The sequence below is a fragment of the Corynebacterium lactis RW2-5 genome, from assembly GCF_001274895.1.
Taxonomy (GTDB): Bacteria; Actinomycetota; Actinomycetes; order Mycobacteriales; family Mycobacteriaceae; genus Corynebacterium; species Corynebacterium lactis.
On record NZ_CP006841.1, the window covers coordinates 403,701 to 461,371 of the forward strand.

Annotated in this window: 38 protein-coding genes, 4 tRNA genes and 1 pseudogene (2 of these 43 cut by a window edge); 31 read left to right on the forward strand and 12 right to left on the reverse strand. The window is 56.8% G+C overall.

Annotation, left to right across the window (positions count from 1 at the left end):
- Positions 1-75 (forward strand) — tRNA-Tyr (locus CLAC_RS01680) (it extends 7 nt beyond the left edge of the window).
- 114 nt (positions 76-189) lie between these two features.
- Here CLAC_RS01680 and CLAC_RS01685 read toward each other — a convergent pair.
- Positions 190-1,375, reverse strand: a pseudogene (locus CLAC_RS01685) (IS1249 family transposase).
- A 267-nt stretch (positions 1,376-1,642) separates the two neighbouring features.
- On the opposite strand from CLAC_RS01685, the gene CLAC_RS12210 reads away from it, so the two are divergent.
- From CLAC_RS12210 to CLAC_RS01705, 5 genes are all read left to right on the forward strand, one after another.
- Entirely contained in the window at positions 1,643-1,870 is a 228-nt protein-coding gene (locus CLAC_RS12210) for an MbtH family protein (RefSeq protein WP_082312997.1), read from the forward strand.
- A 93-nt stretch (positions 1,871-1,963) separates the two neighbouring features.
- Positions 1,964-3,667, forward strand: coding sequence for an ABC transporter ATP-binding protein (locus CLAC_RS01690; RefSeq protein WP_053411428.1), 1,704 nt, complete (start codon positions 1,964-1,966; stop codon positions 3,665-3,667).
- Positions 3,660-5,342 (forward strand): ABC transporter transmembrane domain-containing protein, encoded by a 1,683-nt coding sequence (locus CLAC_RS01695; RefSeq protein WP_053411429.1) that lies wholly within the window; start codon positions 3,660-3,662, stop codon positions 5,340-5,342. Before CLAC_RS01690 ends, CLAC_RS01695 begins: the two co-directional genes overlap by 8 nt.
- A gap of 118 nt (positions 5,343-5,460) precedes the next feature.
- On the forward strand, positions 5,461-6,840 hold the full coding sequence (locus CLAC_RS01700; protein ID WP_053411430.1) for a lysine N(6)-hydroxylase/L-ornithine N(5)-oxygenase family protein: 1,380 nt from the start codon (positions 5,461-5,463) through the stop codon (positions 6,838-6,840).
- 99 nt (positions 6,841-6,939) lie between these two features.
- Complete coding sequence (locus CLAC_RS01705) at positions 6,940-18,501, forward strand: non-ribosomal peptide synthetase (RefSeq protein WP_245621934.1); 11,562 nt, start codon at positions 6,940-6,942, stop codon at positions 18,499-18,501.
- Positions 18,502-18,516: 15 nt separating this feature from the next.
- Here the strand turns inward: CLAC_RS01705 and CLAC_RS12215 are convergent, their stop codons facing one another.
- Complete coding sequence (locus tag CLAC_RS12215; protein ID WP_082313001.1) at positions 18,517-19,524, reverse strand: alpha/beta hydrolase-fold protein; 1,008 nt, start codon at positions 19,522-19,524, stop codon at positions 18,517-18,519.
- Positions 19,525-19,580: 56 nt separating this feature from the next.
- Here CLAC_RS12215 and CLAC_RS12220 point away from each other — a divergent pair, with 56 nt between their 5' ends.
- Together CLAC_RS12220 and CLAC_RS01725 are read left to right on the forward strand one after the other, a co-directional pair.
- A complete protein-coding gene (locus tag CLAC_RS12220; RefSeq protein ID WP_082313003.1) occupies positions 19,581-20,525 on the forward strand; it encodes a methionyl-tRNA formyltransferase in 945 nt (314 codons plus the stop codon).
- 65 nt (positions 20,526-20,590) lie between these two features.
- A complete protein-coding gene (locus CLAC_RS01725) occupies positions 20,591-21,607 on the forward strand; it encodes an iron-siderophore ABC transporter substrate-binding protein (RefSeq protein WP_053411434.1) in 1,017 nt (338 codons plus the stop codon).
- Positions 21,608-21,739: 132 nt separating this feature from the next.
- Here CLAC_RS01725 and CLAC_RS01730 read toward each other — a convergent pair whose 3' ends face one another.
- From CLAC_RS01730 to CLAC_RS01745, 4 genes are all read right to left on the reverse strand, one after another.
- Positions 21,740-22,504, reverse strand: a complete 765-nt coding sequence (locus tag CLAC_RS01730) for an ABC transporter ATP-binding protein (RefSeq protein WP_053413191.1) — start codon at positions 22,502-22,504, stop codon at positions 21,740-21,742.
- A 65-nt stretch (positions 22,505-22,569) separates the two neighbouring features.
- Entirely contained in the window at positions 22,570-23,667 is a 1,098-nt protein-coding gene (locus tag CLAC_RS01735) for a FecCD family ABC transporter permease (protein WP_053411435.1), read from the reverse strand.
- Positions 23,664-24,614: a FecCD family ABC transporter permease gene (locus CLAC_RS01740; protein ID WP_082313480.1), complete on the reverse strand. Its 951-nt coding sequence runs from the start codon at positions 24,612-24,614 to the stop codon at positions 23,664-23,666. Before CLAC_RS01740 ends, CLAC_RS01735 begins: the two co-directional genes overlap by 4 nt.
- Before the next feature lie 305 nt (positions 24,615-24,919).
- Entirely contained in the window at positions 24,920-25,144 is a 225-nt protein-coding gene (locus tag CLAC_RS01745) for a hypothetical protein (RefSeq protein ID WP_053411437.1), read from the reverse strand.
- Between the two features lie 409 nt (positions 25,145-25,553).
- Between CLAC_RS01745 and CLAC_RS13115 the strand changes: the two genes are divergently transcribed.
- From CLAC_RS13115 to CLAC_RS01845, 22 genes are all read left to right on the forward strand, one after another.
- Positions 25,554-25,781, forward strand: a complete 228-nt coding sequence (locus tag CLAC_RS13115) for a terminase gpP N-terminus-related DNA-binding protein (RefSeq protein WP_245622000.1) — start codon at positions 25,554-25,556, stop codon at positions 25,779-25,781.
- 52 nt (positions 25,782-25,833) lie between these two features.
- Positions 25,834-26,241, forward strand: a complete 408-nt coding sequence (locus CLAC_RS13120; protein ID WP_245621935.1) for an IS3 family transposase — start codon at positions 25,834-25,836, stop codon at positions 26,239-26,241.
- A 198-nt stretch (positions 26,242-26,439) separates the two neighbouring features.
- The gene (locus CLAC_RS13125) at positions 26,440-26,682 is read left to right on the forward strand and encodes an IS3 family transposase (RefSeq protein ID WP_245621936.1); all 243 of its coding nucleotides are present in this window, start codon (positions 26,440-26,442) and stop codon (positions 26,680-26,682) included.
- Between the two features lie 216 nt (positions 26,683-26,898).
- Positions 26,899-26,971, forward strand: a tRNA-Thr gene (locus CLAC_RS01755).
- Positions 26,972-27,011: 40 nt separating this feature from the next.
- Positions 27,012-27,085 (forward strand) — tRNA-Met (locus tag CLAC_RS01760).
- A gap of 83 nt (positions 27,086-27,168) precedes the next feature.
- Positions 27,169-27,241, forward strand: a tRNA-Trp gene (locus CLAC_RS01765).
- Positions 27,242-27,411: 170 nt separating this feature from the next.
- Positions 27,412-27,720: a preprotein translocase subunit SecE gene (gene secE, locus CLAC_RS01770; protein WP_053413192.1), complete on the forward strand. Its 309-nt coding sequence runs from the start codon at positions 27,412-27,414 to the stop codon at positions 27,718-27,720.
- Between the two features lie 243 nt (positions 27,721-27,963).
- Positions 27,964-28,830, forward strand: coding sequence for a transcription termination/antitermination protein NusG (gene nusG, locus CLAC_RS01775; RefSeq protein ID WP_053411438.1), 867 nt, complete (start codon positions 27,964-27,966; stop codon positions 28,828-28,830).
- A gap of 213 nt (positions 28,831-29,043) precedes the next feature.
- Positions 29,044-29,481 (forward strand): 50S ribosomal protein L11, encoded by a 438-nt coding sequence (rplK, locus tag CLAC_RS01780; RefSeq protein WP_053411439.1) that lies wholly within the window; start codon positions 29,044-29,046, stop codon positions 29,479-29,481.
- A gap of 101 nt (positions 29,482-29,582) precedes the next feature.
- Positions 29,583-30,296 (forward strand): 50S ribosomal protein L1, encoded by a 714-nt coding sequence (gene rplA, locus CLAC_RS01785; RefSeq protein WP_053411440.1) that lies wholly within the window; start codon positions 29,583-29,585, stop codon positions 30,294-30,296.
- 234 nt (positions 30,297-30,530) lie between these two features.
- Positions 30,531-31,151, forward strand: a complete 621-nt coding sequence (locus tag CLAC_RS01790; RefSeq protein ID WP_053411441.1) for a hypothetical protein — start codon at positions 30,531-30,533, stop codon at positions 31,149-31,151.
- Positions 31,152-31,545: 394 nt separating this feature from the next.
- On the forward strand, positions 31,546-32,058 hold the full coding sequence (gene rplJ / locus CLAC_RS01795) for a 50S ribosomal protein L10 (protein ID WP_053411442.1): 513 nt from the start codon (positions 31,546-31,548) through the stop codon (positions 32,056-32,058).
- 111 nt (positions 32,059-32,169) lie between these two features.
- Positions 32,170-32,553, forward strand: a complete 384-nt coding sequence (rplL, locus tag CLAC_RS01800; RefSeq protein ID WP_053411443.1) for a 50S ribosomal protein L7/L12 — start codon at positions 32,170-32,172, stop codon at positions 32,551-32,553.
- Positions 32,554-33,072: 519 nt separating this feature from the next.
- A complete protein-coding gene (locus tag CLAC_RS01805; protein WP_053411444.1) occupies positions 33,073-33,879 on the forward strand; it encodes a choice-of-anchor M domain-containing protein in 807 nt (268 codons plus the stop codon).
- 2 nt (positions 33,880-33,881) lie between these two features.
- Positions 33,882-35,495, forward strand: coding sequence for an anchored repeat ABC transporter, substrate-binding protein (locus CLAC_RS01810; protein WP_156324737.1), 1,614 nt, complete (start codon positions 33,882-33,884; stop codon positions 35,493-35,495).
- A gap of 37 nt (positions 35,496-35,532) precedes the next feature.
- A complete protein-coding gene (locus tag CLAC_RS01815) occupies positions 35,533-36,591 on the forward strand; it encodes a choice-of-anchor M domain-containing protein (RefSeq protein ID WP_053411446.1) in 1,059 nt (352 codons plus the stop codon).
- A 15-nt stretch (positions 36,592-36,606) separates the two neighbouring features.
- Positions 36,607-37,416 (forward strand): anchored repeat-type ABC transporter ATP-binding subunit, encoded by an 810-nt coding sequence (locus CLAC_RS01820; RefSeq protein WP_245621937.1) that lies wholly within the window; start codon positions 36,607-36,609, stop codon positions 37,414-37,416.
- Complete coding sequence (locus CLAC_RS01825; protein WP_053411447.1) at positions 37,413-38,282, forward strand: anchored repeat-type ABC transporter permease subunit; 870 nt, start codon at positions 37,413-37,415, stop codon at positions 38,280-38,282. Before CLAC_RS01820 ends, CLAC_RS01825 begins: the two co-directional genes overlap by 4 nt.
- A gap of 48 nt (positions 38,283-38,330) precedes the next feature.
- Positions 38,331-40,892: a choice-of-anchor M domain-containing protein gene (locus tag CLAC_RS01830; protein ID WP_082313009.1), complete on the forward strand. Its 2,562-nt coding sequence runs from the start codon at positions 38,331-38,333 to the stop codon at positions 40,890-40,892.
- A 99-nt stretch (positions 40,893-40,991) separates the two neighbouring features.
- Positions 40,992-41,999: a cell envelope lipid trafficking protein PgfA gene (gene pgfA, locus CLAC_RS01835; RefSeq protein ID WP_053411449.1), complete on the forward strand. Its 1,008-nt coding sequence runs from the start codon at positions 40,992-40,994 to the stop codon at positions 41,997-41,999.
- 503 nt (positions 42,000-42,502) lie between these two features.
- A complete protein-coding gene (rpoB, locus tag CLAC_RS01840; protein ID WP_156324738.1) occupies positions 42,503-45,991 on the forward strand; it encodes a DNA-directed RNA polymerase subunit beta in 3,489 nt (1,162 codons plus the stop codon).
- A gap of 155 nt (positions 45,992-46,146) precedes the next feature.
- Positions 46,147-50,118 (forward strand): DNA-directed RNA polymerase subunit beta', encoded by a 3,972-nt coding sequence (locus CLAC_RS01845; RefSeq protein ID WP_053413194.1) that lies wholly within the window; start codon positions 46,147-46,149, stop codon positions 50,116-50,118.
- A gap of 187 nt (positions 50,119-50,305) precedes the next feature.
- Here the strand turns inward: CLAC_RS01845 and CLAC_RS01850 are convergent, their stop codons facing one another.
- The 6 genes from CLAC_RS01850 to CLAC_RS01875 all read right to left on the reverse strand — a co-directional run bounded on the left by CLAC_RS01850 (position 50,306) and on the right by CLAC_RS01875 (position 55,858).
- Positions 50,306-51,133 (reverse strand): urease accessory protein UreD, encoded by an 828-nt coding sequence (locus tag CLAC_RS01850; RefSeq protein WP_053411451.1) that lies wholly within the window; start codon positions 51,131-51,133, stop codon positions 50,306-50,308.
- A complete protein-coding gene (gene ureG, locus CLAC_RS01855) occupies positions 51,130-51,732 on the reverse strand; it encodes an urease accessory protein UreG (RefSeq protein ID WP_053411452.1) in 603 nt (200 codons plus the stop codon). The genes CLAC_RS01850 and ureG overlap by 4 nt, the downstream gene beginning before the upstream one ends.
- An 86-nt stretch (positions 51,733-51,818) precedes the next feature.
- Complete coding sequence (locus tag CLAC_RS01860) at positions 51,819-52,430, reverse strand: urease accessory protein UreF (protein ID WP_053411453.1); 612 nt, start codon at positions 52,428-52,430, stop codon at positions 51,819-51,821.
- A 97-nt stretch (positions 52,431-52,527) separates the two neighbouring features.
- Positions 52,528-54,660 carry an urease subunit alpha gene (gene ureC, locus CLAC_RS01865; RefSeq protein ID WP_082313015.1) on the reverse strand — a complete coding sequence of 711 codons (2,133 nt, stop codon included), beginning with the start codon at positions 54,658-54,660 and terminating at the stop codon, positions 52,528-52,530.
- On the reverse strand, positions 54,650-55,549 hold the full coding sequence (locus CLAC_RS01870) for a hypothetical protein (protein ID WP_053411454.1): 900 nt from the start codon (positions 55,547-55,549) through the stop codon (positions 54,650-54,652). Before CLAC_RS01870 ends, ureC begins: the two co-directional genes overlap by 11 nt.
- Positions 55,550-55,858 carry an urease subunit gamma gene (locus tag CLAC_RS01875; protein WP_053411455.1) on the reverse strand — a complete coding sequence of 103 codons (309 nt, stop codon included), beginning with the start codon at positions 55,856-55,858 and terminating at the stop codon, positions 55,550-55,552.
- A 189-nt stretch (positions 55,859-56,047) separates the two neighbouring features.
- On the opposite strand from CLAC_RS01875, the gene CLAC_RS01880 reads away from it, so the two are divergent.
- Positions 56,048-57,671: the 5' portion of a purine-cytosine permease family protein gene (locus tag CLAC_RS01880; protein ID WP_211255365.1), read on the forward strand. The gene runs 50 nt beyond the window's last position; 1,624 of the gene's 1,674 nt are visible here — the first part of the coding sequence; the start codon lies at positions 56,048-56,050; its stop codon lies beyond the right edge, outside the window.

A 57,671-nucleotide genomic window follows, 5' to 3' on the forward strand; every position in this document is an offset into this window, starting at 1 on the left:
TGCCCGAGCGGCCAAAGGGAGCGGATTGTAAATCCGTCGGCATTGCCTACGTTGGTTCGAATCCATCATCTGGCACAGTTTTCCTTTTGAGGGAAGAAAGCGCCCGTCTTTTTGACGGGCGCTTTCGCGGGTTAAAGGACAAAAGTGGGTTAAAGGACAAAATGTGTGTCTTTCCCGGGTGTGTCGAGGTTAGCTGACCCAACCTTTTTGGATGCCGAGGTTGTGCTGGTAGCCGGTGTCGATGGCGGTGTCGTATTCTGCTGGTGCACCGATGTCATTGGTAGTGGCTGTGGTGTCGTGGGCAATCAAGTCTGTTGCTGTGGTAAGTGCGTCTTGACCCCATCGTTGGTCCCTGGCGATTCGTATCGGATCGTCAGGGACTTCTGTGTGTAGGTACAGCCACCAATCAATTACGGTGCGTTGATGTGGTGTTGATAAGCCGCGGTGCCTGCGAGCGAGTTCTTTAATAGGTGCGTTGATGCCGCCTTCCAGGCTGTTTGTTGTTGCGGCCAGCCGGTCCGGGGCGATGGTCTCTGGTGCGGGTTGCAGGTAGGTAAACAGTAGGTTTCTGCGGTGTAGGGACAGCAGTGATTGGTAGGCGGCTCGTACGCGTTGGTGTGTGTACACCCTGGTGTATGCCCCGGTGACGGGGTCGCGGGTGGTGGTTTTCTCGTTCATCCACTCTTTGTAGGTGTGGCCGAAGTTGTGGAGGTGGGTGACCCATCTGGCTGCCTGGTCAAGGTCTGTGATGCGGGTGAGTTTTAGGGCCAGGTGGTAGATGGTTTTGCCGGCGTCGGTGCGGGGTTGGCTGGTGGTGTGGCGTCGGATGGGCGCGTTGGGCGTGGACGAGGCAGCGTTGGATGCGTGTGTCGGGCCAGCAGTGGTGGATTGCTGATTGTGCTCCTTGTCCGCCGTCTATGACTGCGATTAGTGGTGCGGCGAAGGGTCGGATGAGTTCGGTGTAGGCGGCGGTGGTTTCGCCTCTTGCCCAGGTCCAGTTGATGACGTGGGTGTCGTTGGCGGCGATGAGGAGGCATCCGCTTTTGAGGTAGGTGGCGTCGAGGAAGATTTGGTCGTGGATGCGCCAGGTGTCGATGGTGGGTGTGGGGATGATCCACCAGCACCACTGGAATCGATGATGCATGGTTTGTCGTGTCACGCCGTGTTTGGCCGCAATGGCTGACATTGATTGGGTGCCGGTTGCCCAGTTAATGAAGCATGCCATGGTGGCTGCGTTTTTGTTGTGTGTTTGGGTGCTGCGGGTAAAGGAGTGGCCGCAGTGCGTGCATCGCCAGCGGGTTGTTCCTTTGCTGGTGGTGCCGTTTTTCTTTGTGGTCTGGTTGCATAGTGGGCATCGGGGTCGGTTGGTGGTCATTCCTCATATCCAACCGGCTGGGTGTTTAGCATAGGTGCGGTTGGACGTGTGGGATGGTGTGGTCAATAGCTTGTGGGGAGCTATTATCGCGTGGTTTGCAGACCCACTTTTCTTTACTAAGCCCTAACTCCAGTTTGTCGTTGACCCCCAAACTTACTACGCGCATGGTAAGTTGAGGCTTACCTAAGCTCACTCCGGTGGAAGTTTTCCGTTATACCGGTCGGTGAGCGATAGAGATAGATGACATTCGGCTAGGGAGTGTGTGTGGTGTCCAGTAACCCTTTTGATAATGAGGAAGGGACGTTTTTTGCCCTCGTGAATGACCAGGGGCAATACTCCCTCTGGCCGACCTTTGCCGCCGTCCCTTCAGGATGGAGTGTGGCATTAGGAAACTCTGACGAAGGTGAACCCGTCGGAGTATCTCGCAGCGACGCATTAGCTTACATCGAACAACGATGGACCACGTTACAGCCGGTCCGAAAGACAAGGGATTAATTGAGTGTTGTTCTCCCCACGGCGTCGCGTCGCGAGGCGAGCCGTGATGTGTGTGCGATACTGCGGAAGGATTGGAAGTCATCAGCTGCTGCAGTGACTTTCACTTTTGCCGGTGCGCTGCTGAGTTTGCTGCCGGTTCTGCTGTTGGCGCAGGTGATCGACGAGGTCGTCTCTGGCGACGCCATTTCCGGTTTTGGTTTTGTCATGTTCTGGGTGGCTCTGGCTATTGCCGGGTCGGCAGTAGTTTCCGGCCTCGCCGAAGCTTATACGGGGGTCACGATAGCTAGAGTTGTTGCTCGATTGCGCGAGCGGGCCGTGGCATCCGTGCTGAATCTTCCCCCGGCGACAGTTGCGCTGTTTGGGCGCGGTGAGATTTTGGGTCGGGTCGGCGCCGACATCGCAGTCCTGGTGGCTAGCGCTCGCAAGTCAGTTCCCTCAACGCTGAGCGCCTTAATGATGGTCATCGTGGCCAGCATGGGAATCGCTGGTGTCGATTGGCGCTTAGCCCTTGCTGGACTCACCGGCATCCCTTTCTATTATCTGGGGTTGCGTTGGTATCTTCCTCGATCAGCGCCGTTGTACCAGCGACAGCGAAGGCTTGAGTCCGGAGTCATCGGATCGCTGCAAAGCGCAATTGATGGTATTCGGACCGTGAGATCTCATCGCCTCGCCCCTGCCCGGAAAAGCGTCATTAGCTACCATGCGGCAGAATCGCGTGATACCTCTATCGCGTCATTTAGGGTCTTTTCGGGCTTGGTTGGTAGAGAGAATTTTGCCGAGTTCATGGGACTCTCCGCGCTCTCGGTGGTGGGCTGGTTGCTTTTCAAGAATGGAGAAGTATCAGTGGGAGATATTGCTGCCGCTCTCATTCTCTTTCACCGTCAATTCGTGCCCATTGGAACAATTCTTTTCACTTTTGACGAGCTTCAGCGAAGTGGAGCTGCGTTGACCCGCATCGTGGGACTCACCCACTTTGTTCGTCATGACCCTCCGCGTCCACTATCCCAGCAATCAATCCCCACGCAGGCTCCGGTGTTGGATGTGCGAGGCCTGAACTATTCATATTCGGACGGCCCGAAAGTGTTGAAGGGCTTGGATTTTACGGTCGAAGCAGGTCAAACTGTGTGCCTCGTAGGTCGTTCAGGTGCTGGCAAGTCGACTGTCGCCGGAATATTGTCGGGAACCCTGGAGCTTGCAGAACGGGGTGTCATCACCGTCGATGGTCGAGATGTCGTGGACATGTCCGACGAGGAACGCAGTGGGATGTTTTGCGTTGCCGCGCAGGAAAATTACGTCTTCTCAATGAGTGTGAGAGAAAACCTGCGGCTAGCGCAGGAGGCCGCCAGCGATGCTGAAATCTGGCACGCCTTACATCTCACTGGCGCGGATCAGTGGTGCGCCTCTTTACGTCATGAAGACAAACAGGGCTTAGACACAATGCTGGGGGAGGGGGGACTTCATATCGACGCCGTGGCAGCGCAACGGATGGCATTGGCCAGAGTGGCATTGTCGCGGGCTGGCGTCGTAATTCTTGATGAATCGACATCTGAAGGTGATGCTGAGCCCAATGACATGGAGGAAAGCCTTCACCCTTTTGGCATGACATTGGAGGATGCGGCACATGCGGCGTTGAGAGACCGGACCGCCATTGTGATTGCGCACCGACTCAGCCAAGCCAGATCTGCCGATCGCGTGCTGGTGATGGAACGAGGGGAAATTGTTGAAACTGGCTCCCACGATGAATTAATTGGGCAGCGAGGGGCATATGCAGACATGTGGGCGGCTTGGAATGTCTAAAGAGAAACAGCCGATGCCTACTTCTCCACTGGTGACTTTGCGCCAACTTCTTGCAAGCAATAAGCGGCTCATCGCAGTGTGCACTGGCCTGTTGAGTATCTATCAGATGGCAGAAGCGCTGATCGCTGTGTTACTGGGCTGGTTAGCCCACAACCTCATTGCCAGTGACAGCGTGTGGAATCTACTCGTAGGCATCGTAGCGTTAGGAATAGCGCTAGCCACTGTGTCTTTGAGCTGGCAAATTGGTTTTCGAACTTTGCAGAGCGCTTCTGCGCGTACTGCCTACGATCTGAGGGAGAAGCTCGTCGCACGTGTTGTCAGTGATAGCGGGCACGGTCAGAACAAAGATGAGCTCCCCCGTCAAGAGCTGCCCACAGTGATGGGAGAGGATGTTGTCCAGGCGGTGGATATCATTGAAATCGTTCCAGTGGGAATCAGCGCGCTCCTCGGTACGATCTTTTGTACGATTGTTCTAGCGATCATTGACCTTCCGCTTGGGGCGGTAGTTCTGGTTTTGAGTGCCACGGTGTTGATGGTGCTGCAGGGGATGTCGCGAGTTATTGAGCGACGAGCTGAGCAGCAGCAAGCACTATTGGCGCGCGTGACTGCGCGCATGACGGACATTCTGCAGGGGCTACCGGTCATCGCTGGGGTGGCGGGTGCGCACCCTGCCTACAACGGATACACACTGAGATCTGAACGGGCGCATTCAGACGCTCGAAGACTCGCCTGGATCAGCGGTGGCTATGAGGCTGTGGCAGTGGGAAGCAATCTGCTTTTGCTCAGCGTGGTCGGTTTATACGCGGGGTATCGGGCCGTGTATGGGGAAGTCACAGTAGGGGAATTGGTCACGGTCGTCGCGCTTTCGCAATTTATCGCGGAACCAATGCGGCAATGTAGCCGGATGCCCCGCTACATTGGGCTGGCGCGGGCTTCGGTGAGGAGGCTGCAACGCGTATCTCCTCCGCCTGAGCTCCGCGAAGGTTATGCAGTTCCCGCGGCACGGGGGCAGGGTGAAGCCATCCGGATTCATGGTTCAGGCGAAGTGACGTTCACCGAAGGGCACCTCACAGCGGTTCAGTGCACGGCTCGATGGGCAGACGAGGTTATCGACGCCCTCGTGTCTGGGGAGCCGACGATGAAAAACCATCAGAACGATACTTCGCCCGCCTCTTCGCCGATGGAGGTGTTTGTTCGGGGGCGGGATGTTAGGGAGCTGTCGGTGAAGAACTTGCGAGCTAGAATTCTGGCCGAGCCGAGAAATCCTGTGATCTTTGGTTCCACCGTGCGGGATGTTTTGCGGGCAGGCTCGGCGGCAGATGATGCAGGCCGGGTGGAAGACGATGTTCGCATCCTTCATGTCTTGAGCGAATTGGGGTTGGATGAGTTGTCTCAAGGAGGGGATAGTGTTCTGAATCTCGAGCTCACCGAAGGTGCGCGTAATTTGTCTGGAGGTCAACGTCAAAGGCTTGGTTTGGCACGATCTTTGCTAGCAAATCCAGAGGTTTTGGTGATGGTCGATCCTCTGTCGTCTCTGGATTCGGTGACAGCGATGAAGGTGGCGCGTGCGGTGAAAGTGATTCGCAGACATCAGACGACGATTGTCCTTTGTGGGGGTAGGGCATTTCAATCGGTAGCAGGCAAAGTAGCTCATGTGAAGCCATTAGTAGGGTGAATGCGATGTCGATAAAAGGAGTCACTGAGGGGTTGTTGGACTTTTCCATGTAGGTTAGCCTTGCCTTATATGTGCCCGCCTTAGCAAGGTGGTTGGCAGAACTCAGAGAAAGGCCAACGTGACCATCATCACCCGTCAAACGCAGATTAATGCTGAGCGCGATTTCCAAGGAGATGCTGTACGCGACATCGTGGGGATTGGACTTGGCCCCGGAAATCTAGGGCTCGCAGTGGCCATAGAAGAGCAAGCCCCTGAACTGGATGTCCTCTTCTTAGAAGCGAACTCAGAGTTCCAATGGCACCCCGGAATGCTCCTCAAAGGCAGCAACATGCAGATTAGCTTTCTCAAGGATCTGGTCACCGTACGCAATCCTCAAAGCAGGTTCAGCTTCCTTAACTATCTTCATCACAAGGGTCGGCTGGTTGATTTCATCAACCGACAAACCTTCACTCCAGAGCGTGTGGAATTTGCCGACTACCTGCGATGGATTGCCGATCGCATCGTCGCGGAAACGCTGTACAGCACCAGCGTGACCTCAATTGACGCTCTTGTCGAGCCAGATGATGACGGAGCCCGGTTCATCGTCCACGCACAGCAGAAGCTGCAGGATTATGCCGGTGAAAAATGCCAGCGACAAGAAGTGTCAATTCGCTGCAAGAATGTTGTGGTTGCCCGCGGTCTAGAGAGCAAAATGCCCGCCTGGGCTGAGCATGATGACATTGACACTGAGCGAGTCTTCCACAACATCGATCTGATTCCCCGAAGCCGTCAACTTCTCAAAAGTGGGTGGGATCTTCGCCGCGTTCTCGTGGTCGGGGGAGGGCAATCCGCAGCAGAAACCATTCGATACTTCCATGATTGTCCTCACGTCGGTACGGTGACCGCGAGCTTCAATAGTTACGGATTCATTCCCGCCGATGACAGTCCCTTTGCCAACCGAGTCTTTGATCCGGCTGCCGTCGATGATTTCTTCGAAGCCCCAGAGGATGTTCGCAGCGATCTGTTGATTCGTCATCGCTATACCAACTATGCGTGCGTTGAATCCGAGCTGCTCGAGGAATTGCATGAACGTCAGTATCGGGAAAGCGTGACGGGGCGTAAGCGCTTGGACCTACGCCGGGCCACAGAGGTCTTGGGCGCGCGTAGTCGGACCGATGGCAGCGTTGACGTCGAAATTCGGCACCGAATCACCGGCGAAGTGGTGACGGAAAACTTCGATGTCGTTGTTTGCGCTACTGGCTTTCGCTCGCGAGGTCTTAACGGCATCCACAGCGGTAGCGATGAATTCAGCGTGACGAGGGACTACGGCGTCACTCGCAATGGACAGCGCGTGCCTGGTTTATTTGTTCAAGGAAATACCGAGTCAACCCACGGGCTGGGGTCCACCTTGTTGTCGAATATCGCTACCCGATCGGGAGAGCTCGTAGATGCCCTGACCAAGGAACTACGTGGGGAGAACCATCACGTGGATCGGCACCACGATCAAGTTTTTCCATGACGCCAAAAACACGCCTGGCCGTGAGCAGCCTCTAGTCATCCCTAAACAGGCTCTCCTGCCGGGCTCGCCGTGCATTTCCCCATCTTCGAAAGGGCCCCCGTGACCAAGCCTCTGTCTACGCATGTTCAACTGAGCACGCATGAAAGTGACGTGCTTCGCCGCTATCTCCAAGAATCGCCGGCTGCCACAAATGACAACCTGGCGCTGGCGCTCGCCCTCGGAATCTTTTATTGGGTGAGTCGCCGAGTGGATCCCGTCGGCCACGATGGCATTGACGTCGCGTTCATCGACTGCATTGCTCCGAAGCAAGAATCTGTTCAGCATGTACTGCGTGGTGACCAGCGTTTCCTAGAATTGCTCACCCTACGTGAGCAGGAAAGTTTCGGTAGCCGGGATCTAGGTCAGCACGGTCAACTATGTGTAGAGGGAGTGGAGGGGAATCGCACTTCAGTGCGCATACGAGTTGAAGGAGAGATGTGCGGCTCGCGCAGTTCCCTCGAACCTCAGGACTCGGGTACTCGTGACATCAGCGTGGATATTGAGATCAACCTCCCGAGCCATGCGGATGAGTCTTCATTGCGCGCGCTGAACGAATCTGCCGTGAAAAATACTGTGCGTGATGTGCTGGCATTTCCAGATCGCAGTCTCGCTACAGTCGGTGGCCCCAGCGAGAATGAGCGGATTGAACAGCAGTATCGGTGGAACCAAACGGATCGTGACCGAGACCGCCCTGATCTCATCAGCCTGCTGCTCGATCGCGCAGAGCGCACCCCAGAGGCGCCCGCGGTGGTGCATGGAGATCTGAAGCTGACCTACTCCGAACTTGTTGCGCACGCGACGTCGGTCGCGAAGGAGCTGCGCGCCAAAGGCATCGGAGACGGGGAGAGTGTCGGTATTTCGCTCCCGCGTAGTGCAGAGATGATTGTCGGCATTGTTGCCGTTCTTCTCGCTGGTGGAAGCTTTGTGCCTCTGGACCCCAGTTGGCCAGAATCTCGCAGGGAATCAGTGAGCAGAGATGCCGGGTTGGCATATGTGCTCACAGAGGCGAATTGTGTTGTGGGAGACTCCTCTGAAGTAGGCGTGGAGTCGGCGAGGAAGCTATTCACTCCGCCTTCTGAGGACGACGTCGCTTATGTCATCTTCACGTCGGGCAGTACCGGGCGTCCCAAAGGCGCCATGATTCGTCACGGTGCGATCGTGGAGCGTCTGTTGTGGCAGCGAGATCAGATCCTAGTCTTCGGTCAGGACGATGCTTCGCTTTTCAAGGCCCCACTCGCGTTCGACATTTCTATCAATGAGATCTTCCTGCCTTTGGTCAGCGGTGGGCGAGTAGTCGTCGCTGAGCCTGGAGTGGAACAGGATCCCACGCGCCTAGCCCGGCTTATACATAAAGAGCAAGTGACATTTGCTTACCTCGTGTCTAGCGTTCTGGACGTCATGCTCTGGCAATCCGAGCACACCAACCTCCTCGAGAGCTTGCGACATCTGTGGTGCGGAGGAGAGATGCTCACTCAAGCGCTGTTTCAGCGTTTTCGTCGGCAGCTGGCGATTCCGCTCTACCACGGTTATGGACCGGCCGAAGCGACTATCGGAGTGTCACATGTTATCTATCGCGGTGATGAAGACCGCCTGAACACAAGTATCGGTGTGGCCAATCCGAATTGTCGCCTTTATGTACTCGACGAAAACCTGCGAGTGGTTCCACACCAGGAAATTGGCGAGCTCTATGTCGCCGGCTACCTGTTGTCCGAGGGCTATATCAATGCTCCGGGTCTGACCGCCAGTCGATTCGTGGCTGATGTGTTTGCGTCGGATGGAAGCCGGATGTACCGGACAGGAGACCTCGTTCGACGACTAGACGATGGATCGTTGGAGTTTGTCGGCCGTTCGGATAACCAGGTGAAAATCCGAGGGATGCGCTTGGAATTGGAGGACGTCGAATCAGCTCTCGTCGGTCATCCCGCAGTGGAGTCCGCAAGTGTTATCGCTCGCGAGGGCCGTTTGCTCGGCTATGTCACGGTGGACAAAGCAAGCACCGATGCCTCAGCACTCGGCACTGATGCTGTGCCGATCAGAAACTGGTGTGCTGATTTTCTGCCTGAGTACATGGTGCCGGCGATCGTCACAGTGTTGGACGAACTGCCGCGGACCGTGAACGGAAAAGTCGATCGCCGTGCACTGCCAGAGCCAACATGGACGTTGACCAATGACAGCCCAGCAGATGCTGAGCGCGATGGGGAGACAGTGGCGCTCATTGCAGAAGCGATGGCAGAAACCCTGAAAATCCCCTCTTCCGGAGCTCACACTGACTTCTTCGACATCGGTGGGGATAGCCTAAGAGCGATTACGTTGCTCTCAACACTCGGGCGGCGTGGAATTGAGGTGAGCGTAGGGGATATTTTCACTGCCCGTACGCCCCATCAGCTAGCCCGCTTGGCGGAAGACCGCGGCAAACGCGCAGAAGACCCGGACGATAATCCCGTGGGCGAGGTTGATTCATTGCCAATCCTGAGGTGGTTTGATTCCGTAGCTCAACACTTCGACGGCTTTATCCAGTCTGTGGAGTTCGCTGTTCCAGATTGCGTGGATGAACAGTTGGCTCGACAGATGATCTCCAAGGTGCTGGATGCCCACCCTGCGCTCACAGCTCGCGTACACCGGAACCCCTTGCGTCTAGAGTTGCCTGATACAAAGGGCGAAAGCGCAGTCGTCCTAGCGCGGTCTACGGATACCGATGCGTTGGTGTCCCTTCTGGATCCGGATCATGGCGTGGTGCTCGTCGCGGGGTTGATTCCCGGCAGGCTGCGTCTTGTGGCACATCATCTCGTGGTTGATGGCGTGTCGTGGGACATTATCGGTGAAGATCTTGCTGCTGCCTACCGGGGCGAGGAGCTGCTCGCGGAGCGCACCTCGTTGCGTCGATGGTCACAACTCCTGCAAAGCGCGGTGGATAGGGGGAGTTTCGCAGAACAGGCCTCCGCGTCGCTCGCCACACTGCCTGAAGTAGACGAACCTCTACACGAACCCCAGCTTTCATCGCTGACAGACAGCGCTAGCACAACCGCGACCGTTAGGGATGAGCGCAGTGTCGTCCATGAAACTTCCGTGCAGACCACCGAGGAGGTCTTGCAGAAGGTTCCTCAAGCATTTCGCACCGGCGCTAATGCCGTGCTCTTGACCGCGCTGAGTGTGACATTGGCGCGGTGGCGCCGGAGCAGCCAGACGTGGAGCCTCGTGGAACTCGAGGGACATGGGCGTGAAACCCGATACGTGCCAGGTCCTCATGGCAGGGAAGCGGACCTTTCACGAACTGTCGGCTGGTTTACCTGCCTCTATCCCGTACTCATCGATCCCACCGACGCTGCACTTGACAGTGCTGGCATGAAGGAGCCGCACGATACTTCCGCACCTCCGCTGGCGCTCGCTCTCAACGCAGTAAAAGACCAGCTTAACGCCATTCCTGGCAATGGCGTTCCCTACCAAGCTCAAACATGGTTGGGCCATGCTGCGGAAACTCATTCTCAGGCACAGGTGCTGTTTAACTATCTGGGACGAGTGTCCACTGGCGCTGGGGACTTCTTGCCTGCGGAAACTACGGGACAACTTGGAGAACGACGCGATCCCCGGCAACCGCTTGTCCGGGAACTGGAGTTTAATGCGATTGCCGAAGAGACCGATGAAGGGTACGTACTGCGCACCACCATCTCGTGGGCTAATGGCAGAATTTCCCAAGACAGAATCGATGAGCTGCTGGAGACTTGGGATGCGGCACTGCAAGAAGTAGCCGCGCTGTCTGAGGTGCGCATGTTGTCGCAGGGGGATGTGGAACCTGCACCCGTCACGGCTGAGGACCTTGCCCACATCACCGCACGGAGTACCAAGCACCTTGTGGACGTGTTGCCTTTGACTGCGCTGCAACACGGCATGTACTTCCAAGCATTGTTTGATGAATCGGCCAGCTCCTATGTGGAACAACAGGTTCTCCATGTGGAATGCAGGGAAACTTTCGATAGGGAGCGCTTTACTCGCGCAGTTCGCCGACTGGTACAGCGACACCCTTTGCTGAGCGCTCGTCCATGGGAGACAAGTGCTGGAGATATGGTCGCGGTGATCGACCCAGGTATCGCTGAGAATATGCACGTCGACTATGTGGACGTAGCCGTTCCGGACACCCTCGGTGAAAATGAGCTCAGTGAGTGGCTCATGCAACGCGCGGAGACCATCGCTGCAGAAGACCTAACGCAGGGCATAGCGTTGCAGCCAGTTTCGGCGGATGGTCTGCTTGAACCATTGATGAGGTGGACAGTCCTGCTTCCCAGTGGGAATGCTGTCGATCAGGCGATGGTGTCGCCAAAGACCACGGGACAGGAATCTGGTGTGCCTCCCATTGCAGTGATTCAAACCGTCCATCACCTCGTCGCCGATGGCTGGTCCGTGCCGATCATGTTGCGAGACATTTTAGAAATCTACCGCGACGATGATGCTCGAATTCCCCGATACAATCCCCAGGCAGGAATCGCCGGGAGCGTTCGGTGGGTCGCCCGCAGGGATCATGAGGAAGATCTGGGGATCTGGCGGAGTGAAATGTTCAATGCACGCCCGACAGTGTTGTGCTCTGGTGCGTCACAGTCTTTGGAACGCCGAGAGCTGGACATCAGAGACACCCGGGTGGCACAGCTCAGTCAGCGTGCCCGTGAGGCTGGTGTAGGTGTGCCCGATGTGGTGCATGCCGCATGGGGACTGGTCCTTCGCGCTCTCATTGGATGCGAACCGGGAGCTGATGTGGTCTTTGCGACGTCAGTATCGGGGCGTGATATCCCCGTGCCCGGAGTGACTGATGCCGTAGGCATGCAGCTCAACACCATTCCGGTCGTCGCGCCGGGTGAGGCTGATCCAACGCTGCCCATCACCAGTCTGCTGCGCGCGATGATGCAGCACAATAATCGGGTACGTGACGTCCAGCATGTCAGCCTGAGTGATATCGCTCGCGACATGGGTACGAACGCCAGTGAGCTGCTAGACACCCTCATGGTGGTGGAAGTGCCCTTGTCAGCTGAGGATCTGGACTGTCCTGGTTCTCCTCTGACTGTGGCCGATGTGCGAAACAATGGTGTGCCACACTTCCCCTTGTCTGTTGTAGTGAATCCTTCTGCCGACAATCCTCTAAGGCTGATCTACGATCCGCAGCGGATTTCTGATCTTCGTGTGGAACGGATAGCTCAGATGCTTGCCGAGAGTGTGGATAGTCTCCTATCGAGGGCCGGGTCGGTGACCACGGTGGGCGAGATTTCCACGATGCTGGGTTCCATTGCTTCTTCTGCGGCCGACTCGTTCACCCTCGATTCCCTGTGGCGACGCAACACTGAGCACTTCAATGATCGCATCGCCCTGTCCTGCGTGGATGATAGTGGTGCAGCGCAGCAGTGGACGTATAAACAGCTGGATGACAAAGCGCAGTGTTTGCTTGCTGAGCTGGAAAGACGCGTTCGGGTGGACAAGCCCCGTGTGGTCCTGCTCTTGGACCGGGATGTCTGGCAGGTGGCAGCCATTGTTGCCACCGCTCTTTCTGGAGGAACCTTTATCCCCGTGGACTCGCTGTCCCCGCAGGATCGGATCGAGCTCATTGTGGATTCCTGCCAGCCCGACGCCGTCATCGTGACTCCCTCTGCACGAGAAACGCTCGACCAAATGGTGGATTGTCCAGTCATAGTCGCTTCTGAGGAGGCGATGCACCAAGAATCCCAGCCACGGGTTCCGTTGACTGGCGCGGTGGCGTCGAGAAACACAAAAGAACGTGTGGCCGTAAGAGCCGCTGAAGACGATATTGCCTATGTGATTTACACGTCCGGATCCACTGGACGCCCCAAGGGAGTGGCAGTCACTCACGCAAACGTCGTGAGTATGTTGCAGAATGCCCGAAGCCATGTGGAGTTTTCGAAGCAGGACGTGTGGTCGATTAGCCACAGCTTCGCATTCGATTTTTCTGTGTGGGAGTTGTGGGGCGCGTTTAGCTCTGGTGGGCACGCAGTGGTGATGCCCTACGCTTTAATGCGCTCTCCGGAAGATGCGGGCCGTGTATTGCAGGAGCAGGGGGTGACGATACTTAGTCAGACACCGACGAGCTTCTCCTCGCTCGAGCCCTACCTCGGTGCTCAATCCGCTGTGCGCGTAGTGGTATTCGGTGGTGAATCCTTGGAGGCTAAGACCGCAGCATCTTATTGCGCTGCGCATCCGCGTATTCGCTTTATCAACATGTACGGCATTACGGAGACTACGGTGCACGTCACGGCACATGAATGTTCCGTGGATACCGGGGAGCCGAAATGTCCCATCGGACATCCAATGGATGGGTTACGAGTCTATGTCTTGGACAACAACTTGCAGCCGGTGAGAGCAGGCGAGACGGGAATCATTTACGTGTCCGGCTCGCAGGTCACTGCTGGCTATATGGGGTTGCCGGGGATGACAGCCTCGCGCTTCGTTGCCGATCCTTTCACGGGCGATGGAAGTCGGATGTATTGCAGCAATGATCTGGCGACTGTGTTGAGCAATGGGCATCTCGATTATGTGGGCCGTGCGGATCGGCAGGTCCAGTTGCGCGGCTACCGGGTAGAGCGGGGAGAGATTGAAGCTGCGTTGGAGGCAGTACCGGGCGTACGTGAGGCCGCTGTGGTCATCGTTGAGACCCCGGAGGGCCAGGTTGCGGGGGCGCTGTTGATCGTAGATCCTCGGGAGGACGCCAACGCAGTGATCGCTCGAGCGGCTGCGAAAGCACGAAAGGCGTTACCTGCATACATGGTTCCGCAACGTTTTGCAGTGAGAGCTGAAATGCCGCAAACGATTAATGGAAAGAGAGATGACAGAGCTGTTGTTGAGCTCCTCGGAGAGGACGTGGAACAGCCGAAACAGACAGATTCTTCGGACACAGTGGAGATGATTGCGCGCGCAATTGCAGAAGCCCTTCGGCTCGATCCAGAGCAGGTGGATGCTGACTCAGATTTCTTCCGCTTGGGTGGAGACAGCATCCTTGCGATTCGCGTTACTCATGTGTTGGCGCGGGCGGAATTAAGCGTGACCCCACGGGACTTCTTTCTCGGGCGTACACCACGGTTGATCGCCGAACGTGTGGAAGCCAAGCTCGGCGAACGGGTGCGTTCGGTGAATAAGCAGAATCACACGAATACCGACGAGCAAATGAATATTGCCTATCAAAAGAGTACCGACCCGGCAGAGCAAGCTGGTGCATTTCCCGCTTCGGCGATGCTGCGCAGGCAATTGGGTTTGGGAATGAGCGATCGTTTTGTTCAGGCTCATCGGCTAGATCTGGGGCCGGTGGGCGTGGAGCAACTCCGGCAGGCTGTGCAGCTGGTGGCTGAAGCTCACCCCATACTTCGGGCTCAAGTGGAGACGCATCGTGCAGCTGAACAAGCAGAAGCACAGCGTGCGAGCGCCCGCTTTGTCATTCCAGAACCTGCAGATTCCTCCGTACACAAGCAAGGAGAGGAAGTAGGTCCGCTGGTGCTTCCCACCCTGAGCATCGACACGTTGATTGAGCACATTGATTTAGAGCGTGGTCGCACTCTCGTTCTGGGATGCGTGGATGGCTATGTGAAGGCTGTTGCACATCATGCTGTCATTGACAGCGCTAGTTGGATCATTGTGGAAGATGATCTGCGAGATGCGGTAGCTGGGCGGAAAGTTTTGCGTGAGAAGTTCAGCTATAGAGCTCTTACGCAGCGTGAGCTTATCGACGCACACGCTGTGTCTTCTCCAGATCTCGACCATTGGACCGCGGTGGCGTCCGTCCCACGTCCAGTTGAAGGAGTGAATCAGTGGAGCGCGGATCTCGTTGAGACAACAACGGTGACAATTGGAGGTAACACGGCGAGAATCATGCAGGATATTGCGCCTGCTGTCATGGGCGTGGAAGTGCAAGATCTCGTCACTGCTGTCGTCACCGTTGCCGTCGCACGCATCATGGGTATCAACCTGCCTAGCGATGATGATGTGCCACTGTGGGCCGTTGATGTGGAGGGGCATGGTCGTCCGGAGGATCGGGATTGTGCTCGAACCATCGGTTGGTTCACCACGATTTCTCCCGTGACGCTTCCTCTTACCGATGTAGCGCATGCGGCGCGTGTTGCTGCTGAGATGCGAAGGAACCATGAACAAGGCAAGGCACCGGATCGCCGCACCTATCAAGGGATTCGTTACACCCACCCTCAGGGCGCAGAATTGCACTCGCGAGGAGCACAAATCCTGGTCAACTACCTTGGGCGTGGAGAGACAGATACGGTCCTCAGCGTTCCTCGGGATCCTGCATGCACATGGACGAACTACCTCGTGGAAACCGACGTGTGGGCCAGCGACCAGCAGTTGCACATGGACCTAGCGGTGATCGGATCATTGATCTCGGCGGCATGCCTGGAGGCTGCTATCAACGACGTGGCCCAAGAATTGTGTGAGCTCGTCAGCCACGCGGAGATCACAACGGGGCGAAAGGCTCCACTGAGCGTGTTGCAACGCGGAATATGGTTCCAGTCTTCAGTCTCTTCCCCCGGTGCCTATGTGGCGCAAACAATGTTGACGTTCAACCGAAAGCTGGACGCGGACGCCGTGGTAGAGGCGTTCCAAGATACAGTCACGGTGCATCCGGCCATGGGAGCGTCCTTCCGCACCAATTATTCCGGCCTTCCGGAGCAAACATTGCCGTGGTCCGGGCGCGGAATAAATCTGCCCGTCGAGGTGATTGAGGGCGATGTAGAAACCATCATGTACGCAGATCGCCGCGCAGGTGTGGACCTCACCCGTGCGCCTTTGGCGAAAGCGAAGATTATTCCCGCCACCGGCGAGCAACAGGGCGATACGCTGCTACTTACCTATCACTTGATCCTGGTTGATGGCTGGTCGAGAACAACGATGTTGCGTACCTTCCTGGAAAGGTTGACCGCGCGGTCTGGGCCGGAAGGAAGCAGAGAAAACAACGAAGTCGTGGCTGCTCAGCCAAACATTGTGGATGTCCTGCAGGACACCGTTGATGAAACCAAGGAGCAGACCGATAGCCACTATTGGGCACAGCGATTGAGGACCTTGTCCCAGCCCACGATCATCGCTCCTCGCGCTGCTGCGCTGCCCCTCGAGCCGTCAGTGTGTGAGTTGCCGCGACAACTTTTTGCTGAACTCGATGAAGACATGACTGACGCACTCAGTAGCACGATCCGAACGTGCGGGGTGACTTTAACCTCGGTCGTTAACGCCGCCGTTGCTGTGGCTCTCGGCCAGGCCACAGGCGACCCAGACGTTGTGTTTGGTCAATCCGTGAGCGGACGCGATGCGTTGAAGGACTCAGCAGCATCAGATGTGGTGGGAGTGCTACTCAACACAGTGCCGATTCGGGTCACCACACGTCCCGAACACACATTGGAGCAGTTGGTCAACGATGTTCATATCCAGCGTATCGAGGATATGGAACACGATGCCGCGGATCTGGGTGCCATTCAGAAACAATTAGGCGTGGAAGCGCTATTCGACTCGATGGTCGTGGTGCAGAATTTTCTCGACCTTGATGCGGCTGCCGAACTGCGTTCGCGACATGGCGTGGTGCGAGAACGCGCTGAAGACTCCACACACTTCCCCTTGACGTGGGTGTTTACTCCTGGAACACATTTGGGTATCAAGTTGGAGTTTCGTCAGGATCTTGTCGATGAAGACCTCGCAGCATCAGTATTGGAGACAGTGACGAGTATTCTTCGAGCGTACGTCGACCGGGCTGATATTCCCCTTGCCCAGTTGACTTCGCCCAGCTCGCAAGTGCACAGTGGTTCAATCGGGGCATCGGACGCACAGTCGCAAATTGTATCCTGGCAGCAAGGTGAAGGGATTGAACGCACGATCGTGCACGAGCTTGCGGATACAGCACGGCGCTTTCCCGAGAATGTGGCCATCGTGGACAGCTCCCAACAGTGGACCTTCCGCGATGTCGTGGGGCGTTGCTCCGATCTAGTCCGAAACCTAAGGATCCACGAAGTGAGCCGAGGCGATACCGTCGCCATCGCGGTGGAGCGCTCCGCTCATTCCGTCATTGCTCTTCTCGGTGCTCTATGGGCGGGAGTTCGCTATGTTCCGCTCGACCTCACTCATCCGGATGGGCGCCTTCAAGCAATCCTCGAAGACAGCCGACCTGCGCTCGTGCTGGTGGATCCAGGCTCGAAGATGCGAATGGAGCGGCTGGGCGATGAGCTTTGCATCGATGTCACCACGATGAATTCTGCAGCCGCTTTTACCTCACCTGTAGCAACACCTGATGACGATGCTTACCTGATGTACACATCGGGTTCGACGGGCAAACCGAAGGGAGTGGTTATTCAGCATCGTGGACTGCAAAATATGTTGGACAATCACCGTCGAAAAATCTTCGCACCAGCAGCGAGAGATGGACAGGTCCTGCGGATCGCGCATGCGATCAGTTTCGCGTTCGACATGTCGTGGGAAGAGCTCTTCTGGCTTACCGAGGGGCATGAAGTGCGCATCTTCTCCGAAGACTTAAGGCGCGATGCAACGTCCATGGTTGAAGCAATCCACGAACATCAGGTGGACGTTATCAATGTCACCCCAACAGTTGCCGAACAGTTGATTGCTGAGGGCATGTTCCAAGCCGGCCAGCACCGCCCGCGGGTGGTACTGCTGGGCGGCGAGGCCGTCTCGCAAAACCTGTGGAATGCGCTGCGCAATGCCGAAGGTGTACGTGGATATAACCTTTATGGTCCTACCGAATACACCATCAACGCACTGGGAGCAGGTACCGATGAGAGCGCCTTGCCCGTCATTGGCAAGCCCGTCGACCGTACTGCCGCGTTCGTGTTAGATACGTGGTTGCGTCCGGTTTCCCATGGAATGGCGGGAGAATTGTACTTAGCTGGGAGCGGCCTTGCGAGTGAATACTTCGGGCTGCCTGCACGAACCGCGAGCTCAATGGTCGCCTGTCCATGGGGAGCTCCTGGCGAGCGCATGTATCGCACCGGAGATATAGTGCGGTTGCGAGCAGATGGTCTCTATGAATACCTCGGTAGAAGTGACGATCAAGTGAAGATTCGCGGCCACCGAGTGGACCCAGGTGATGTCTCGGCTGCCGTGATGCGGAGCGCAGACTCTAGAATTCTCCAATGTGTGACGGGTTCCGTTGACGTGTCCGGCAGCACCGCTTTGGCGTGCCATGTCGTCGCCCCGAGCGTGTGTGGTTCGAATCCGACGACGAAAAAGGGTTTCCTTACCGCCATCCGAATGGCACTGCGGGAAGAACTCCCGAGCTATATGATTCCGGAGCGATGGTCGATTGTGGAAGAAATCCCAATGACATCCAACGGCAAGGCGGACTTCGCTGCGCTCGGGTCCGGCGATCGTATTGCAGAACAGGGACGTGAACCTGTCGGCGAGGTTGAAGCAGTGGTGGCAGAACTGTTCGCGGAGTCTCTGGATATTGAGCCGGAAGAAGTGCCCGCGGATGTTGACTACTTTGACCTCGGCGGGCATTCCATGGCGGTGATTAAGCTCTGCGCTTTGCTTCGCGGAGAATGGGGCGTGTCTGTGGGAGTGCGTGAGTTCTATGCACTGAGAACCGTCGAGCGCGTCGCGAAGCGTGTGGAAGGAGGTGTGCAGTCTTGATTGCGGGATTCTCCTCTAGCCCATAAGTTCGCGGAGTGAAGGGATAATGTGGTGTCTCCACGTCGCTGGATCGTGCCCTCCCGGCGTGCGAAGGTTGGATGTGTGAAAACCGCTGCGGGTGAGTTCGGTTGCAACGGTGTCTACATGACGATGCATGAGGGGCTCCTCGGCTCCAGCAGTGACGATGATGCGTGGCCGCTGAGGGGATACGTGGGAGGTCGATTCCTGGCCGGGGTCACAGAGTCTTTGTTCCCTTAGGGCTGCGGCTACCGAACCGCCGGCGGGGCCTTTGGTGAGGTCTGTCTCCGGTTGATCTGCTGACCACCACACCGCGGGGGATTGGGCGAGGACACCCCGGACGGCGGATGGTTGTTCTTCTGCAGAAAGAATGCCGGCTCGGAGGGCGGCCAAGCCGCCGAGGCTCTGGCCTACGATGATCATTTCGCTGTTTCCGATGACCTGAGGTATTTGCGTGGCGAGGGCGTGGGCGCAGTGTTCGGAGATGTATTCTTCGCGTCGGTTTTTGGCGGCGGGCAGAAAGAGTCGATTGATTTCGGGTAGCGAGCCTGAGTGTACGGCAAGGTCTAGTGCGGTGGTGAGGTCGTGAAGATGAATCCAGTCATCGCCGTCGAGGAACACAGCGGTGATTTCTGCGGCACGATCGTCGAAACGGGCAGTACAGCGCCTGTGGAAGATGCTTTGCTCCAAGCGCAGGCGGCGGCCTGGGAGTTCGGCGATGGCGTGTGAGGGGCGAGATGGCCAGAGATCTCGATTGACGCTATCAGCAGAGAGAATGCTGGAATGGGGACCTGCCCCGTCGTGGTTGTGTGGATCTGGAATCGCGCGGTCATCAAGGTGGAATCCGTAGGTGACTTCAACGTCTTCGGGGACGTGTACCTCTACGGTGGATTCTGAGGGGCACAGGGGAATATCGGCTCGGTAGGGGTCCACAAAAACTACGGAGCTGGCATGGGGTGGTACGGACAGATGGTGAACGGTGGTTGCGTCGTTGTTTCGAGGCACAGGAAGCTTACTTTCATCGTTGACGACATAGGTAAGACTAAGCTAACATTTCCGACATGCGAGTTGCTGTTTTTGGCTTTCAGTCATGGGGACATCGGACACTGTCTGCGGTTATCAATGCTGGTCATCAAGTGGTTCTAGTAGTTACGCATCCGACAAGCGATCATCCCTACGAGCAAATGTGGGCTGACTCGGTTGAGGAACTCGCCATAGAAAACGGTCTCCCAGTCTGTGTTACTGAGCGGGTGGGAGATGACGTTATCGACGCATTGCGGACTGCCGCTCCAGACATCATCGTGGCGAATAACTGGCGAACTTGGTTACCTCCAGAGATTTTTAGCGTGCCTCGGCATGGTGCGCTGAATGTCCATGATGGGCTGCTTCCTGAATATGCGGGATTCTCTCCTATCTTGTGGGCACTGCTGAACCGCGAGACCCATGTTGGTGTCACGGTGCATGAGATGAATGAAATTCTGGATGGTGGGCCTATCGTTGCCCAGCACGCGATTCCGGTGGGACCAGAGGACACCACGACAGATTTGGTTCTTAAGACCATTGACCTCATCGAACCACTGGTTAAGCGGGCGTTGAATGATGTTGCCGAAGGGCGCGTTCAGGCGCAGCCTCAAGATCCCAACCGTGCCACCTATTTCCATAAGCGTGACGAGCAGGAATCTCGCATAGATTTCACCCAACCTGCGGAAGATATCGCTCTGCTGGTGAGAGCACAATCAGATCCGTACCCGAACGCATTTTTTGAGTTTCGGGGCCAGCGGATTCGTGTCCTCGCTGCACATGTATCTCGTGGCCGATTTGGGGGCGCCCCTGGTCGAGTGACCGTCCCTTGCGAGGGAGGAATCGCGGTGGTCTGCGGTGCTCATCGTGCATACGCCCCTGCACCGGCCATTGTGCTTGACCGGGTTCGCCTCGACGACGGATCTGAGCTTCTAGCAACTGAATTCTTCGGGCACAGAGCAGGATATATCGAACCTAAGGTGTAACCCCTTCCCACTGTGGATAGCCATAGTCGCGTGCTGTGAAATCCACCCGTTCTCACGGAGAAAGAATGACCATTAAGAAAATTATCGCTAGTGCCGCTGTGGTGCTGACCTTAGGCGCAACCGTTGCCGCGTGTTCGAGCAATGAACAGGACAGTAAGGCACAGGAGTCTCATGCAGCTGAGGCGGAACAAGGGGCATTCCCCACCACCATCGAACACAGGTATGGCGCTACAGAGATTAAGGAAGCGCCCAAGCGGGTGGTGTCTCTCGGCTACACCGATCAGGACGCATTGCTGGCGTTGGGAGTCACTCCAGTGTCAGTGAAGTACTGGGATGGGATGACGCCGGACGGCCAGGCTGCTGGAAACTGGTCAAACAAGAAGATCGAAGGCAATCAGCCGCGTATCGACAAGGATTCGGAAGTCAACGCCGAAGCCATTGCCAAGGACAATCCTGACCTCATCGTGGCCGTGTACTCCGATATCGACGAGGACACCTACAAGAAGCTGTCCAAGATTGCGCCAGTTGTCGTCCAACAGGGCAAATACGAAGAACTGCAACAACCGTGGGATGTCACCACAGAGCAAATTGGCCGAGCAGTGGGTAAGCCTGAAGAAGCCAAGCGTCAGGTTCAGAAAGTCAAAGACAAATTCGACGCATTGAAGAAGCGTCACCCAGAATGGGCAAATAAAGAGCTGGGCGTTGCAACAATCGAAGAGGAAAAGCTGGCCGTTTTCTCTGAAGGCGATCCACGGAGTCGTTTCTTCACGCAGCTGGGCTTCAAGATCAACCCAGCATATGCCGGCATCACGAAGGGTAAGTTCTACGGTGAGGTGTCGAAGGAGAACGCTGACCTCGTGGATTCAGATGTTCTGATCTGGGATCAGTTGTCCTATTCCCCGAAGAAGGGCAAGGCTTCCGTGACCGAGGATCCGATTGTATCCAAGCTCCGCGCTGTCAAGGGCGGAGCGAGTGTCTACCTAGAAAAGGACTTGGAAAAGGCCTTCGGATGGCAGACAGTTCTCAGCTTGGATTATGTGCTGGATAACATCGAGAAGCCTTTGGCGGACGCCACACGCTAGCGTGCGTTCCTGAGGCTAGCTCTAGACGATGGTCTGAGGCTAACTCTGGAAAAGACATTGAGAGGGTGGCAATGAGCCACCCTCTTTCTTTTAAACATGTCTACCTGTGCTTATCTTCCCTCATTCAAAGGGTTAATGGGGGACGACCAAGGGGCCGCCAGTAACTGGGTCGGTGATGACCAAGGCGTTGAGAGCAAAAGCCTCGTGCAGGATTTTAGGAGAAATCACGTCCACCGGATGTCCACTGGCCAGAATTTCACCATTTTTCATCACGATGAGGTTGTCGCTGTAGCGGATTGCCAAGTTGAGATCGTGAAGCACCATCGCGACGGTTCGGTTCAATTTTCGACGCAACTTCTGGACGAGCTCCAAAATCTCTACTGACGTTGCCAGATCAAGGTAGGTAGTGGGTTCGTCGAGGAAGAGGATATCTGTGTTTTGAGCCAAAACCATCGAAATCCACACGCGTTGCCGCTGACCTCCGGACAAGGAATCCAAAGTGCGTTCCGCCAGTTCCAAAGAGCCGGTGAGCTCAAGTGCCTGGCGAACCTCATGCTCATCCGTGGAGGACCATTGGCGCATCCATGATTGGTGAGGGTGACGGCCTCTGGAAACGAGATCTGCGACTCTAATACCCTCTGGGGCTAGCGGAGTCTGGGGGAGGATACCGATGGTTTGCGCGATATCTTTGCGCTTCATCGTGGAAATGTTGGTGCCATTGACGTAGACCTCGCCAGCCCTTTTGGGGATGAGCTGAGACATTGCCCTAAGTAGTGTTGACTTACCACTACCGTTTGCTCCGATAATGGTCGTTATCTCTCCGACGAGGAGGTCTACGTCGAGATTGTCAATGACAGTGCGTTCCTCATATCCCACTATCAGTCCGCGGGCAGTCATGCTGGGGTGTGGAAGCAGAGATGGTGCCGTGTTGACATTGGGTTTATCGGTGTGGAGTAGATGGCTCATTGGATTGAGTTCTTTCGATTGCGTTGAATAAGTAGATAGATAAGGAACGCTCCGCCGATAGCAGAAGTGAGAATGCCTACGGGTAGTTCAACTGGTAAGAGCGATTGGGTGGCCATGTCTGCCAATAACAACAGAGCGGCTCCGGTGAGTGCGGACGCCAGAAGGGGAGGAGCGGAGGAATCGCATAGGCGAAGGGCCAATTGGGGCGCGACGAAAGCAACGAATCCAATGGGGCCTGCCACCGACACTGCTATGGCGGCAAGAGCGACTGCCGTACCAAGCAGTGCGATCTGTACGCCTCGAATATTTTGCCCCAGGGCGCGGGACAGGTTGGGGCCCAACACTGTCACCAAGAGTTGATGACTGATCCACGCTAGAGGTGGGGCCAACAGGAGCACGGTCACAACGACGGGCCAGGTTTTCGACCATTGCGCGGAGGCAAGTGATCCTGTGAGCCAGAGCTGAGCAGTGGAGGCATCTCGCAAGTCTGCACGGATCATCAAGAAGTTCATATATGACGTCAAGATGGCAGAGATAATGAGGCCGAAGAGAACGAGGCGGAAGGAATCAGTCGCGTGCTTCCACGTCAGCATCCACATGACTGCAGCTGTGATGATCGCACCAAAAAGGGCTGCTAAGGGTATTCCAATGCCGCTCAGCCATGCTAGAAAACCGGTGGCGCCGGATCCTAGTGTTATGACGGTGACGGCCGCTGCGGATGCGCCGGCAGTGAAACCTAGAATATCTGGGCTGGCTAATGCATTTCGGGTGACGGACTGAGTGAGCGCACCCGAGAGGCCTAGCGCGCAGCCGACTGCAATCGCGGTCACCGTCCGTGGCATGCGCCACTCCCACACTACGAGCCGTTCGATGCGGGACCCGTGGTCTGTGAAAATGACCTCGAGCACGCGGGGAGCCGAAATTGGGAATTCGCCTAATCCGATGGAAAAAGTCCCGAGCACGGCAATTGATGTGAGTAATAGCAGTGACACGCACAATGCGCGTGGTCGCCATACGCAGGTGAAAGGGCCCACGCGGAATTGTGGACGGCCGGGAACCACAGCCTGAGAGGTGCGGGTAAATGAGGTACTCATGAGATGGACACCATCCGGCGTCGATAAACAAGGGCCATAAAGAATGGGGCGCCCACGAAGGCGAGCACGATGCCCACTTGCAGCTCCCCGGGGCGGGCGATGATACGCCCCACGATGTCGGCGGTCAACAACATGATTGCCCCAGACAGAGCAGAAAAGGGGATAATCCACCGATAGTCGGGTCCGGTGAAGGCACGAACGATGTGTGGAACGGTAAGCCCAATGAAGGTAATCGGACCGGCGGCTGCGGTTGCTGCGCCGGCCAGAAGGGCGATGAGGGCCATGCCTACAAGACGGGCACGCTGAGTATTGACTCCCAGTCCCGCGGCGATGTCATCGCCAAGGTTGAGGAGGTTGAGCTGTGGTGCAGTAGCGCACGCAGCAATGATGCCTACAGCGATAAAGGGGAGAACACCCAAGAAAACAGAGAGATCGCGGCCCGCTATGGAGCCGATTGTCCAGAAGCGCATGTGATCCAGGCTCGCGTCATTCGTGAGAATGATTCCGCTGATGATGGCACTGAGGACAGCTGACAGAGCGGCGCCACCAAGCACGAGGGTTAGTGGGGTCGAGAAGCCACCGCCGACAGATGCGAGTCCGAATACCGCCATTGTCGCGATGATGGCGCCAATAAATGCCCACAGGCTTGTGGCCCACGCGGAGGTGACGCTAAACAGGCTAAAACTGATGACAACAGCGAGGGCTGCTCCGTAATTAATGCCTAAGATTCCTGTGTCGGCGAGAGGATTGCGTGTGTGTCCTTGAATCAATGCGCCCGATATGCCCAGTGCGGCTCCAGCAACAAGACCAAGCAGAGTCCGGGGAATGCGCAGTTCGACGATGATTCTCTGATTCACGTTTAAGGCGTCAGTATGCGTGAAAACGGTGGAGAGGTTTTGGAAGACTGAGGCGACTTCTGCCGTGGGGATGGGCCGAGATCCGATCATGACGCTCAGGATCGTGCTGGCGCAGAGCAGTATGGCAAGTGCCACAAAGCTTACAAGGCGCCTTGAAGGGAAACGGGTACGGAATCGAGGGGGGTGGATGAGGGAAGCTATGGATTCCTCCTTGGGGCCGGGCCGAGTAGCGAAGAGCTGTTGCAGGAGATCGGCCTGTGCGCCTTGTGGTGCCGATCTGGATCGGTTGCAATGGTGGCGACGAGTGTTAGCTTATATGAATAAGGTAACGCTAATCAAAGTTTTTCTCTCCATGTGATGGATGCTGTGCATGTTGCGATATTCGGGGAGTGGCTTCAGCGGGGGGCTTCTGCTGTGGCACAGGCTCCGCCTATGAGATGGAAACTTACTTCTGGTCGGCGGGGCTCCTCGGGGGCGATATCGCTGGACGAGCCCTTGTCGCCCTTGTCGTTGTGGTTCGTGGTGACGGACTTCATCTCCTCTGTGCCGGCGACGGCGATGCCGGAGATGGTGACGGCGGTGGCGGTGGACAGAGCCAGCACGGACTTCTTGAGCTTCATAAGCGGAATCCTTCGTGTCGATCTTTCAGCTACGCGCTGAATGTGGGTGAGGATCGGCGGCTTATGTGGTCAAGCGATGGTGTTGATTTCGGGGTCGGGGGATAACTTAAGGGTTAAACGACAGAAGGGGATGCGGACGGAATCTTGGAGGATTCCATCATGAACCGCTCATACACCAAGGAGCAGCGACGCAGAGCTCTGCAGGTTTACAAGCGCACTCAATCGGTGACCAAGGCCGTCCGTGAACTTGGTTATCCAGGGCGATGGACGCTGTACAAATGGTTGCGTGAACCCGCCAAACCTGGTCGACCCCCGCAAACAGTCAAATACATTGACCCGCTACCCGTTTGAGGTCAAGCTTCGTGCTGTTGAGCTCTTCAACGCTGGTTGGAGGCCAGCTGACATTGCTGTGGAATGCGGGCTGCGCTCAAAGATGAGTGTCTATTCTTGGGCACAACGCCACTGTGAAGAGGGAAAATGGGGTTTGATGTCGAACAGAGAACGCAAAGAGCACACTCGCATGCCCACCCGAGCAGCATTCGAGAAATCATTAGCCGATGATCCTGCAGAATTGAAAAGCACATGGCGCAACTGCTCGTTGACAAGGCTGTTTTGGAAAAGGAGCTCGAGCTTGTAAAAAAGACGTCAGCGTCATCCCGGGTCAGCTCAGCAATAAGCACAAGGCTGAAGTGGTTGACGCGTTACGCGGCGAGTTTCCGTTATCTATGCTGCTTGCTGCTATTGATCTTGCGGCATCAAGCTTCTACTACCAACTCCAACAGCGATTTGCTCCGGATACGCACGCGCATATCCGCGAAATGCTTCATGAGATTAGTTCTGAGTCGAATAACACCTACGGCTATGGCCGACTTTGGTGGGAACTGCGCCATCGTGGGCTCGTTATCAGTGAGAAGGTCGTCCGCCGTCTCATGCCCGAAGAGGGAATTCGTCCCTGGTTGCCGAAACGAAAGTGGCGTTACTCCAGCTATCAAGGGGAAATTTCTCCTGCACCACCTAACCTGGGCAACCGCAATTTTCATGCTGAGCATCCAAATCGGTTGTGGCTGACTGACATCAGTGTTTTCGCTACTAACTAAGGTCGCGTGTACCTGTCTGCCATCATCGACTGTTTTGACGGCAAGGTCGTGGCAGCAAAAACAAGTGTTCATCCCACCATGGAGTGAGCAGAAGAAACCTTGTACGCAGCAATCGCAACCGAAAAGCCGGCAATGGATGGCTCCTTGGTGATTCACTCAGACCGCGGAGCACATTATCGAGGCAGCAGCTGGCGAAGTATGACCGAGAAGTTCGGAATACCTCGCTCGATGTCGAAGAAGGGTTGTAGCCCCGGCAATGCAGCATGCGAGGGGTTCTTCGGCCGAATGAAAAACGAAATGTACTACGGCAGAACCTGGCAGAACCCCCAAGAGCTCAAAGAAGCAATCGCGACATACATTGAGTTCTACAACGATCACCGAATCAAGATCAGCCTCGATGGTTTGAGCATTGTCGAATACCGAAAAGTCAATGTAGCGTGAGATTGAAACTGTCTAAAAAACGTCCGCATCCCCTCCTGTCGCTTAACCCTAAACGCCACGCAAACCCCCAAAGCGCACCCAAAAACCAATGCGAAAACGTCCTGCCACCTGCAGAGTTGTGTTCATCTGTGTATTCAGGTTAATCTATCCAAGGCTTCACGGAGAGCACAGGGAAACAACCTATGGTTGGTTCTACTGGTCTTGAAGGATGCTGATGCCCCCTTAGCTCAGTCGGCAGAGCGTTTCCATGGTAAGGAAAAGGTCGACAGTTCGATTCTGTCAGGGGGCTCTGTTCTTTTATCCGGTCATTTTTCCGGATGGGGAATAGGGGCGATGTAGCTCAGATGGTGAGAGCGCACGACTCATAATCGTGAGGTCGGGGGTTCGATCCCCCCCATCGCTACTGCGGACTATCAGTTCGTTTTCCCGCCTTAACTGCATTTGATGCGATAAGGTGGGGCATTGTCGGCTAATGGTCGGCAGTGAAGGGGCGTGGCTCAATTGGTAGAGCAGCGGTCTCCAAAACCGCAGGTTGCAGGTTCGAGTCCTGTCGCCCCTGCAAGCACCCGCCATCTGGTCGGAGGTCTTATAGCAAGGCCTTTGCCGGGTGGCGGGTTTTCTTTTTGATAGCGTGTACACTCAGATAGACTTGTACTTCGGTCAAAGCCACTGCGGATAGAGCCCGTGGAGCTTTTGCCGATTTTCATTTTTTATTTCAAGAGGAGAATCGTGGCTGAGGAAAAGCACACCGTCCCAGCGGCTGCTCGTCCGACGGGTAAGCGTCAGGCTACCGGCGCTCAGGCCCCGGTTAAGGCCAAGCCTGCTCGTTCCAAGGACACGGGGGAGATGTCCACCCGGAACCCGCTGATTTTCCTGAAGCAGGTCGGCGAGGAGCTCCGAAAGGTTATTTGGCCGACTTCCCGTCAGATGGTCACCTACAGCATCGTCGTGATTCTGTTCCTGATTGTCATGGTTGTGCTGGTCTGGGGTGTCGATACCCTGGCTGGTCTCGGCATCCAGCAGGTGCTCGGCTCCTAGCCAGTTTTCGGTGCCGCAAAAGAGCTTCTGGAATAGCTCTTTTGCTTGCCGACGAAGCCCTTAACGGGTCCCCTAACAACGCTTCGGCGGCTACGTGTGGACACGTTTTTTCTCGCATCGGTTATACTGACTTGTCAGTGATGCTATTCATCCCGCCTCCGGGTTACGGAAGGCGGGATTATTCGTTGCAGGCCCGTCCGCCCCGGGTCCTAAGAGTTCTCAACAAAGAGGGGTTAGCACAGAATGAACGACGCACAGAACATTTTCTCCGATGCTCAGGAGCCGCAGGCAGACCTTGCTGCTGCCGCCGACGCAAACGCAGACGCAACCGCCGACGCAACCGCGACCGAAGTCGCTGATGTCCCGGCAGCAGACGCAGCAGAGGTCGCTATTGAAGCAACCGACACCACCGCTGCCGACGCGACCACCGACGCTGAGGCTCAGGCCGCGGCCGACGCTGACGCGGACTACCGCAAGCGCCTGCGCGAGTTCCAGCGCGAACTGAAGCGCCGTCCGGGCGATTGGTACATCATCCAGTGCTACTCGGGCTACGAGAACAAGGTGAAGACCAACCTTGAGATGCGCGCCCAGACCATGGGTGTGGACGAGCAGATCCACGAGGTCATCGTCCCGGTCGAGGAGGTCGAGGAGCGCAAGGACGACGGCAAGAAGAAGATTGTCAAGCGCAAGCTGCTCCCGGGCTACGTGCTGGTTCGCATGAGCCTCGACGACCCGTCCTGGTCCGTCGTTCGCGACACCCCGGGCGTGACCTCCTTCGTCGGTAGCGAGGGCCAGCCCTCCAAGGTGAAGATCCGCGAGGTCGCTAAGTTCCTGATGCCGAAGGAGGTCGTCACGGCCGACAACGGTGAGACCGCTCAGACTGACGGCGAGCTCGCTGTTGCGGCAGCTCCGAAGGCCGAAAAGCAGTCGGTCGCCGTCGACTACGAGGTCGGCGAGTCCGTCACCATCCTCTCCGGCCCGTTCGCATCCGTCGCCGCGACCATCTCCGAGATTGACCCGGAGACCGGCCGCATGAAGGCGCTCGTGTCCATCTTCGGCCGCGAGACCCCGGTCGAGCTGGGTATCGATGAGGTCGAGAAGCTCAACTAGGCTTTTGCGCCCTTTCGCTTGCCAACGGCCACGGGCCCGGACGTGAAGATTTTGATGCACGCTTTAGCTGCGGTAACGTAGCCAAGCGTGCATTTTTCTATGCACGGTAAATTCGTATCCCCGGTGGCTGACCCGATTGTTGGCATCCGGACGGGGTGCGTGGCCTTTTCATCGGGGCTGCGTGCGCCGGTAACTAGGAAGTAGGTAAAACCGATGGCTCCGAAGAAGAAGCTTTCTGCAATCATCAAGCTGCAGATCCAGGCTGGTGCCGCTAACCCGGCTCCGCCGGTTGGCCCGGCACTGGGTGCCCATGGCGTCAACATCATGGAGTTCTGCAAGGCTTACAACGCAGCAACCGAGAACCAGCGTGGCAACGTCGTTCCGGTTGAAATCTCCGTCTACGAAGACCGCTCCTTCACCTTCGTTCTGAAGACCCCGCCGGCTGCGAAGCTGCTGCTGAAGGCCGCTGGCATCCAGAAGGGCTCCGGCGTTCCGCACACCAACAAGGTCGGTTCTGTGACCTGGGAGCAGTGCAAGGAAATTGCCGAGCTGAAGAAGCCGGACCTCAATGCAAACGACATCGAGATGGGCGCTCGCATCATCGCCGGTACCGCTCGCTCCATGGGCATCACGGTCGAGGGTGCAAAGTAATTTCCTCTCGAAGTTAAAAACTTCACGTGGTAGGGCCAGCTTCGGCCCGCTGACACACCACACTCCAACCCTTTCAATATCTTTTTGAGATTGGATTTTTCATGAGCAAGAACTCTAAGGCTTACCGCGCCGCCGCCGAGAAGATCGACGCTGGCCGCATTTACTCCCCGATTGAGGCTGCAAAGCTGGTCAAGGAGACCTCCTCCAAGAACTACGACGCTTCCGTCGATGTTGCTATCCGCCTGGGCGTTGATCCGCGCAAGGCTGACCAGCTCGTCCGCGGCACCGTCTCCCTGCCGAACGGCACCGGTAAGACCGTCCGCGTCGTTGTCTTCGCCGCTGGCGAGAACGCCACCAAGGCTGAGGAAGCTGGCGCTGACTTCGTCGGTTCCGAGGAACTGATCGAGAAGATCCAGGGCGGCTGGACCGACTTCGACGCTGCAATCGCTACCCCGGACCAGATGGCCAAGGTCGGTCGCGTTGCTCGTATCCTCGGCCCGCGTGGTCTGATGCCGAACCCGAAGACCGGCACCGTTACCCCGGATGTCGCCAAGGCTGTCACCGAGATCAAGGGCGGTAAGATTTCCTTCCGCGTTGACAAGGCTGCCAACCTGCAGGCAATCATCGGTAAGGCTTCCTTCGACGCTGAGAAGCTGGCCGAGAACTACGGCGCTCTCATCGACGAGCTGCTGCGTCTGAAGCCGTCCGCTGCGAAGGGTAAGTACCTGAAGAAGGTCACCATCTCCGCCACCAACGGCCCGGGCATCCCGGTTGACGCTTCCGTCATCAAGAACTACACCAGCTCCGAGGCCTAATCTGGCGCTGCGGTTTAAAGGGCCGCGTAGGCGGCCTGAATTGCCGAATCAAATAAGAGGTCATGCTCCCCGATATTTCCCGGGGCAGGGCCTCTTTTTTCGTGCCCGGTAGGAGGCGGGGAAGGCGTCGGCAAGCGAAGAGAAAAACTCCTGCGCTGCTTTAACAGAATTTTCATGGTGCAAATTAGTGAGAAAGTCACTCACGTCGGGGTGGGGTTCCCTAGAATCGCGACTATGCACTTTCCATCCGAGGTTGACTGCGAGCGAGAGGCGCTGGGCGAGCTTGAGCGCCTAGCGCAGCTCGACGACGGCTCCGGAATTATCGAGCCACAGCTGATCTCCTACCTGGATTCCCTGGGGGATGACGCCTATGATATGCCCTGCTTGCGTGTTGCGGGGCAGACGCTGCTCGGGGAAGTCCTGACTGGTCTCGGCGAGGACGAGCATGTTGCGAGTGTCCTGGAGCGTAATATTGCGGACTCGATACCGTGGATTGGCATGACAGAAGGCGAGGCCCTGCGCGTGCGGGCCGCGCAGGTCGTAGTGATTCGCCTGTTGCGGATTATTGCTCGGATGGAGGCGGTAGAGCTGCGCGATGTGGTTGCGCGGTGCCAGCGCTCCATCGTGCCGCCGGCGATTCAGCTGGCGTTATCCCTGACCGTTGATGTGTTGGGCGCGGCCGCGCTGGACGCCCATCCGGACGATATGGTGCGCGTGGTACTGGACTATGCAGATCGTGTCATGTGGCTTGCCGACGGAGAGCTGATTGACTACTTCGCAGAGCTCGAGCAGATCGTGCAGGCACGCGAACGCGACCTGCGTTTCGGGGAAACCGGACCGGCGCATTTTCAGTGATTAGACCTGCATATGGGGTAATTAAGGGCGAGGTTTGGAACACTCGCACCGAAGTATTGAACGGGCGGATTTGGTTAATTGCTCGACTGTCGTATAAAGTACCTACACGAAGTTTGACCGGCTCGTAAGGGCTGGCACTCAAGTTTCACCGAAGACCGTCGGTTATCCGTTAATTCGGGTTGAAGGTTCGGCGTTTTTACGCTGGCGGCCCACGCAGGAGGACTTGGAAGCGCGAAAGCGCAGGTTCGAGATTTTGACCGAGCCTGATGCTATTAAGTACTTTGGCGCCCCATCCTTTATGCGAGGATTGGGGCGTTTGTCGTATGTAGCGCAGATCCTTTCTGAATCTAACTGGCGGAAAATTGCAAAGACCAGGAAGGAGGCGAGAGTACACATGGCAGCAAACGCTGAGAAGATCGCAGCAGTTGCAGCGCTGAAGCAGGACGTCGAAGAGTCCAACGCTATCGTGCTGACCGAGTACCGCGGCCTGTCCGTTGCGGAGATTACCGAACTGCGTCGTGCGCTTGGCGCAGATGTTAAGTACTCCGTCGCCAAGAACACCATGATCAAGCTCGCCGCCGCTGAGGCGGGAGTTGAGGGTCTTGATGAGCACCTGAACGGCCCGACTGCAGTCGCCTTCATCAAGGGCGAGGCTGTGGATGCGGCTAAGGCGATCAAGAAGTTCGCCGGTGACAACAAGAACCTCGTGGTCAAGGGCGGCTACATGGACGGCGTTGCAATGGACGCAACGCAGTTCGAGGCTCTTGCGGATATGGATAACCGCGAGACCACGCTGGCAAAGCTGGCTGGTGCCTTCAACGGCGTTCTGGCGAACGTCGCTGGCCTGCTCGACGCTCCGACCTCCTCGGTTGCCCGCCTCGCTGCGGCTCTCGAGGAAAAGAAGTAAATCGAGTTCGGCTCGCGATCCACGCGAACAACTTTTTAAATATCACTTAGACGGCTTCGACCCCAGGTATGTCCCGTGGGGAGGCCGCACCACACTCATAGGAGAATACCCATGGCTAAGTACACCACTGAGGAACTGCTCGAGGCTTTCAAGGAGATGACCCTCGTTGAGCTGACCGAGTTCAAGAAGGCTTTCGAGGAGGAGTTCGACGTTACCGCCGCTGCTCCGGTTGCTGTTGCTGCTGCAGGCGCCGCTGGCGGCGAGGCTGCTGCTGAGGAGAAGGACGAGTTTGACGTCGTTCTGGAAGACGCTGGCGCCAAGAAGATTGGTGTCATCAAGGCTGTCCGCGAGATCGTCTCCGGCCTGGGCCTGAAGGAAGCTAAGGAGCTCGTTGAGGGTGCTCCGAAGGCTATCCTGGAGGGTGCTTCCAAGGATGACGCTGAGGCTGCTAAGACCAAGCTGGAAGAGGCTGGCGCAAAGGTCTCCCTCAAGTAATTCACCAGTCTGGCAAAACTTCGGTAGTTGCCTACGACTATCAACTGTTGAAACCGTCGGTTTAAGGGTTTTCCCGAAAGCCGGCGGTTTTGCTGTGGTATCAGCATTCCTCTCGAATACCCTCATATGTGGCCTAAATTGAAAATGGTTTTCACGAGGGTGTATAAGTAAGGTCTGAGAAAAATTAATTTTCTTGTCCTTGTATAATAGAAGAGGAATGCGTTGAACAATAGCGTTTGTGGTAAGGGGAATCACGGCGACCTGGATTCCCTATCACGTATTCAGGCGAAAGATCCGATGCGCCTGAAGGGGAACCGTAATCGACAAGTACTACGGCATATGGGGCGTCGCGTGGGAATCATGGGAGCGACTCTGTGTTTGGCCTGTTCCCCGGCGGTGGTTTCCCAGGCTGCAGCAGCTTCTCCGGCAGTGTATGCAGGACCTTATTCCTCGGCCTCGATGGTTTTGGCGCAAGAGGGGGCATCCGCGTCCTTAGCTTGTGAGAAAGCCCTATACCCGATGGTTAAGGACGACCGATCTGTTCCCGCTCAGTGGGTTGATCCTACTTCTCTAACTTTCGGCGTAGGAGATGCGGCGAAAACTGTTTCGCCTGTTGACATCGGGCCGATTATGGCTAACCAGGATGTGTGGATGATCCAATCCGCACAGATGAATGGAGTGCCGTGGCTTGGTGCTAATACTCAGCATGAGACGTTTGCTACGGAGACAACCGGAGATGTCACGTTGGAGGTGAACTCCTTCACAGGCCCCGGAGATTTGGTCGTCGCTGAGGGCGGTGCTTTGGGGCAAGTATTCGGAACAGAGTGGTTCCGTGTTGAAGGTGGTGTAGGGTCTGGTAGTCACACAATTGGCGCTAATACCCATGTGCACCCTAACTGGATTTTTAGCTCGCCTGGGGAATATCAGGTGGGTATTAAGCAGACCGCCACGCTAAATGACGGCAATACTGTTGAAGGTTCTACCGTCTTGTACTTCAATGTCGGCGGCGCTGGAAACGCAGATGAAGGCCACTTCGATTTGGGTCCTGCCATCGGCTGCGCCGGGTCATCTCCTGCGGGAGAAGAAACCTCAGCTGCATCTACCAATGAGAATTCTTCGGGTACCTCTGCAGGCGGTAGTGGGTCTTCAGGGCAAGGTTCTGCCGGGAACTCTTCCGCACAGGGCGCCGGTGGCAAGAGTGCTGGAAACGCGGGTTCCCTCGCTGTTACCGGTTTTGAACCGCTGAACGTCGTGATTGCCGTTTTTGCTCTGGGTCTCGCAGTTATGGGCGCTGGAGTGATCTATCGATCGCGACGGGAAAATTAACAGTGCGTATCGGTCGGCGTGATGGATTAGTGCGCGGATTTTTAATCCGCGTGGTAGCCGCCGTGTCTGTAGTATCTTTAGGCGGTTGCGCGACTGCATCTCCTAACGGCGTGGCAGGAGTAGCTAGTGCTAGCGATAACGTTGTCGATGTGGTGGCGACAACCCCAATCGTCGCTGATCTAGCTCGGATGGTCACGGGGCAGCGCGCTCGCGTTTCCGGTCTTATCCCACCTATGGGCGACCCCCACACTTATGAGCCGACTCTCCGCGATTTACGCTCTATTGCATACGCAGATATTGCATTTACGAATAATCTACTTCTCGAACAGGCAAGTCTCATTCGAGTTGTGGAGCAGGGGATTCGGCCGGGTACTCCTGTCGTAGCACTGGCAGAGAATTCATCACGATATGGTGGGGAACTCATTCAATTAGTCGAGGATGTTGCCCTCGATACAGTGTGGCTGGGAATGCGCATAGCCGGCTCGGGGGAGAGCTTTGGCGCATCGCGTACCTCTGAAGTTGAGTTGCAGGCGACTGGTGTACGAGGGCCGGGAGACGTAGCAGCATTTCTGACTACAGCCTTCGGAGAACCAGAGGTCTACCTAAACTCTGCTGATGGCTTTGATCGAGAGTCGAATTATAAGGGCGATACTGCGACCCTACCTGTCGATGCACATACCCACATGAGCTGGGCATTTTCACAGCCAGGTATTTATGAGGTCGATTTTCGGGCGCAGGTTATCGCGGAAAAGGGGGCTCGTCCACAGCCAGTAGGCGATACGACGGTGACATTTGCCGTCGGGGTAAGCCCAACCGAGGCTGGCAAGGATAAGGAATATGTCCTTAATGAAGGGCATCAAGATATCTCAGTCGACCTCGATGAAGGAAAAATCCTTATCCGAGGAGATGCCCCGGCAAAAGGGGATACCAGGATTAATTATTCCTATCCCCCAGAGCAGGCCGTAGTTGAGGTACCAAATTCCGCGATTAAGGAGATTCCAGCATCAGCGGCGTTCCGCTTCCTGGGGCGACCGGGGACTGATACTTATATGCTGCCGCAGGCTGTGTTGGGCAAACATGTCCATGGGGAGCTTGATCCGCATGCGTGGCAGAATGTCTCAAATGCAATAGCCTATCTGCAGTTGATCCGAGACAAAATGATTGCGGTAGATCCCAAAGGAGCATCTGAATACACCGCGAATGCAGATCGGGCAGTCAATCAGCTTCTGGATCTGGATTCGTATGTGCGAAATCGGATTGCGTCGATACCGCGAGAGCGTCGGCACTTGGTTACGACCCACGATGGCTACGCCTATCTGGGGAAGGCATATGACCTTGATATTGCGGGTTTTGTTACCCCTAATCCCTCAATAGAGCCATCGACGCGCGACATGGTTACTCTTACTCGAACATTGGAAAACCTGCAGGTTCCCGCTGTGTTTTTGGAGCCTTCTTTAGAAGGGCGCGCTGGTGTGCTCACCGAGACGGCCGAGCGTTTGGGGGTACAGGTGTGCCGAATCTACGGAGACTCATTCTCGGAAGAAGTCACCGGGTACATAGAGATGATGCGTTACAACGCCGATAGCCTGGCTCGATGTCTCAATCGCCAAGACTGAAGAAATTATCGGATAAAAATCAAAGAAAGAACATTTCATGAAAATTAAATTGGTCACCGGATACAGTTCCCGTTCTTCGGCACATCACTCCTCTTTTGTAAAGCGTAATCTCTCGGCTGCAGTGACTTTGACTGTCGCTATCGGAAGCATTTTTTTCGTACCCACTGAGGCTGAGGCTCTTCCGGAAGTACTGTCGTTCTCACAGAGCGTATCCGCGAATTCGAAAGAAATTTATGCCCAAAGTGACCAGTTAGGCTCTGATGATCCCTCGCTCCAGCAGAGCGTTACTGCCGATGAAAAAGTAGCGCCGGAAGGCGAATCCGTTGTTTTCGATAACGGTCACGCGGATATGGGACCGGTTTTCTTGGATGACTCGATGAGGTTCCTAGTCCGAGATGATCGGGAAAACTCCCCCGTATGGCGTGACCCCCGCGACATCGTTTTCCGATTGTCTGAAAGTGCAACCCAAGTGTTGCCAGAGGGAAGTGATTTTGACTTCACCGGAGCAACCGGAGGTGACAAAGTGTGGGTAGTGCCGCAGACACAAATGCAGGATGTTCCATGGTTGGGGTGGAACACGCAGGCGCCGTCAGTGGTTCAGTCTGTGGACCGTGGCGTGACGTTTGAGTTCTTGGGGCATCAAGGCCCGGGACAATTTAGCGTCTTTTTGCAAAATGGCGGCTTTGACCAGGCTCAGCAGTTGTGGAATTCGGGTTCTTCCCAAAAGCAATCGACGTGGGTTGACCTAAACACTCACACGCACGCAAACTGGGTCTTCACTGAGCCGGGAGTGCATTTGGTTGCGATGAATGTCAAAGCAGTCCAGCTCGATGGAACCCCAATTAATGACATCGCGATTTTGCGCTTTGCGGTGGGAGATGCCGATCCGAATGCGGCTGCAAATGCACAGTGGGAAGGCGAGCTGGTCGTGGGGGACGACGGTGAGACTGAGGATTCGACAAATAACGCTGGATCTTCCGTGGTGCTGTGGGTATCTGTCGGGCTGATTATAGTTGCAGCAATCCTTATCGGTCTCGGATTGCGTAATCGTCGCTCGAGCGCTCGTCGTAAAGCCGCGGCTCGGAAGAGTGAATAGAGGCGGTAGGGACCAGTGACAGAAAAACAAAATTCCCGACCGTGGCTATTGGATGTAGATAAGGTCACGGTGAAACTCGCAGGCCGTGAGGTTTTGGCTGATGCAACTTTGCAAGTTGCGCGTGGTGAATTCCTAGGGCTAATCGGTCCAAACGGTGCGGGGAAGACGACTCTTTTGCGTTCAATTCTAGGCATCGTACCGATTTCCGGCGGACGGATTTCGGTGGCCGGGGTCTCAGGAAAGGCATCCATTGATCGCATAGGCTATGTGCCACAGCGCCATGAATTTGCTTGGGATTACCCCATTAATATCCATGACACGGTGTTAGGTGGAAGAACCCGGCAAATTGGGATGTTTCGATCGGCCAAGGATGCTGACTATGAAGCGGTCGCGCAGGCTCTCGAAAAAGTGCAGTTAGCGAACCTCGCAGATCGTCCTATTGGCGAGCTTTCTGGAGGTCAACGGCAACGCGTGTTAGTGGCGCGCGCTCTGGCGGGAGCGCCGGACCTATTGCTTCTCGACGAGCCCTTTACCGGCCTGGATATGCCTAGCTGGGAGCTGCTTTTGAGTCTCTTCGAAGACCTTACGAATGGTGGGGTTTCCATTGTGATGTCGACCCATAACCTGCCCGAAGCAATGGATATTTGTGATCGAGTGGCCTTGCTGCGCAGGTCTATTAGAGCGGTCGGAACGCCAGAAGATCTTCTGCAACCACCAATGGTAACGACATGGATGGAAACCTTTGAGGTGCATAGGAAGTCGCCACTGTTGAAGTCTGTCGGTATTGACACGCAGATGGCCGCTGCTGAGGAGACTGCGCAATGATTTCTCTCGTTGACTTTTTCCAAGATCTCATGAATCCGGCTCTCGGATTTCTGCCTCGGGCACTTATGATTTCCATTCTCAGCGCCATTATCTGTGGCGTGGTCGGAGTTCATGTCGTACTGCGCGGTATGGCTTTCATAGGCGACGCGGTGGCCCACTCCGTATTCCCAGGTATCGCCGTGGCCTTTGCGCTGCAAACATCTGTAATTGTCGGCGGGGCTGTTGCGGGAATCGTTGTCGCTGTACTCATTGCGGTATTTTCACAACGACGAAGAGTGAAAGAGGACACGTTAATTGGAGTGTTCTTCGCTGGCGCATTTGCGTTTGGCCTGGTGATTATTTCGCAGATCGATGGTTATACGGCGTCGCTAACAAACTTTCTTTTCGGTTCGATTGCCGGAGTATCGGATACTGAAATAGTCGTTGCCTTTGTCCTGGGAACTATTATTACGGCATTGCTCTTGGGTCTGAATAAGGAACTCGTTGCGGTATCTCTTGATCGAGAGACCGCGATGGCACAAAGACTCCCCGTTTTCGCTCTGGACCTCTTCCTTTATCTATCAGTGACGTGTGCAGTAGTTGTTTCAGTTCGCACAATCGGCAACATCTTAGTACTTGCTCTTCTGGTGACTCCCGCAGCGTCCGCGCGACTGCTTACAGACCGCCTGTCGACGATGATGGCTGTATCAGTCGGCATCGGAATACTGTCATCGGTAATTGGCCTTTATCTGTCCTGGGCAATTGATGTGCCCACCGGGGCCACAATTGTTCTTGTGGCGACCGGAATATTTTTCCTATGTTGGCTTTTCGCCCCGCGAAGAGGGGTGCTCGTGGAGCGTTTCAGCAGAGTGCCCTCAATGAATTAATGGGCAATGTCTGAGGTTGGATAACCATTTCTAAATAAGGAAAACAGAATGAAAAACAGAGATAGAATGCGTTTTGTTAAGAGGTTGACTTCTGCTGTAGCGGTCGCTTTCCTCGCTGTATCCGTAGGGGCATCAGGGGCGATAGCAGCTCCTGATTCAGATAAGTCCGAAAAGAAAGTGCAGGCCACTGCGTCCGGACATAAGAAATTGCGCCCCTCCGATAATCTTGTCACTTTGGCCAGCGACCAGAAAGATACTCGAACTGGACAAACGCACGCCTGCGCTGGGCGGAAGCTAATCTACCAGGAACATGCTGACCCAATTTACGGCACCCGCAACCAGCAGCTTGAGGAAGGTAGCCAGCTGACCACGATGTTTGTCGATGGTCAAGACGTAGTCTCTCTTGACTCTGTTTGTGCACGTCTGGCCCCGGATGCGAGCCAGGGGTCGAGGTTCTTTGGCTACGAGCAAGGCGAGCAGATTTCGAAAATCGTTGTCCCGAAAGAGCCTGCATATTCCTTCCTCGGCGAGCCGGGGCAAGTGCTGTGGTACGCGCCTCAGCAGGTCGACTTTGATAAGCGACCTATTTTTGCTGGAATCGGCGCCTTCGACCCGACGCATGAGCTCGACGGAAATGTGCCAAAAGACTTCAAAAACGGTCAGATGAACTTTGACATAGTCGACTTTGAGGGGCCAGGTCGACTCAGTATCTTCTTTACGCATATTGACACCCCAGAGGAGATTATCTCCGTCGGCCCAGGCGATACCCTGGGAGGTGAGCTGGGTAGCAATAAGAGTTTCCCTCGGCGGGTAGGCTCTCATGGTCACTACAACTGGACCTTCTCTGAAGCCGGCGTCTACCGCATCAAGATTCAACCGTGGGCAGATAAAACGAATGGGGAGCGCGAGGTTGGCACTCCCGACGAGCTCATCTGGCTAGTTGGCACAGATGAGGAAGTTGGGCTGCCGAAGGGAACTACTGTAAACCTCAGGGAAGTGAAGAAAGATCCGGGACCTGTTGGAAGCAATGCCGGAAATAGCGACGGTTCCCCGGATTCTAACGATCCATCTGATGGCAAGGGCTCGGACGATACAGGTTCTACTGGCCAAGAGAAGAACCCGAAAGATAAAAACCCCAAAGAAAAGGATTCGGTAAAGCCTCCATCGGGCAATAACGGTGGCAATGGTACCGGCAAGCCAAAGACCCCAAAGACTGAAGCTCCGTCAAAGAGTAACCCTTCGCGTCCGCAAAATCCACCGGCGAAGGGATCTGACGGTAGCGAGGAAATTAAGACCTGGTGGAAGGGCGGGGAAAAGCCACACATCATCCGCAGTGGGCACATGGACCTAGCACTGCTTGATAACAGCAACGGACGCTCCGCAGTGCTCATCGATGATGAAAATCCGGCTAACAGGACATATCGGAACTCTGGTACTTTTGCCTTCGCACTGAGCGATGCTGCCACGAAGAAAGATTTACCGCAGTCCTGGAAGGAGCAGCTGGGCAACATCCCAGCGAGTGGTTACTACTTGCCGATGAGTAACGTGAGCATTAATGATGCTCCGTGGCTTGGTTTTTCTACCGAGCATGTCGAATATGAAACTCTGGCAGAAGGCCAGCCTGTGCGTTTGAGTATCGCTGAGTTCACTGGTCCGGGAAGCATGATTACTGGGCATGAACCTTTGGGTAAGGCGGTCGTTGCACTCGACTCTCGTGACCTCAGTGCTGCTTACGACTACCCGAATCGATCTCACGACCACCAGTTCTTCTGGTTTACGCAAGGCGGTGTCTACCGTGTTGTCTTCCGCTACGAGTGGACCGAAAAAGATGGTTCGGTGAAGTACCAAGATCTCGAATCATACTTCCTCGTGGGAGACCATCCCCTAGAAAAAGCCGAGCAAGATCCGAAGGCGGAAGATAACTCTGTAGCAGACATTGATCCAGGCAGCATTAAGTGTGCTCCGGGGACACAGGAATGTTCGGAGCCGGACCGGGGTTCTAACAATGAAGGCCCCGGCAGCCCGTCAAGGCCTAATGGGCCAACACGAAAGCCTGGCAAGGTAGTTACCGGTCGGGACAACGGCTCTCAACGGCCATCCCAACGTGGCTCCAAGGAAGCCAAGGACTCGAAAGGTACGAACTCTGCACAAAATGGTCGTAACGGTAGTGCAGCAAAGTCGACTGGTGGAAACCCGACCAGTATCGGTAAAGGGAGTTCTGGAGCTAGCTCTTCATCTGGGAATTCCGCTGCGTCCAGCGGAGCCTCTGGTACTCGAGTCGCGGGCGGAGGTGGCGGAACGCCTACGAAGTCGGTAGGACGCTCAGCGGATAAATCTTCGACAAAAGCGGCTGCACAACCGTCTACTTCGAAAAAGAAGCCACCACAGCCAGGTACTCGAATATCATCTAAGTCACAAGGTGATTCGGGGCAAAATTATGAAGCCGTCGAAGAGGATAAAGGTTTCTTCAAACGAATCGGCGACATGATTTCGTCTACTGGCTGGCTGGGAGGCTTACTTCTTGGACTCGGCCTAATGGGAATTCTGGGCGGTACATTGTTCTTTATGTCTTCTCGAAAGTCCGATGGCTTCGACGAATGGGAAGACTAGGTAAATAGCCCGAGTTAGGTTGTCAAATAGCGAAGCATATTTTCACTGAATCGGGCATTAATACCGGGTTCACAAACGCAAGGCTGTAAAGTATTCCATATGCTTTCACGCTCGCGAATCGCCTCCATCCTGCTCCTAGGGTTGGGGGCAGCTCTAATTGCTGTTGGAGTCTTGCTTCCGAAAGTAATCAACTCTGATCCGAAGCTGCCGCTCGACGTTCCTCCTACCTCTTACACGATGCGGGCGGCCGAAGGGGTGTCGACAAAACTTACGCCCGAGGGGAAGAGGGAAGAGGTTGTGGCTCCACTGCGTCGGCAGCTCCACGGCGAACTCATTCAGCCAGCCGATGCAGATAAGGTTTCGCTACGAGTGGGCGTGACGGAAATGCGCGAGCTTCCCGCGGAAGTCGCGGGTACAGATCCGCTAACAGAGTTGATTGATGCCAATATTTGGACTTTCACAATTGACCGCCTTAGCGGTGAATTCTTAGCACCAGCTACTTTGGTCGATCGTATGGCTGGGGTTCCCCGCACGGTCGACGTTAAAGGACATTGGGTGAAATTCCCTTCCGGTACGGAGCAGAAGGAATACCCGGTTTTTGATGACTTCATGCATGATTCAGTGCCGGCGGCATTTGTTGGTGAGGAGGACCGAGCCGGGAATAAGGTTCTTCACTTCCGTCAGACCATCTCGAAAACGAATCTCGCGGAAAAATATCGTTCCTATGTTTCGCAGATATCGGTCGATGATAAATCCGGTTTTCTTCAATATGAAGGGACCCGTGACTGGTGGGTAGAGCCGCATTCAGGCTCGGTAGTTGACGTAGCCGAAGATATTAACCTCTGGTGGGAGACCCGCGAAGGTGAGCCGATAATGACTTATCTACGCTTCGATGGTCAGATGTCGGAAGAGGATTCCAGGCGCTTGCTGGCTGGGGCACTGAGAGTTTTCAAGACACCAAGTCTTCAGCCGTGGTCCATTGGGTTGATTTCCTCCGGCGCGATTTTGATGTTTATTTCGATTGTTGGGGTAGTTCGACCTTCGAGCCGTCGTAAAGAGCAGTCTGTAGCGTCCCAGCAGGGTGTGGTGGAAGAACAGGCGCAGTAACAAGTACAGAATTAATGCGCGTGTGATTCTTTTCCCGAAATGCTCTGCCGCTGAAGGTGTCCCAATCCATTGCTCGGCACCTTGCTGTGCGGGTGGAAAAGTGTACGCCGGGTAGGTGGGCCAGTGGCCGAAACACGCCCGGGCGAGTGAGATATTGGCCCTATTGTCTAGACATGGGCGCGATGTTGATATAAGCTAACTCGTTGCGCTGGAATTAGTGTACTTATCGTCAACTCTTCAAGTTGCAAAATTCTACCGCGGGCGAGATGTCTTGCTATTTTTGGCGTACATTTCAGCTGCGGTGAAGTTTGTAATCAATCTGGGGGGTTGCTGTGACGCTGTGGGTGGTCTTGACGCAACCTGCAGGGGAAACGGAGCGTGTGACCACAGGTTAGACGCAAAGTATCCCGGTGCGCAACAGAATAATTCCTGCAATATTTCAATCGCGTAAAACCAAGCGGGCGGGGCACACCACCGGTTGCCGGTGTGCCTCACCGCGTGAGGTGCTGGAAGGACGCATCTTGGCAGTCTCCCGCCAGACCAAGGCAGTAACCGGTATTCCCGGAGCTTCGAAGAGGTACTCGTTTGCAAAGATTCAGGAACCGATTGCGGTTCCTGGTCTGCTAGACCTGCAACGTGAGTCTTTCGCATGGCTCGTGGGCTCCCCTGAATGGCGCGCGCGTCGTCAGGAGGAGCTAGGTGAGGGCGTACGGGTCACCAGCGGTCTTGAAGATATTCTTGAAGAGCTCTCTCCGATCGAGGACTACTCCCAGAAAATGTCTCTGACATTGTCGGACCCCTGGTTCGACTCGGTGAAGAACACTGTGGATGAGTCCAAGGATAAGGACATCAACTACTCGGCTCCGCTGTACGTCACCGCGGAATTCACCAACCGCGAGACTGGTGAAATTAAGAGCCAGACCGTCTTCATCGGTGACTTCCCGATGATGACTGACAAGGGCACGTTTATCGTCAATGGCACCGAGCGTGTCGTCGTCTCTCAGCTTGTGCGTTCCCCGGGCGTGTACTTCGATGAGTCCATCGATAAGTCCACTGAGCGCCCGCTGCACTCTGTGAAAATCATTCCGTCCCGTGGCGCTTGGCTCGAGTTTGACGTTGACAAGCGGGATACCGTCGGCGTTCGTATCGACCGCAAGCGTCGCCAGCCTGTGACTGTTCTACTGAAGGCCTTCGGCTGGACTGCGGAGGAGATTAAGGAACGCTTTGGCTTCTCCGAGATTATGATGACCACTTTGGAGAAGGACGGTGTGGCCAACACCGATGAGGCCCTGCTTGAGATTTACCGTAAGCAGCGCCCGGGTGAGCCGCCGACACGTGAGTCCGCTCTCGCTCTGCTGGAGAATAACTTCTTCAAGCCGAAGCGCTACGACCTGGCTAAGGTTGGTCGTTATAAGGTTAACCGCAAGCTGGGGCTCGGCGGGGACGCCACCGGTGAGATGGTGCTGACAGAGCAGGACATCGCCACCACCATCGAGTACCTCGTACGCCTGCACGATGGAGAGAAGACCATGACCTCCCCCGATGGGGTCGAGGTTCCGGTCGAGGTCGACGACATTGACCACTTCGGTAACCGCCGCTTGCGTACCGTTGGCGAGTTGATTCAGAATCAGGTCCGCGTCGGCCTGTCGCGCATGGAGCGCGTCGTACGCGAACGCATGACCACTCAGGACGTTGAGTCGATCCAGCCGACCACCCTGATTAACGTGCGTCCGGTCTCGGCAGCTATCCGCGAGTTCTTCGGTACTTCGCAGTTGTCCCAGTTCATGGATCAGAACAACTCCCTGTCTGGCCTGACCCATAAGCGCCGTCTGTCGGCCCTGGGGCCGGGCGGCCTGACCCGTGACCGTGCAGGTCTTGAAGTCCGTGACGTTCACCCGTCCCACTACGGCCGTATGTGCCCGATTGAGACCCCGGAAGGTCCGAACATTGGCCTGATTGGTTCGCTGTCCTGCTACGCGCGCGTAAATCCCTTCGGGTTCATTGAGACTCCTTACCGCCGCGTGGTCAACGGCCAGATTACCGATGAGGTCGACTACCTCACCGCTGACGAAGAGGACCGCTACGTCGTCGCGCAGGCGAACACCCCTATCGACGAGAATGGCCACTTCGTCCAGGACACCCTGTCTGTCCGTAAGAAGGGTGGTGACGTCGAATCGGTTCGCGCCGACGAGGTTGACTACCTGGACGTTTCCCCGCGCCAGATGGTGTCGGTCGCAACCGCGATGATTCCGTTCCTCGAGCACGACGACGCTAACCGTGCCCTCATGGGCGCGAACATGCAGCGCCAGGCAGTGCCGCTACTGCGCTCGGAGGCTCCGTTCGTTGGTACCGGTATGGAGCTGCGCGCAGCTTACGACGCTGGCGATGTCATCGTCGCGCCGACTGCCGGCGTTGTCGAGACCGTCTCCGCTGACTTCATCACAATCATGGACGATGAGGGCCAGCGCCACACCTTCCTACTGCGCAAGTTCGAGCGCACTAACCAGGGCACCTGCTACAATCAGAAGCCGCTGGTCGACGAGGGACAGCGCATCGAAGCCGGCCAGGTCATCGCCGATGGTCCGGGCACTGACAACGGCGAAATGGCGCTGGGCAAGAACCTGCTCGTCGCCTTCATGCCGTGGGAGGGGCACAACTACGAGGACGCCATCATCCTCAACCAGCGCATGGTTGAGCAGGACATCCTCACCTCGATCCACATCGAGGAGCACGAGATTGACGCCCGCGACACCAAGCTGGGGCCGGAGGAGATCACCCGCGACATCCCGAACGCATCCGAGGAGATGCTGAAAGACCTCGACGACCGCGGCATCGTCCGCATCGGCGCCGACGTCCGCGATGGTGACATCCTCGTCGCAAAGACCACCCCGAAGGGTGAGACCGAGCTGACTCCGGAGGAGCGCCTGCTGCGCGCCATCTTCGGCGAGAAATCCCGTGAGGTGCGCGATACCTCTATGCGCGTGCCGCACGGCGAGTCCGGTAAGGTCATCGGTGTCCGCGTCTTCTCCCGTGACGACGATGACGACCTGGCTCCCGGCGTCAACGAGATGGTCCGTGTCTACGTCGCTCAGAAGCGTAAGATTCAGGACGGCGATAAGATGGCAGGTCGCCACGGTAACAAGGGTGTTATCGGCAAGATCCTGCCGCAGGAGGACATGCCGTTCCTGCCGGACGGTACCCCAGTCGACGTCATCCTGAACACTCACGGTGTTCCGCGTCGTATGAACATCGGTCAGGTCCTCGAAGTTCATCTCGGCTGGCTGGCTAAGGCCGGTTGGGCTATCGAGGGGGACCCGGAGTGGGCAAAGCGCCTCCCGGCCGATCTCTACGATGTGCCGTCCGATTCTCTCGTCGCCACCCCGGTGTTCGACGGTGCTGAGAACGAGGAGCTCGCAGGTCTGCTGGCTTCTTCCCGTCCGAACCGCGACGGCGAAGTACTGGTCAACGCTGACGGTAAGGCCACCCTGTTCGACGGTCGTTCCGGCGAGAAGTTCCCGTTCCCGGTGTCTGTTGGCTACATGTACATGCTGAAGCTGCACCACTTGGTCGACGAGAAGATTCACGCTCGTTCCACCGGTCCGTACTCCATGATTACCCAGCAGCCGCTCGGTGGTAAGGCCCAGTTCGGTGGCCAGCGCTTCGGCGAAATGGAGGTGTGGGCGATGCAGGCATACGGTGCCGCCTACACCCTGCAGGAGCTCCTGACCATCAAGTCGGATGACGTGGTCGGCCGTGTGAAGGTCTACGAGGCAATCGTGAAGGGCGACAACATTCCGGATCCGGGTATTCCGGAGTCGTTCAAGGTGCTTCTGAAGGAATTGCAGTCGCTGTGCCTGAACGTTGAGGTCCTTTCGGCCGATGGCGTTCCTGTGGAGTTGGGCTCCTCCGATGACGAGGAACTCGACCACGCGACCGCGTCCCTTGGCATTAACCTGTCCCGCGACGAGCGTTCCGACGCTGACTCCGCATAGTTTCTCCGCTTTCCGACGAAAGCGTTAACTGCGTCAGTCAGGGCTCGGAAAGCCCTAACTCGCGATAGAACCCAAAGAACACTTAAAACGTAAAAAACCTCCGCAACTGAAGATTGGTTTCCGCATTATTCACTGCGGAGGGAAAGGGAAAACAGGTGCTCGACGTCAACAACTTTGACGAGCTCCGGATTGGGCTCGCAACCGCCGACGACATCCGCCGCTGGTCTCGCGGTGAGGTTAAGAAGCCCGAGACGATCAACTACCGTACGCTGAAGCCGGAAAAGGACGGTCTTTTCTGTGAGCGTATCTTCGGCCCGACCCGTGACTGGGAGTGTGCTTGTGGCAAGTACAAGCGCGTTCGCTTCAAGGGCATCATCTGTGAGCGCTGTGGCGTTGAGGTGACCAAGTCGAAGGTTCGCCGTGAGCGCATGGGCCACATTGAGCTGGCCGCACCGGTCACTCACATCTGGTACTTCAAGGGCGTTCCGTCCCGCCTTGGCTACCTGCTCGACCTGGCTCCGAAGGATCTGGAAAAGATCATCTACTTCGCTGCCAACATCATCACCTCCGTCGATGAGGAAGCACGTCACAACGACCAGGAGACCCTGGAAGCCGACATGCTCGTCGACAAGAAGCTGGTTGAGGACGACCGCGACCAGGAGCTGGCCGAGCGTGCCCAGACCCTGGAAGAGGACCTCGCTGAGCTCGAAGCCGCCGGCGCGAAGGCTGACGCCCGCAAGAAGGTTCAGTCCGCCGCCGAGCGCGAGATGCGCCACATCCGCGAGCGTGCCCAGCGCGAGTTGGACCGCCTCGACGAGATTTGGAACACCTTCATCAAGCTCGAGCCGAAGCAGATGATTATCGACGAGGGTATTTACACCGAGCTCGTCGACCGCTACGAGGATTACTTCACCGGCGGCATGGGTGCTGAGGCTATTCAGACCCTGATTCGCAACTTCGACCTCGCCGCAGAGGCGGAGGAGCTGCGAGAGATCATCCGCGATGGCAAGGGCCAGAAGAAGATGCGAGCGCTGAAGCGCCTGAAGGTCGTCACTGCGTTCTTGCAGTCCGGCAACGATCCGGCCGCTATGGTTCTCGACTGCATCCCGGTTATTCCGCCGGAGCTGCGCCCGATGGTTCAGCTCGATGGCGGCCGCTTCGCGACCTCTGACCTGAACGATCTCTACCGTCGCGTCATCAACCGCAACAACCGCCTGAAGCGCATGATTGACCTCGGCGCTCCGGAGATCATCGTCAACAACGAGAAGCGCATGCTGCAGGAGTCCGTTGACGCACTGTTCGACAACGGCCGCCGCGGCCGTCCGGTTACCGGCCCGGGCAACCGCCCGCTGAAGTCCCTGAGCGACCTGCTCAAGGGTAAGCAGGGTCGTTTCCGTCAGAACCTGCTCGGTAAGCGTGTCGACTACTCCGGCCGTTCGGTTATTATCGTCGGCCCGCAGCTGAAGCTGCACCAGTGTGGTCTGCCGAAGCTGATGGCTCTCGAGCTGTTCAAGCCGTTCGTGATGAAGGAGCTTGTAGCCAAGAGCTACGCGCAGAACATTAAATCCGCAAAGCGCATGGTCGAGCGTCAGCGCCCCGAGGTGTGGGACGTCCTCGAAGATGTCATTACCGGCCACCCGGTTCTGCTGAACCGTGCGCCTACGCTGCACCGCCTGGGTATTCAGGCGTTCGAGCCGATCCTGGTCGAGGGTAAGGCTATCCAGCTGCACCCGCTGGCCTGTGAGGCGTTCAACGCTGACTTCGACGGTGACCAGATGGCAGTTCACCTGCCGCTGTCCTCCGAGGCTCAGGCTGAGGCCCGCATCCTGATGTTGTCCTCGAACAACATCCTGTCCCCGGCATCTGGTAAGCCGCTGGCTATGCCGCGTCTGGATATGGTCACGGGTCTGTACTTCTTGACCCTGGAGAAGCCGGAGCTTCCGGGCACTCATAAGGACGCGTCCGCCGATGCACCGGAGTCCGGAATCTACTCGACTCCGGCCGAGGCCATCATGGCCTACGACCGCGGTGCAATTGGCCTGCAGAGCCCGATTAAGGTGCGCATCAGCCACCTGCGTCCGCCGGCCGACATTGAGGCCGAGCAGTTCCCGGATGGCTGGAACAAGGGCGAGACCTGGTTGGCTAAGACCACCCTGGGCCGCGTCATGTTCAACGAGCTGCTGCCGTGGAACTACCCGTACGTCGAGGGTGTCATGGCGAAGAAGCCGCAGGCTGCCATCATCAACGACCTCGCTGCGAAGTACCCGATGATTACCGTCGCGCAGACCGTTGACAAGCTGAAGGATGCTGGTTTCTACTGGGCTACCCGTTCGGGCGTCACCATCGCTATGTCCGACGTTCTGGTTCTCCCGAACAAGCGCGAGATTCTTAACGGCTACGAAGAGAAGGCCGCCACGGTGGAGAAGAAGTTCCGCCGCGGTAAGCTCTCCGCCGCTGAGCGTCACGAGTCGCTGGTTAACCTGTGGAAGGCCGCTACCGCCGAGGTCGGTGAAAAGGTCGAGGCTCTATACCCGGATGACAACCCGATTCCGATGATCGTTAAGTCCGGTGCTGCCGGTAACATGGGCCAGATTCACTCTCTGGCCGGCATGAAGGGCATGGTTACGAACCCGCGTGGTGAGTACATCACCCGTCCGATTAAGACCTCCTTCCGTGAAGGCCTCTCGGTCCTCGAGTACTTCAACAACTCGCACGGTTCCCGTAAGGGCCTGGCCGATACCGCGCTGCGTACCGCAGACTCGGGTTACCTGACCCGTCGTCTGGTCGACGTTGCGCAGGACGTCATCGTCCGTGAAGAGGACTGTGGCACGACGGACGGCGTCGTCGTCGAGATCGGCGAGGACGTCCTGGACGCATCCGGCAACCCGACTGGCGAGATTCGTCGCGCCAAGTACGTCGAGACCGCCGCGATTGCCCGTGTCCTGGCTGCGGACATCACTGACAAGGATGGCAACGTCCTGGTCGAGGTTGGCACCGACTTGAGCGATTCCCACATCACCCTGGCTCTGTCGCACGGTGTCAAGGAAGTTAAGGTTCGCTCGGTTCTGACCTGTACGACCGCGACCGGCGTTTGTGCCAAGTGCTACGGCCGCTCCATGGCGACCGGCAAGCTGGTCGACATCGGAGAGGCTGTCGGTATCGTCGCCGCACAGTCCATTGGTGAGCCGGGTACCCAGCTGACCATGCGTACGTTCCACCAGGGTGGTGTCGGTGGCGACATTACCGGTGGTCTGCCGCGAGTCCAGGAGCTCTTCGAGGCACGTGTCCCGAAGAACAAGGCTCCGTTGGCCCGCGAAGATGGCCGTGTTCGCTTGGAAGAGGACGATCACTTCTACACCCTGACCCTGATTCCGGACGCCAACAGCGAGGACGAGGTTGTCTACGACAAGCTCTCTAAGCGACAGGGCCTGGCCGAAATCACCGTCGAAGGTCGCCGCCGTGCGATCCGCGATGGCGACCACGTGACTAAGGGCCAGCAGCTGCTCAAGGGTGCTGCTGATCCGCACGAGGTCCTCGAGGTTCTGGGTCGCCGTGGCGTCCAGCGCCACCTCATTGAAGAGGTCCAGTCGGTTTACCGTGACCAGGGTGTGGCCATCCACGACAAGCACATCGAGGTTATTGTCAGCCAGATGCTGCGTCGTGTGATTGTCTCCAAGCCGGGCGATTCCGATCTGCTGCCGGGCGCACTTGTTGAGCGTTCCACCGTTATGGCGAAGAACCGCGAGCTCGTCGCAAGCGGTGGAAACGTCATCGAGGGTCGCCGCGTCCTGATGGGTATCACCAAGGCATCTCTGGCCACCGAGTCCTGGCTGTCGGCCGCCTCCTTCCAGGAGACGACCCGCGTCCTGACCGATGCTGCAATCAACAAGCGCTCCGACAAGCTGATTGGCCTGAAGGAGAACGTGATTATCGGTAAGCTCATTCCGGCTGGTACCGGTATTGCCCGCTACCGCAACATCTCGGTCGAGCCGACCGAGGAGGCAGCACGCCAGGCTGCGGCTCCGTTCGCATCCTTCGGTGAGGGCTTTTACGGCGCAGAGGACACCTACGGTATCGAGCCGGTCGGTTCCGCTGTTCCGCTGGATGACATCGGAACCTTCGAATAATCCGACAGGCTGGGGTCGGTTCGCTGACCTCAGCGCATCCTTTTTCACCGTAGCTAGGACCGGGAGACATCCTTAGCCACGGTGGATGGGATTTTCGGCCCCATATCAAGGGCCATCGCTTCCGATAGAGGGGCGGCAACCGCAGAAATCCCCCGGTGATAAATCCGGGGGATTTTTCTATGCGATGCTACATTTTGCGTAAGGAAAAGGCTGGTGCCCCTAGGATTATTCGCCGTGCGCGGTCCCAGTATTCGTGCTGTAGTTGCTTGACTTGCTCGATGGAGTCTCCCATGAAGCGTGCCCAGCAGCCGACATCGTCGGGAAGGCAAGAGGCGCCGACGTGACAGGTATCGGGGTAATTACGCCAGGAGGACAGTACTTTTTCGGCGGATTCGCCTGCGCACACAACCCAGAGGTTTGCCCAGGCCCGGAAGTTCCCGTGCGCGATTGGGGAGGCGAGGTCACAATGCCCTCGGTAACATGCGCGTTCGATGTATGTGGGAGCTGCACTGCGCTCATTGTCCTCCATGTGTAGTTCGGTACGCAGGTCAATTTCGGCAGCGTCGTGCATTTCTCCGTGGGCCACGCGGCCTGCGGTAAAACAGTCCCCGATGATGGCTGTTGCTCCTTTATTGGCGCGTACGGTGGTGCGCTGCTTAAAGCGGCAGTCACGGGAAGGAATGATGGGGTCTGGAAGGTATTCGAGGACCCCGCCACTGTCGACGATTAATTCGGTGTCCTGGCTGGCGTAGCCGTGGTCCATGGAATGAATGCGGGTTGCGGCCTGCGAGGTGACCACCGCGTGCGCGCCTGCGCACACCGAAATCTCGACGTCATTGCGGTCTCCTTGGGCGAGCCCGCCGCCCGTCGCGCGGATGTAAATGACGTGGGCATTGGGGATGGTGGGGTCAACGTGGAGGATTCTCCCCAGCGATAGAGGTGCGCGGACGTAGCGATCCCCGGGCCCGGTGGAGAGTATTTCTACAGTGAGCTGTCCGCTTTTGCCCGAAGTCACCGTGCCGCCGCCTCTATGAGATCTGCGAATTCGGAAATCCCAACCCCATCCAGGCAGTTTGTCATGATGACGGGGTTGCCGGCGCGGACCTCGAGAGCGTCGGAACACATTTGCTTCGCGTCACAGCGGACGTATTCTGCAATGTCGACCTTGTTGATTATCAGAACATCGGAGTCCGTGATTCCGGGTCCACGCTTCTTCGGCATTTTTTGGCCCTCAGCGGTGTCGAGAACGAAGACGAAAAGGTCCGCTAGAGCTGGCGAAAATGTCAGGGTGAGATTGTCTCCACCAGATTCGAAGATGATGATGTCTACGTTCGTGTGCTCCTCGCACAGTTCGGCCGCTGCCATGAGATTCATGGTGGGATCGTCGCGCACGGCCGTGTGCGGGCACGATCCCGTTTCCACACCGACGATTCGGGAGGCATCGAGTATGCCTGCCAGTGTTTCGCGGATGTGTCGGGCGTCTTCTTGAGTGTAAATATCATTGGTAATAACACCGGGCGTGAAGCCTCTCGTTATCAGTTCGGGGATGACGGCCTCGATTAGCGCTGTTTTGCCGGAGCCTACCGGCCCGCCGATTCCGAGTCGAAAAACCATTGAGGTTGTCCTTTGCGTAGTAGTTGTGGGGTAAGTGGGTAGTTGTTGCCCTCGTTATCCGTGATGGAAAACGCCACGAGGGTCATTCATGTGATGAATAGTCTCGCTGCCGCAGTTTCGTGCCGGGCGGAGGCAATGTCGAGCAGTGGTGTGCATGCCCCGATATCGGTGAGCGCTGTAGATTCGGCCTGTTTGATTACCTCCGCCACTGCAGTTCGTAGATTCGCGATGAGCTGCTGCGCTTCGATGAAGTCTGCGACTTGGAGCCTTACCGCAGCTGAGGCGATGGATGCGACAAATCCGTAGGCTTCCACCTGCGCTGCAGAGTGCGCATCCTGCCCGGATGCTCTGTGGATGAGGGCCATGGCGACGGGACTGTTTCCTCGGGCGTCCCGATGCGCTGGGTCGCGGCTGGCGACGGCAGCACTGTAAGCATCTAGGGCATCGTCGGTAAGCCCGAGCTGGCTAGCCATCAGCAGCATTTGCTTGCCGACGCGCACACTGCCTCTACGTGCGGAGAATGTCGGGCGTGCGGCCTCAACCGTCGCGTCGATGCGAACAATTTCGGTCAGCTCGCTTGTCTCCCACGTGCGAAAATGCGCGGCGAGGTCGACCGGGCCGAATGAGTACCGCAGCATGTCCTCGGTGACCTTTTGGAGACCGCGCGTGTCCCGCTTGCCGACGACTCCCTCGGCCACGAGTCCTTCCAATCCGTGGGATAGTGTATAGCGGCCGGATGGGAACGCGGTGTCTGCCCATTGAAGAGCACTGAATAGTTCCATGACTGTGGTCGCTTCAGAACAGGTAGTGCAGGGTTGTCAGCGGGAGGGACTCGGCGGGTTCGATAGAGACCGGGAATCCGTCGACGGTGACGACGTAGGTGTCCGGGTCGACTTCGATTGCCGCGAGGGTGTCGTTGCGGATCATGTCCTTCTTGCCGATTCCCCTGCAATTTCGTACTGGTAGCACTTCACTGTCCAGACCTAACTGCTCTGGAACACCGGCATCGATGGCGGCCTGCGACATGAACGTCACGCGAGAGTGAGCGCGGGCTAAGCCGTAGTTGCCGAACATGTCCCGGTAATAGACAGGTTCTGGGGTTGGTAGGGAAGCGTTGGGGTCTCCCATCGGCGCCCAACAAATATGACCGGAGCGCAGGACGACGTCGGGTTTGGCAGCGAATTGGTCAATGGGCCACAGGACAAGATCGGCGATTTTTCCCTTCTCAATGGAGCCAATGTGGTCGCCGACGCCAGCCGCAATCGCAGGATTGATGGTCAGTTTCGCCAGGTAGCGCAGCACGCGTTCGTTGTCGTCGTCATTGTTCGTGTCGGCTCCGGGGAGAGGCCCCAGTTTGTTGCGGCAGTGATGGGCAGTTTGGAAAGCCCGCGTGAAGGTTTCTCCGACGCGTCCCATCGCTTGCGAGTCGGAGGAGAAAATCGAGATTATGCCCTTGTCGTGCAGGACGGTTTCGGCAGCGATAGTCTCCGGCCGCACGCGCGAGTCAGCGAAGGCGACATCCTCGGCGACGGCATGTGACAGGTGATGGCAGACCATCACCATGTCGAGGAGTTCATCCACGCTGTTGATGGAGTAGGGAAGTGTGGGGTTGGTGGATGCGGGCAGGACATTGGCAATTGCGGTGACTTTGAGAATATCTGGGGCGTGGCCACCTCCCGCGCCCTCGGAGTGAAACGTGTGGATGGTGCGGTCGCCGATGGCGCGGCGGGTGTCTTCGAAGAATCCGGATTCGTTGAGGGTGTCGGTGTGTATGGCCAGTTGGACATCAAAGTCGTCACAGGTATCCAGCGCGGTGCGGATGGCCGCGGGGGTGGCGCCCCAGTCCTCGTGAATCTTGAGGCCGGCCGCTCCGGCGCGGATCTGCTCGGCTAGTGCCTCCGGTAGGCTGCCGGAGCCTTTGCCAAGAAATCCTGTGTTAACGGGCATGGATTCGGCGGCGCGCAACATTGAGTGAATATGAAATGTGCCCGGAGTGCAGGTAGTTCCTTTTGTGCCTTCGGCGGGGCCGGTACCTCCTCCGAAGAAGGTGGTGATTCCGTTGGACAGTCCCTCTTCGGCCTGCTGTGGCGCCAAGTAGTGAATATGCGTGTCGACGCCTCCGGCGGTGAGAATGCGGTGTTCTCCGGCGATGATTTCGGTGCTCGCGCCGATGACCAGGTCAGGGTGTACGCCGTCCTGGAGGTGTGGGTTGCCCGCTTTGCCAAGGGCTACGATTCGACCGTCGCGGATGCCTACATCGGCCTTGACGACACCGCAGATTGGGTCGATCACGATGGCACTGGTAATCACCGTGTCGGGACAGCCGTTCGCCCGTGTGCCCTGCGGGTCTTGGGCCATCCCATCGCGGATTGACTTTCCGCCGCCATAAATTGACTCGTCCCCGGGGAAGGTCCCGGTGAGATCCCGTTCGATGCGTACGACCAGGTTTGTGTCGGCCAGCGTGACGGTATCTCCAACTGTTGGGCCATAGAGCTCGGAGTAACGAACTGTGGATATTGTTGCTTCTTCAACGGCATTGTCTAGTGCCTCGTCGTCAGACGGTTCGTGCTGGAACCCGTATTCCGCAAGCTTGGCGAAGGCGGCTCGTCGGGTGGCATCGTCGTCTAGCGGGCCTTCTACAAGCCCCGCGAATCCGTGGACGATTCGCTGACCGCCGTAGTCGACCAAAGTGATGGTCTTCGTATCACCTGGTTCGAAGCGGACTGCTAGTCCTGCGGGGATATTCAGGTGCATGCCGAAAGCGCGATGGCGGTCGAAGCGCAGCGTGGGATTGGCCTCGAAAAAAAGGTAGTGAGACCCGACCTGAACTGCGCGGTCACCGGTGTTGGAGACCTTTAGGCGCGTAGTTTTGCGGCCGGGGTTGAGGGCAACGTCGCCAGGTGCGACTCCGTAGGAATTAGAGTGCATGATCGTCTCCTAACTCCAGTGTGATGGTTGGTTCGTGCTCGTGATGATGGCCGTGATGGTGGTGACCGTGACTGTGATGGTTGTGACCGTGACTGTGACTGTGGCCGTGTGGGTGGTCATCGTCGTCACCGTGGCCGTGGGCGTAACCATGGTCATGGTCGGCTAGCACGGCAGCGTCGATGCCATCGTCATCGTGGTCCCCCAGTCGATGGAGCGCGGAGCTTGCGGCTTGTGTCACCGCCACGGCGAGGGCGGTGCCGCTGAGAAGAGGCTTGTGGGCGCCTTGGCGCCCGGGGTGTATGTCTGCGCGGATAGTGGCAATCTTTCGCGCTCGTTCCCGGTGTGGTGCACTGGCCTGCTCGACGGACGGGTATGCGTCGTCGAAGGCGACAATAACGTCAGCGCCGGAGCCGTTGGTCCAGGCCAGCCTGGCCAGGCGGAATAGTTCAGCGTCCGCGAACGGGTCAATCGATCGTGAACAGATCACCGCAAGGTCATTGTGGCTTGTGTGGTGGCGTAGAGACGCACGCAGCCAGGCGACGGTGCTGGTCGCGGTCAGGGGCGCGTCGGCAAGCGCGAGGTGGCCACGGAGTTGGGGATGGCAGGTGCGTGCCCAGCTGCAGACTTTCGCGGTGTCTGCGATGAGCGTGACATTGCGCCCGGAAGTAATGGGGATGACCACAGTCCGAGAGTCGGAGGAGTGCTCACTGGTGGCCACGAGGCGTTCGAGAGCCTCACGAAGCTCGGCTGTGGAGCCGACGACAGTGACGGATGTCCACGAGGATGCGGATGCCAAGGCATCTTCGACTGTGTGGATGTCTGCATCTACGCCGCAGTGCGCTATGAGATGGCGCTGCGAGTCGGTGCTAGGAGCGGGTGAGGAAACCATCTACTTACCCCCGATTGGGTCATGGACCGAAATTAGTTTGGTCCCGTCGGTGAATGTTGCCTCGACTTGGATCAGCATTGTCGCTTCGCGTACGCCATCGAGTACGTCGTCGGGGCCGAGAGTTTGCGTGCCGACGGTCATTGCATCCGCGACGGTGAGCCCGTCACGTGCAGCTTCGATGACTGCGTCGCTGATGAGTGCGACAGCTTCGGGGCGGTTGAGTTTGAGTCCGCGGTCGCGTCGTCGTTCGGCGACGCGGGCGGCGAGGAACAGCATTAGCTTGTCCTGTTCTCGTGGAGTGAGGCGCATAATCTGCCAATCTAAATACGGAAATAGGTAGGAGAATATCTTGAGCTGAAGTAGTGCTTCATACTATATCTAATTTCACAGCAAAAATTGCTGTTTCGCCCTCCGTGGCGAAAAGGACTTGGCCGGTCACGCCGGCAAAGTCGAGACCTACGCGGCACCAGCGCCGCTCGCCAACCTCAGGGGTATCGAATGACGACCACCATGACAGACACGCAGCAGACAAACAGGCAGTCGGAAAATGGGGCGTCGACTAAGTTGGGCGACGACTATCCGCTGCGCTTCGCACCTCGTCATTACCGAACATGGGCACCGGCAACTGTCGCCGGATCCGCACTCGGAGGCATGGCCTACCTGGCCGACTTCTCCATCGGTGCCGGAATCGGCATAGCCCATGGAACCGCCAGCGCTGTCGGGGGAATTCTCATTGCCGCTGCACTGATCTTTCTTTCGAGCGCACCACTGGCAATCTACGCAGCAAAATTCAACTTGGACCTCGACCTCATCACCCGTGGCTCCGGCTTTGGCTATTACGGCTCGATAATCACCAACGTCATCTTCGCCACATTCACCTTCATTTTCTTTGCGACAGAAGGCGCCATTATGGCCCAAGGACTCAAACTGGGTCTCGGAGTGCCATTGTGGCTCGGCTATCTAATCAGCACCGTGATCATCATTCCGGTCGTGGTGTTCGGCATGAAACTACTGCAGAAAGTGCAGACAGCAACGAATCCGCTCTGGCTTGTCATGATGGTGCTGCCACTCGGCTACCTGGTGATACGCCACCCCGAATCCGTCGAGAACTTCCTGAGCTACCAGGGCAACAGCGGAGGGACTAACCTCGCCGGGATGATGGCATCGGCGGGTGTCTGCTTGGCGCTAGCAGCCCAAATTGCAGAAAATATCGACTACATCCGCTTTATGCCTCCGAAGACTAAGGACAATGCGGTCGCATGGTGGGTCTCAGTCCTCATGTCTGGTCCCGGATGGGTCATTTTCGGTGCGGCAAAGCAAATCATCGGCGTGTTTCTCGCCGTGTATGTTCTCTCGGTCCTGGGTGGCAGCGCCACAGAGGCCGTCGAGCCGGTACATCAGTTCATGAACGTCTACCGTGAGATGATGCCGACCGGGCTCGCCGTCACGCTAGCGGTCCTGCTCGTAGTTATGAGCCAGATCAAGATCAATGCCACCAATGCCTACTCAGGTTCTCTTGCCTGGACAAACGCTTACACTCGCGTGGTGAAGTCGTACCCGGGACGCATCGTCTTCGTTTTTGTCAACTTGGGAATCTCGCTGGCGCTGATGGAATTTAATATGTTCTCAATGCTGAATGCGGTCCTGGGTTTTTACTCCAACCTCGCAATTGCGTGGATCTTCACGGTCGCGGCGGACATTGCGATTAATAAGTGGCTGTTGAAGATCTCGCCGATTTACCCCGAATACCGCCGGGGCATGATTCACGACTTCAACTCGGTCGGAATTGTCTCACTGGTAGCTTCCGCGCTGATCTCGGTAGCGATGTACTTCGGTGTCTTCGGCGAGGCACTGGCCCCGTACTCTGCGCTAGCCGCCGCCGCAATCGCCGTCGTACTCACTCCGGTGATGGCAATCGTTACCCGTGGGCGTTACTACCGACGGCGCTTCCACGATGGCATTGATGCTCCGTTTTTCGACGAGTATGGAAACCCCTCCGATGAGTCTTTCGTCTGCGTTGTCACGGGAGAGCAGGTGGAGCGTCCCGACGCGATCCTTTCGGCCCAGCGCGGAGAAAAAGGGCAGGCGCAGTACATTTCCTCCCTTGCGCTGACAATGGATA

What these genes read in the sequence shown, in the direction of transcription:
- CLAC_RS01695 (WP_053411429.1), top strand. Translation starts at nt 3,660, where the DNA reads ATGTCTAAAGAGAAACAGCCGATGCCTACTTCTCCACTGGTGACTTTG.
- CLAC_RS12220 (WP_082313003.1), top strand. Translation starts at nt 19,581, where the DNA reads ATGCGAGTTGCTGTTTTTGGCTTTCAGTCATGGGGACATCGGACACTG.
- CLAC_RS01725 (WP_053411434.1), top strand. Translation starts at nt 20,591, where the DNA reads ATGACCATTAAGAAAATTATCGCTAGTGCCGCTGTGGTGCTGACCTTA.
- CLAC_RS01730 (WP_053413191.1), bottom strand. Translation starts at nt 22,504, where the DNA reads ATGACTGCCCGCGGACTGATAGTGGGATATGAGGAACGCACTGTCATT.
- CLAC_RS01735 (WP_053411435.1), bottom strand. Translation starts at nt 23,667, where the DNA reads ATGAGTACCTCATTTACCCGCACCTCTCAGGCTGTGGTTCCCGGCCGT.
- CLAC_RS01740 (WP_082313480.1), bottom strand. Translation starts at nt 24,614, where the DNA reads ATGATCGGATCTCGGCCCATCCCCACGGCAGAAGTCGCCTCAGTCTTC.
- CLAC_RS01745 (WP_053411437.1), bottom strand. Translation starts at nt 25,144, where the DNA reads ATGAAGCTCAAGAAGTCCGTGCTGGCTCTGTCCACCGCCACCGCCGTC.
- CLAC_RS13125 (WP_245621936.1), top strand. Translation starts at nt 26,440, where the DNA reads ATGACCGAGAAGTTCGGAATACCTCGCTCGATGTCGAAGAAGGGTTGT.
- nusG (WP_053411438.1), top strand. Translation starts at nt 27,964, where the DNA reads ATGAACGACGCACAGAACATTTTCTCCGATGCTCAGGAGCCGCAGGCA.
- rplK (WP_053411439.1), top strand. Translation starts at nt 29,044, where the DNA reads ATGGCTCCGAAGAAGAAGCTTTCTGCAATCATCAAGCTGCAGATCCAG.
- rplA (WP_053411440.1), top strand. Translation starts at nt 29,583, where the DNA reads ATGAGCAAGAACTCTAAGGCTTACCGCGCCGCCGCCGAGAAGATCGAC.
- CLAC_RS01790 (WP_053411441.1), top strand. Translation starts at nt 30,531, where the DNA reads ATGCACTTTCCATCCGAGGTTGACTGCGAGCGAGAGGCGCTGGGCGAG.
- rplJ (WP_053411442.1), top strand. Translation starts at nt 31,546, where the DNA reads ATGGCAGCAAACGCTGAGAAGATCGCAGCAGTTGCAGCGCTGAAGCAG.
- rplL (WP_053411443.1), top strand. Translation starts at nt 32,170, where the DNA reads ATGGCTAAGTACACCACTGAGGAACTGCTCGAGGCTTTCAAGGAGATG.
- CLAC_RS01805 (WP_053411444.1), top strand. Translation starts at nt 33,073, where the DNA reads ATGGTTAAGGACGACCGATCTGTTCCCGCTCAGTGGGTTGATCCTACT.
- CLAC_RS01815 (WP_053411446.1), top strand. Translation starts at nt 35,533, where the DNA reads ATGAAAATTAAATTGGTCACCGGATACAGTTCCCGTTCTTCGGCACAT.
- CLAC_RS01825 (WP_053411447.1), top strand. Translation starts at nt 37,413, where the DNA reads ATGATTTCTCTCGTTGACTTTTTCCAAGATCTCATGAATCCGGCTCTC.
- CLAC_RS01830 (WP_082313009.1), top strand. Translation starts at nt 38,331, where the DNA reads ATGAAAAACAGAGATAGAATGCGTTTTGTTAAGAGGTTGACTTCTGCT.
- pgfA (WP_053411449.1), top strand. Translation starts at nt 40,992, where the DNA reads ATGCTTTCACGCTCGCGAATCGCCTCCATCCTGCTCCTAGGGTTGGGG.
- ureG (WP_053411452.1), bottom strand. Translation starts at nt 51,732, where the DNA reads ATGGTTTTTCGACTCGGAATCGGCGGGCCGGTAGGCTCCGGCAAAACA.
- ureC (WP_082313015.1), bottom strand. Translation starts at nt 54,660, where the DNA reads ATGCACTCTAATTCCTACGGAGTCGCACCTGGCGACGTTGCCCTCAAC.
- CLAC_RS01870 (WP_053411454.1), bottom strand. Translation starts at nt 55,549, where the DNA reads ATGGTTTCCTCACCCGCTCCTAGCACCGACTCGCAGCGCCATCTCATA.
- CLAC_RS01875 (WP_053411455.1), bottom strand. Translation starts at nt 55,858, where the DNA reads ATGCGCCTCACTCCACGAGAACAGGACAAGCTAATGCTGTTCCTCGCC.